Origin of the sequence: Bacillus cereus group sp. BfR-BA-01310, assembly GCF_022664325.1 — a bacterium.
Classification (GTDB): domain Bacteria; phylum Bacillota; class Bacilli; order Bacillales; family Bacillaceae_G; genus Bacillus_A; species Bacillus_A paramycoides.
The window spans coordinates 1-57,671 of record NZ_JAKUHD010000013.1 but is presented as its reverse complement, the minus strand read 5'-3'; the positions used below and the strand labels follow the sequence as shown (position 1 = coordinate 57,671).

The following is a 57,671-nucleotide window of genomic DNA, read 5'->3' as shown; positions in this document are numbered from 1 at the left end:
CTAAAAAGGACGGGAACTATACAATGAAAATTACAGCTATTCATATTTATGCAATTCGTTTACCGCTTCGCAATCCATTTGTTATTAGTTATGGCTCTTACCCTGATATGCCTTCTATTATCGTCAAAATGGAAACAAATGAAGGTATTGTCGGTTACGGTGAAGGTGTTGCCGATGATCACGTTACAGGTGAATCATGGGAAAGTGCTTTCCATGTTTTAAAACATACGCTAGCTCCTGCTCTTATCGGGCAAAATCCAATGAATATCGAAAAAATACACGATATGATGGACAATACGATTTACGGTGTTCCTACAGCGAAAGCTGCAATTGATATCGCTTGTTTTGATGTAATGGGCAAAAAATTAAACCAACCTGTATATCAATTAATTGGCGGACGATACCATGAAGAATTTCCTGTCACTCACGTCTTAAGTATCGCCGATCCTGAAGATATGGCCGAAGAAGCTGCTTCCATGATTAAAAAAGGTTACCAATCTTTCAAAATGAAAGTCGGTACGAATGTACAAGAAGATGTAAAAAGAATTGAAGCTGTCCGTGAGCGTGTAGGAAATGATATCGCTATTCGCGTTGATGTAAACCAAGGATGGAAAAATAGCGCGAACACATTAACAGCACTTCGTTCATTAGGACATTTAAACATCGACTGGATTGAACAACCTGTTATAGCGGATGATATTGACGCAATGGCTCATATTCGTTCTAAAACAGACCTTCCACTTATGATTGATGAAGGATTAAAAAGCTCTCGTGAAATGCGCCAAATTATTAAATTAGAAGCTGCTGATAAAGTGAATATAAAACTAATGAAATGCGGCGGCATATACCCAGCTGTAAAACTTGCTCATCAAGCGGAAATGGCAGGCATTGAATGCCAAGTTGGATCTATGGTCGAATCATCCGTTGCCTCTTCCGCAGGATTCCATGTCGCTTTCTCAAAAAAAATCATTACTAGCGTCGAACTAACAGGACCATTAAAATTTACGAAAGACATTGGGGACTTACATTACGACGTACCATTTATTCGCTTAAACGAAAAGCCAGGATTAGGCATTGAAATAAACGAAACTACATTACAAGAACTAACCGTCTTTCAAGACGTTGTACGCTAAAGGAGGACTAACGCATGACGGTTCTATACGAAGGAACATTAAAACAAAACAGCGAGCCATTTCACGTTACATTATTAGCTCTAGAACATATCGAACAAATCTTATCACTACAAAACGTTGTAATTGAAGCATTAGAAGATAAAGGTCGTTTACAACCACTCTCGCTAGAAGAGTTTCAGTACATTCTAGAAGGAAACGGCATGATGATCGGAGCCTTTATAGAAAACGAGCTCATCGCATTTCGTGCCCTACTCGTCCCTCCTATTGACGATGAACATTTAGGACTTGATATCGGCCTATCCGAAAGCGAACTACACCGCGTTATCTATCAAGAAATCTCAAATGTTCACCCGAACTGTCGCGGAAATGGCATGCAAAAAATATTAGCGACAGTCATCATGGACAAATTACAAAAAGAAGACAGCAAATACGATTACGTTTGCTGCACCGTTGCACCTTTTAACATTCCTAGTTTAAAGGATAAGTTTGCGCAAGGAATGGAAATTGCTGCGCTGAAGGAGAAATATGGCGGTAGTATGCGGTATGTTTTTGTGAAAGCGTTGCGTATAGATAAAGAAAGCGATTGGACGGATGTTAAGAGTGTTCCGATGAGCGATGCCAGTGAACAGCAGACGTTAATTTCAAAAGATTATCGTGGATACGCAATGGAGAAAATAGACGAAGATTTTGTTGTGAAGTTTGGGCGTTAATTTATATGCAAAAAGAAGAGGATGTCACCTCGTCGAATTCTCTGACTAGGTGACATCCCTTTTTATTCTCTTCTTGGTGAACGATACCATAGTAAATGAAATTATATCAGCGATTTTTTAAATATATCGATTTACCGACAAAGATTGACAATAATAGCAACCTATATGATAAGAGGAAGCCGTTCCAAAAGGTCTTTTCAGACGGCTTCTTCTTCTTTAAGCAATAATATGCACTACTAAACCGTCATCTTCCAACTCGATAACGCTAACCAGTTTTCCATTTCCTTATAATCAGGCATTATCTTCCCGACAAGTCGCCAAAAAGAACGATCATGATTTAAATGAACCATATGACACATTTCATGAACAACTACATAATCAATTACCCGCTGTGGTGCCATTGCTAGCTTCCAATTGAATGTTAGCTGTAGATTTGAATCACAAGTTCCCCACGTACGGCTACTATCTGTAATACGAATGGAACGAGGTTTCGTTTTAAAGTTACTTTGATGCGCTTTAATACTCTTCTCCACTAACGCCTTACACTGCTTATAGTAAAATCGCTTTAAAGCTTGTTGGATTTTCTCATCCTTAAGCTCTTGCACATAAATATGTAGCTTATCCCCTTCAAAAACTGCATTGTCTTGCGTAATACTTGCATCTTGAGAGATCTGTATTGGATACGTATTTCCTAAATACAGAAAGCCCTCTCCTTGATCATAATCCTTTTCCTGTGGTCCAAGCGCTCGTTCCTGCATTTCCTTACGTGTTTTCTGAATCCAATCCCATTTCTCTTCTAACAATTGGACTAAGTATTCAACAGGCGTTCCTTTTGGAGCCTGCACTTCCACATTCCCGTACGAATCTACATAAAGACGCACGGACTTTTTCTTCTTATAAGTTATATGAAAATTAATTGTCTCACCTAAATATGTATGTACCATTTCATCACCTAACGTATTCGTTCATAATTATTTTTACAAATAAAAAAGAGTAGGATACAAACAACCTACTCTACCTATTATATCATTTACTGTTTTAACATAAATGTTACAATGCTTATCCTCTATATTTTACAGCTAGTCCCTTGATGAAATTCCTTGCATATCTATCGCCGCACTCTTTGTAATTTTTATGGCCTTTTTTTCTTAATAGAGCGCCTAACTCTCCTTTTGTCACCTTAACTCCTACGCTGTCTAATATATCAAGCACATCTTCAGTCGTTAATGATAGTGCTATTTTCATTTTCTTTAGAAGAAGATTATTGGCACTTTCATTGCTTTGTACAGGTGCCGGTTGTCCTGGTTTCGGATCTTGCTTTCCTCTTTTTAAAGTAATAAAGCCATTTAAAAATGACTCTAACATCATCATATCGCATGTTAATACGTACTCATCTTCGACCACATCAGCATTTTCAGCCTCATGTTGAGGACTTCTCTTTATTTTTGTAAGCATATCAACTACTTCTTCTTTCGTTACTTCCTTGCCACCAAGTTTAAAGATTTCAACCATATCTATATCTTTTATATCCATAGCATATCTTACTCTTTTTAATATATCGTTATTACTCATTGCCATTGTTTTTCCTCCTGAAATGTTGATTATAGTAATGCTTTTAGCATGTGTAAATTAATGTCGTTAAGTTACTACTTTAACATTTTAGAGGTAGGTTTTGTAGTCTTAGGTGGATTAATGCTTTTGGAGGTATACAAAATCCCAAGAAGCCCTTGAATTGTGGAAAAATTCGTTTTTTAAATTCATCATTTTCACTTTCATTACGCCTATAAATCTGTTCTATATTTGTTAAACCTGAATGTGTGCTTATAAGCACCTTTTTTACCTAAACTGTTTCGGAATTAACATGCTATTTATTATTAATTACTCACTATATAAAAGGTAGGCACTCTATAACATATGTCTACCTTTTATATGAGAATTTATTAATACAATAAATCTCTCTTCCCACCTATAGTTAACCCTTCCAAACTTTAAGATTTTCTTTTCAACATTAAAAACAATAAATCTCTCGCACAAATCATTTTCAAAGTAAATAACCCTTGATTATACATATCATTTTCATTTATAAATTTCTCTAATTCTCTTTTGCGCTTTGGTATAGCCACTAATTTACCTATTTCTAATTCTTTATCCTGACCAGGTAAATCTTTAATAGATTCTTCAAATAAAGTATTTAATCTAACAGAAGCTGTTATTCCAATTTCAAAGTAATTTTTCTCCAAGAAAACATCAAAAAATCTATAATCAGCTTCAAACTTATCCCAATGACTAGAGGATATCCCCAATTCCTCGTAGACTCCTCGCTCTAGTGCTTTCTTCAAAGATACCTCATACGAATTATAATCTGTTCGGGATATCCCTTCCATAACCGTAGAGTTATATTTATAAGCATTTTCAGAATACGCAGTTCCTTGGGCACGTTTGCTAAAAATAATACTTTCCCCATCTTTAGAATCGCTTATAACAAAGGCATTAATACCCAATGAAGTTGTAAAGAAATTATATTTTTTCAAGCCTTCTTTAATATTTTCTTGGTCTAAATCTAAAATCATATCTCCACGCTCTTTTAATTCACGATAAATTGATCTAACAACCCGATGAGTAAAATAATCAGTATGAAACAACTCCATTTTCACTTCTGGTACTTCCTCATAGCCCTTTCGTTGATCTGTGTTCATATTATAAACTCCAAATTTAGGTCTATTAAACAAGCATCCTTCTCCTTGATTAACAAACTGTCGTGCAACAATATCCTTATGTTTCTCAATAAGAGCATTCAAATCAGAAATTCCAGTCTGTTTTATAACATCTTCAAACATCTTTGATCCGTCAAATGAGCAATCTTCATGTATATCGAACTTTTCATCGTGTTTTAAAACCTGATTTAACAATTTTTTTGGAAATCCAATATATAAACACCTTTTACCAACATTAATCTTTATATCATTATTCCCATAGTAAGGATTCGCACTACTTATCTTTAAAATATTTAAATCCTCTATTCCAGCCAAATTTTTTAATTTTAATTTTACTCTTAATCTTTTATAGTAATGACATATCTTTTTATACATAGCTGGAATCATTATTCCTAAGACTGCCCCTAAAAATAACGTTATTAAATCCCAATACACACCTAATTGTTCTTTAAGTTCTGACAAATGATACATTATCCACCTCTATTTATAAAATATTATTTCTTAATATCTTATCATAACAATAAACTTAAAAGTAACAGAATGGTTTCAATAAATACAACTCGGATTAATTCTAAATTCCCTCTTCAATGTACCTAAAAACGAAAAGGTAAGGCACCAATAACGATGCCTTACCTTTTGATTATATTCTTTAGCTATTTATCTCAAGCCAAGCCACACCTGCAGAGTGTATTTATCAAAACAAGGGGTTGGTCCCTTTATTACACCGTCTCACTATCCCCAACCACATCAACACTCGCTTCAAATTTATCAAGCAATGCACGCACTTCATCTGTTGATTTCGTGCTCATCAATTGATTTCTTAATTCAGCAGCTCCAGGGAATCCTTTTACATAAATTTTGAAAAAGCGATGAAGCCCTGTGATTGAACGTGGTAGTACTTCTGCATATTGATCTTGAAGATCAAGCTGTAGTCTTAAAAGATCAAGGTGTTCTTTACTACTATGCTCTCTTGGCCCTTTTTCAAAAGCAAACGGATTTTTAAAGATACCTCGTCCGATCATAACGCCATCAATACCATATTTTTCAGCAAGTTCCATCCCAGTTTGACGGTCAGGGATGTCTCCATTGATTGTTAGTAGCGTATTTGGTGCGATACGGTCACGTAATTTTTTGATCTCCGGAATTAGCTCCCAATGCGCATCTACTTGGCTCATTTCTTCTCTTGTACGTAAATGAATAGAAAGGTTTGCAATATCTTGTTTGAAAATATGCGTTAACCAATCCTCCCACTCATTTAACTCTTTAAAGCCAAGTCTTGTTTTTACGCTGACAGGCAGTCCACCCGCTTTTGCTGCTTGAATAAGTTCTGCCGCAACATCTGGACGTAGAATAAGGCCACTACCTTTTCCTCTCGATGCCACATTCGGTACTGGGCAGCCCATATTAATATCGATGCCTTTAAATCCTAGCTCCGCCATACCAATACTCATTTGACGGAAATATTCGGGATTGTCTCCCCAAATATGTGCCACCATCGGCTGTTCATCTTCTGTAAAAATTAAACGGCCACGCACACTTTTCATACCCTCTGGATGACAATAGCTGTCCGAGTTTGTAAACTCTGTGAAAAATACATCCGGTCGACCGGCTTCACTTACTACGTGACGAAAAACAACATCTGTCACATCTTCCATTGGTGCAAGTACAAAAAATGGTCGTGGTAAATCACGCCAAAAATTATCTATCATTTCAAACTCAAATCCTCTCACTATGAATACAACTTCAAACTCTCAATTTTAAAATATAAATCCAAATAACACCGGTACATTTGGACATTTATAATTTGTGAAAATCAGCAATATTTATTTTAACTAAAATCGTTGCTGAATGGTATTTTTATAAAGTGAAACTTTAATCAGTGGGGGTTTTCTTCATCCCCCACTGATTATTAGTTGAACCAATCGGGCTTTTACGGGCAGTTGATCCCCACCTAACTTCTTTGCTTTCGCTGAATTTTGAGATAGGGGTCTTACTGCCCGCAAATAGCGGGATAAACCAAAAAGCAGATGGTATAGATTTTTTCTATATCAACTGCTTTTCTATTATACCAACTTAAGCCAAGCCACACACTCTACATGAGTAGTATGCGGGAACATATCAACGGGTTGTACTTCCTGCGTTTTATATCCGCCTTCTTCTAATACTTTTAAGTCACGTGCTAATGTTGCTGGGTTACATGATACGTATACGACGCGTTTTGGCTTCATGTCGATGATTGTGTTTAGTAATGCTTCGTCACAGCCTTTACGCGGTGGATCAACGACCATTGTGTCGGCGATTACGCCTTCTTTGTACCATTTTGGAATGACTACTTCTGCTTCTCCTACACCGAATTCAGCGTTTGTCATGTTGTTTAGTGCTGCATTTCTGTTTGCATCTTCAATTGCTTCTGGAACAATTTCAACACCGTATACTTTTTTCGCTTTTTGCGCTAGGAATAAGGAGATTGATCCGATTCCGCAATATGCATCGATTACTGTTTCGTTACCATTTAATTTTGCGTATTCTAACGTTTTATCGTATAGTACTTTCGTTTGTTCTGGGTTTACTTGATAGAATGAACGTGCTGAAATCGCAAATTTAATGTCACCGATAAAGTCATAAATATATTCTGATCCATACAATACTGTTGTTGTATCTCCGAAGATAACGTTTGTACGTTTCGTGTTGACGTTTTGAACGATTGACTTTACTTCTGGGAATTTCGCTGCAATTTCTTCAATGATTGCTTTTTTATTTGGTAATTCCGCTGTACGTGTAATGAAGACAAGCATAATTTCCCCTGTTACTTGTCCGTAACGAGCCATTACGTGGCGAAGCGTTCCTTTGTTACGCTCTTCGTTGTACGCCGAGATACCGTGCTTTTCACAAATACGTTTTACTTCTTGAATAAGTGTATCGTTTTCTTCTGCCTGAATTAAGCATGATTCCATATTAATGATGTCATGCGTTCCTTGACGATAGAAACCAGCTACAAGTCCACCTTCACGTTCTCCAATCGGTACTTGTGCTTTATTGCGGTATACCCACGGATTCTTCATGCCAAGTACAGGATGAACAGGAACATCGCTTAATCCACCGATGCGCTGCATAACGTCACGTACTTGTTTTTCTTTCGCTTTTAACTGTCCTTCATATGTTAAGTGCTGAAGCTGACAACCGCCGCACTGGCTGTATACTGGGCATTCTGCATCTTTACGATATGGGCTCTCCGTATGAAGCTTCATTAAACGACCGAATGCAAAGTTTTTCTTCACTTTAATAATTTTAATTTGTGCCTCTTCACCTGGTAATCCGTTTTTAACGAAAATAGGATATCCTTTCACTTTCGCAACACCGGCACCATCATGTGTTAAATCTTCAAACACTACATCTATAAACTCGTTTTTTTCAACTGGTGGCGTCATTTTTGTACTCATTTTCCGACCTCTCTTTTTCATAACACTGCGTTACATTTTATCATACTTATATGGTCTATTTCTATTGGAAGAAAAAAAGCTATTGACGATAGTTCTCTAGTAATGTTACGCTACTACTAATTTAATACGGACGATGTTACCTCATATATACTTGATAATATGGATCGAGAGTTTCTACCCGGCAACCTTAAATTGCTGGACTATGGGGAAAACTAATGAATATTAGCCTATGTATAAAAAGACTCATATTGATTAGCTTTCTCTCATAGATGAAAGTGAATCCATATGGGTCTTTTTTTATTTTTATTTTTCAAAAAGGTCAGACATCTTACGTATGACATAAAACCTCTTCATTTTATTTTTAGTAATATAACGAGCGTTTTATGTACAAACTTTATACGAACTTCTGAAAGGAGCAACTACATGCAATATGTAATGAGCATTATCGGCATTCTTGTCGTTTTAGGTTTATGTTTTGCTTTGTCAAACAACAAAAGTAAAATCAACTTCCGTGCAATTGCTATTATGATTGGTTTTCAAATTTTAATCGGTTGGTTTATGTTTGGCACAAAGATTGGTCAACAAATCATTATTTTCATTGGTAAAGTTTTCAACAAACTAATAAAACTTGGTACGACAGGTGTCGATTTTCTCTTTAATGGAATTCAAAGGGATTTTGTCTTTTTCTTAAACGTATTATTAATTATCGTATTTTTCTCAGCACTACTTTCTATCTTTAGTTATTTAGGTGTTTTACCATTCATCGTTCGCGTTGTCGGCGGTGCAATTTCAAAAATTACTGGTTTACCACGCGTTGAATCATTCCACGCAGTAAACTCTGTATTCTTCGGTTCAAGTGAAGCGTTAATCGTTATTAAAAACGATTTACAGCATTTTAATAAAAACCGTATGTTTATCATTTGTTGTTCTGCAATGAGCTCGGTTTCTGCTTCTGTTACAGCATCATACGTAATGATGTTAGATGCGAAATATGTACTAGCAGCTCTTCCGCTAAACTTGTTCTCAAGCTTAATCGTTTGTTCGTTATTAACACCAGTTGATACGAAAAAAGAAGATGAAGTAATTCAAAAATTTGATAGAACTCTATTCGGAGACAGCTTTATCGGTGCAATGATTAACGGTGCGCTCGACGGTTTAAAAGTAGCTGGTATCGTTGCCGCATTAATGATCGCCTTTATCGGTGTTATGGAAGTTGTAAACTACGTAATCAGCGCAGCTTCAGGTGCAATGGGACATGCTGTTACGTTACAACAAATCTTCGGTTATATACTTGCTCCATTCGCATTCTTAATGGGTATCCCAACTCACGATATTATCCCAGCTGGTGGTATTATGGGTACGAAGATTGTCTTAAATGAATTCGTAGCAATCCTTGATTTAAAAGGTGCTGCTGCAACATTATCTCCACGTACAGTTGGAATCGTTACCGTATTCTTAATTAGCTTCGCAAGTATTAGCCAAATTGGTGCAATCGTTGGTACAATCCGTGCCCTTTCTGAAAAACAAGGAAGCGTCGTATCTCAGTTTGGTTGGAAAATGCTATTTGCATCAACACTTGCTTCTATTTTATCTGCGACAATCGCTGGATTGTTTATTTAATAAAAAATCACCTTCGCTTAAACAGCAAGGTGATTTTTTCAATTTCTTTAAGAAACTGAGTGGAATTCTACTATTTCTTCTGTGTTTATAATTTTCTCTTTATATATACCTTTTATCGTTATGTATATAATAGATTTATTCGTATTAACTAATCTACCCAATGAAAATCGATAAATTAGACCATCCTTTTTTAAGACCCATTGCTTTCCATTCCAAGGGTTAATTAACTTTTGTCCATCTGATGCCTGTATCTCACCGTCATATTCACATTCCCCAAAAGCCGTCTTAATTACATTCTTCTCCGTATCAATACTTATGTCTTTAACTAATTTCAATTTTTCATCAGAACGAATCTGAATTTCATGACCTTTTTTCTTAAAAAAGATCTTCCCATCACTTGTGTTTACATACTTCGCCTTATTCATCTCATCTATCATAAAATCATATTCTTCTTTTGTAATCCCAAAGTTTTCATGATAAGGTAAATTTCCGTTTGGCATCATTTCTTCTACATATTTAAAATACCAATCTAAATTATTCGCAAGACTATTACGTGTTTTATTAGTAATCCTCTCTAATTTTTCTTTTACCTCATGAGGCAACTCTAATGTCATAATATCCGCCGTAACTTCAGCATTCATAAGATGCGACGGAATATACTCCTCCACACTATTCGCTTTACTCACTTCACTTTGGCACCCTACTATGAATAGCATTATAAAAAGAATATATACTAATTTTCTATACTTCATTTCTGTTCCCCACTCCGTGCATCATTCTTACTTAAATTTATAGCGGCTTTTATTATAGTCTAAAATCCAGATATTTTAATAAAAACTACCACCATATGCAATATTGCATATTAATAAACCTTTCTCTTACTTTAAAATTAGCTTAAAACATTTACCAAAATATACAAATTGCAAACATCAAATGTTATAATTTGTAAAAACATATTGGAGGACTTTATGAAAATTCACGCCCTTTTCGATTTTTTACATTTACTAGTCTTGAGCATGAAAAGTTATTATGTATGGGGAATGCCTATCTATGTCTTCATTATTCCTCTTATTTTTGTAGTCGGTTATATTATTATCAATTCTAATAAGAAGCGAAAGAATACATCTATTCAAAGTCACTAATCTATCGCTCTAATAGCTCCTCCTAAAAATCATATTCCCCTCATTTTCTTCAAATGATATGATGAACAAGGGTATATCCCCACCACTCTTATAGCGGTGGGGATTTTAATGTAAGCATGCAACATAATACACAATAGAAGGTGATTTTATGAGAAAATACGCAGCAATTGCTTTATGTACGTCTGCCATTCTAACAGGCTGTAACACGAATAATGCTAGCCAAGAACCTGCAAAAGAGAAAAAAGTACAAGAAGTAAAAAAACAGGAAGAGACTGTACAATCACAAGGTAAAATTTCTTATAATCCAATTACGCACGAATCTACAAACACAAATATTCATATTACAGATATAAAAGATGCTTTAACCGAAGTACAATATAAAATTTGGCGTACTGCTGATGGAAAAGAAAATACTAAATCTTTTTCTTCTAAAGAAAAGGATCAGCAATTTACACTTCCCTTTGATATAAAAGAATTTGAAGGAAAACGCGGTGAATATCAAATTGAAGCAATAGGGATAAAAGAAGATGGGAAAACTATTCCACTTACAAAATCTACTATAACTCTCGAGCAAAAGGTTCCTGTTCTTATGTATCATGCAATTGATGATTACCACGGGCAAGGCATTAAAGACTTATTCGTATCGCCAGCTAACTTTGAAGCACAAATGAAGTATTTAAAAGAAAACGGTTATACATTGTTAACATTTGAACGCTGGGGCGATATAAATAAAGTAAACAAGCCGATTTTCGTTACATTTGATGACGGTATGAAAAATAATATGAATGCATTTCGCATTTTACAAAAGCTAAAAGACGATACATTTAAACCAGCAGCAACAGAATATATGATTGTTGATAACGTTGATGTAGAAGGCGCTCTTTCTACATCTGAAATAAAAGAAATGGTTGATTCCGGCATTTTCTCTGTACAATCTCACACAGCAACACATGCAGACTTACCGAAAATTACAAACTATGAAGAAGAGTTAAAAGGCTCAAAAGAAAAGCTAGAGAAAATAACAGGTAAACCTGTTATCGCACTCGCTTATCCATTCGGTCATGTAGATGATAAAGTTGTCGCAGAAACAAAAAAATACTATCAATTTGCAACGACAACGAAGCCTGGACAATTCATTACAAAAGGTGAACCGGATGAGTTGTTAAAAATGAAGCGCGTTCGTATACACCATACAACTACAGTTGAACAATTCGCTTCTTCAATTAAGTAAACGTGGAGCTCAATACATTTTGAGCTCTCTTTTTACGTTATATTTATATATATTTTTTGAATTTTCTTGTATTATATATAGTAAGAAATCTTTCAAACTAAAGGAGATTATACATATGTCATTTGAACAAACGTTAGAGAAATATGCTGCCCTTGCAGTCAATGTTGGTGTTAATATTCAGCCAGGACAAACTTTATCAATTAGCGCACCTCTAGAAGCTGTACAATTTGTGCGCCTCGTTACAGAAAAAGCATATAAATCTGGTGCAAAACACGTATATGTTGATTGGAATGATGAGACGTTAACACGCTTAAAGTTCGATCTAGCTCCTGAAGAAGCTTTCTCTGAATTCCCTTCTTGGAAAGCACATGCTCGTGAAGAATTAGCAAAAGAAGGTGCTGCATTTATGTCTATTTATGCAGAAAACCCTGATTTATTAAAAGGCGTAGAACCAACGCGCATCGCAACTGCTCATAAAGTAGCTGGAGAAGCAATGAAAGTATACCGTGATTACGTACAAGCGGATAAAGTAAGCTGGTGTGTAATTTCTGTTCCTACGAAAGAATGGGCTGCGAAAGTATTCCCTGATGTAGCACCAGAGGAACAAGAGGCAAAACTATGGGATGCTATCTTTAAAGCTACTCGTGCTGATTTAGAGAATCCTGTGGAAGCATGGAAAGAGCATGACGAAACGCTACATACAAAAGTAGATTACTTAAACGAAAAACATTATAAAGCTCTTCACTATACAGGTCCTGGAACAGATTTAACGATCGAACTTCCAGAGAAACATGTATGGGCTGGTGCTGGTAGCTTAAATGAAAAGAACGTACCATTTATGGCTAACATTCCAACTGAAGAAGTATTTACAATGCCACTTAAAACAGGTGTAAACGGTCAAGTGTCTAGCACAAAACCATTAGCGTTTGCAGGTAATATTATCGATAACTTTACGTTAACATTTGAAAATGGACGTATCGTAGACTATAAAGCTGAAGCTGGCCAGGAAGCTTTAAAACATTTAGTAGAAACAGATGAAGGTTCTCACTTCTTAGGCGAGGTAGCTTTAGTACCTCATGATTCACCAATTTCAAACACAAATATTTTATTCTACAATACGCTATTTGACGAAAACGCATCTTGCCACCTTGCAATCGGAAATGCTTATGCATTTAACTTAGTTGGCGGAAAAACAATGTCTAAAGAAGAACTTGCTGAAAATGGTGCAAACGCTAGTATTACACACGAAGACTTCATGATTGGCTCAGCTGAGCTTGATATTGACGGTATTACAGCTGATGGAAGACATGAGCCTATCTTCCGTAAAGGTAACTGGGCATTTTAAATTAACCAAACTAAAAAACACATTGGATGATCCAATGTGTTTTTTAGTTGTTCGGCTTCAATTCAAATTTTATCGTTCTATTCTCATGTGTAAACTCAGGCCTATACGTAGCAATATACGTAGTTTCTTTATTTACATCAAATAGCATGATGTCTTGGATTTTTTCATCTGGTGCTACCTTTTTACTAATGAAGCTATCATATTTATATTCTTTAAATTTTGTACCTTTCTTATCTGTAATCTCAAATTCGTAAAATGCAAAAGGTATTTCCTTTTTACTATTATTTTTCACTGTGAAAACAATCCCTAAAATATCATCTTTCTTTTTATCTATAGTGTAATCTGGATATCCTAATTGAACTGAATCGAGAGTTACTTGCAAACCATCTACATCTACTGTCTCACCTATTTTATAAATTTTTTCTTGAACGTTCTCTTGTTTACTTTCATTACTATTTTTAGTGTCCGCACAAGCACTTAAACTAAAAGCTATACCACAAATTAAAACAATTTGACTCACCTTTTTTAACATACTCTTTCCTCCACATAAGACAACATTTCATATGTATCATAACAAAACCCTCGGCTTCCCCTTGTCATATTTTGTCATATAAAATATTAAACAAAAGAAAAAGGCCATCTTTTACAAAAGATAGCCTTTCATGATGCCGATGACACTTTAAGTCCAATTACTCCTAAAACAATAAAGAGAATACAAAACGCTTGGAATAAGCTAATATGCTCTTTAAAGAAGTACACACTAATAATTGTAATAAGGAGCGTTCCTACACCAGACCAAATTGCATAAGCAATACTTAAATGAATCTTTTTAACAACGATGGCAAACACGCTGAAACAAATACCATAGAATACGAAAATAAGTACACTTGGAACGAGCTTTGTTAAGCCGTTCGATAATTTCATCGCAATTGTTCCAGCTACTTCAAAAATAATTGTTACAAGTAATAATAGCCAATATACCATACTAGAATCTCCTTCTCTGTTACCTTATCGAGATTCTAGTATACTACTTATAGTCCTAATGAAATATATTTAATTTCTAAATATTCTTCGATACCGAAATGGCCTCCTTCACGGCCGATACCACTTTCTTTAAAGCCACCAAATGGCGCTTGTGCAACTGATGGAAGGCCATCATTTAAACCGATAATACCATACTCTAACGCCTCGCTAATTTGGAATGCTTGGCTAATGTCTTTTGTGAAAATATACGCAGCTAAACCGTATGGTGTATTATTCGCTCGCTCGATTACTTCTTCAACTGTTTTAAATTTCGCAACCGGTGCAACTGGTCCGAATGTTTCTTCATTCATGCAAAGCATTGTATCATTCGCCAATCCAATTACAGTTGGTTGAATGAAATATCCATCTAATTCTGCAATTTTGTGGCCACCATATAAAACTTCGCCACCTTTTTGAATTGCATCTTCAATATGTTCTTGCACTTTTGAAATTGCATTTGCATCAATAAGTGGTCCTACAGTTGTTCCTTCGCCGAATCCGTCTCCAACTTTAAGCTGACCTACAGCTTTTTGGAACTTTCCTGCAAATTCTTCGTACACTCCTTCTTGGACAAATACTCGGTTCGTACATATACACGTCTGTCCTGCGTTACGGAATTTCGAACCAATTACCGCTTCTACAGCCTTATCTAAATCAGCATCATTCATAACAATAAACGGCGCGTGACCACCTAACTCAAGCGAAACCTTTTTCATTGTTTGCGCAGCACTAGCCATTAATTCTTTCCCAATTTCAGTTGATCCTGTAAAGGAAACTTTTCGAACGCGATCATCTTCCATCCACGTATCTGCAATTGCTTTTGCACTACCTGTTACAATATTTATTACACCTTTTGGAATATCTGCTTCATGTGCTAATTCAGCTAACTTCAATGCAGTTAATGGTGTTTGACTCGCTGGTTTCACAACCGCTGTACAGCCCGCTGCAAGCGCTGGAGCTACCTTTCTCGTGATCATAGCAGCTGGGAAGTTCCACGGTGTAATAGCCGCCATTACTCCAACTGGTTGTTTCATTACTAGAATGCGTTTATCCGGATGAGAAGCTGGAATCATTTCACCGTATATTCGCTTTCCTTCTTCTGCATACCACTCAACAAAACTATTTGCATAATTCACTTCACCGAGCGCTTCCGCAAATGGTTTCCCTTGTTCTCTCGTCATAATCGCCGCAATCTCTTCTTTATTTTCATCAATAAGTGTAAACCACTTTTTTAACTTTGCTGCACGATCTGCTGCTGTTAATTTTGACCATGATTTAAAGGCTTCCTGTGCAGCGTCAACAGCTTGCTTTGCCTCTGTTACTCCGCCTTTAGGTACAGTTGCAAATACTTCTTGTGTTGCTGGATTGTTAATTTCAATTTGTTCTTGTAACGTAATCCACTCGCCATTTATATACATTGCCTTTTTATCTAAGTTTACGAACATCGCTTTTTTATCCAATGTTTTCTTCCTCCTCTATGAACTTCTTAATCTTCCTAGTGGCAGCAGATTGACTTATTTGCAAAAACTCAGCCACTTTATAACTTGATCCATACGTTTTATACGCTTTAAGAATAATATTTCTCTCTACCTCTTCCAGCATTCTATAAAGACTTTGCCCAGATTGTTCAACTGTCGCCTCTTGCATAGATAGTGGCAAATCTTCTACCGTTACAAAATCATCTGCAGTGATAACAATTCTTTCAATTACATTCTCTATTTCCCTATTGTTTCCTTCCCATGGATATCCGACAAACATTTGTAACGTACTAGGAGCTAGCTTCACGTCACGTCCGTACTTTTTATTAAAATGATGTAAATAATGATAGACTAGCGGCAATATATCTTCTGTCCGCTCACGAAGTGGAGGAATTGAAATTGGTATTACATTTAGGCGGTAATACAAGTCCTTCCTAAATGTCCCCTCCTTTACCATTTCGCTTAAGTCCCTATTCGTGGCCGCGACTATACGAACATCTACTTTTTTTAAATCTCTTCCTCCTACCGGCCGAAATGTTTTCTCCTGTAATACTTGTAGAAGTTTTGACTGAATTTCAAGCGGCATTTCACCAATTTCATCTAAGAAAAGAGTTCCTTTATGTGCTGATTCTAAAAGCCCCTTTTTCCCTTCACGATTTGCACCTGTAAAAGATCCACCTGAATATCCAAAAAGCTCAGATTCAATTAAATTCGTCGGCAATGCCGCACAATTAATTTCATAAAAGCTTTCATTTTTTCGGTGACTCACCTCATGCAAATGGCGTACTAACCGGCTTTTCCCTACTCCAGTCTCACCTAGTATGAGAACCGTACTATCTACCACGGAAACCTTTTTGATCGTTTCGACTATTTTTTGCATAGCGATACTTTTAAAAATAAGCCCTTCATGTTCATACGTTTCTCTTAATTCTTTTTTATATGTCTTTAACTGATTATCCATTTCCTCTACCTTTTTGCGTAATTGGTAGAGTTCGGTAAGATCTCGGGAATAACTAATAACTCGTCTTAAATTACCTTGTTCATCAAATACTGGCCTTGTACGAACATGTAAATATTCTCCTAATTTCGTTGTTTGAACGAGTTCTACAGGCCTTTCCTTTTCAATTACTTCTAACGTTGCAGATGGATAAAAAATCCCTTCTTTTTGTAGTTCTTGTACATGCTTTCCTACTAATTCCTTAGCAGAGAGCTGGTAATGTCTTTCACACATGCTATTTACACGTACAACGATTCCCTTGTCATCCGTAACAAAAATTTCATCAAATGCATATTCAAATACATCTTGTAAATCCATCAACACTCGTTCCTTTTCTGCAACCATCCTAGCCACTCCCTGCCTCATATCCATCGATTCACTTTACTACCTTTATTATAAAGTGAATTTTCTGCATTTTATATAGAGTAAGCTAGAATGTTTTCAATTTGTTATTTATACAAATCTATTTATATTTTTCAGCACATAATTCGCTGCCTTGAAAAATACAGAACGCGATTGCAAACATACCTTCACTTTGTTTTAGCTTGGTATGGGGCAGGAAAAGGGGCTGATCGATTCTATACATGGTCAGACGCCCCCTTCTGCCTAAAAAGAAAAGCTTTATACCCTTTTTCAAGTTATCTCTAGTCTTTATACACGAGCGATATTTGCTTGCTCATAACAAGCTTGCAATGATTCTTCAATTATTGTTAAACCTTCTTCAAGTTGCTCATCTGTAATAACTAATGGCATTAACACACGGATAACATTTCCATATGTTCCTGCTGATAATAGAAGAAGCCCGCGTTTATTTGCTTCTGCACATAAATTAGACGTCAATGCTTTATCTGGTGCCTTCGTCTTGCGATCTTGAACAAGCTCAAATGCACACATCGCTCCTAAACCTCGTACATTACCGATGCAATTATATTTATTTTTCATCTCTTCAAATCGATTCATTACTACTTTTCCGAGTTCTAGAGCTCTATCATTTAATTTTTCCTTTTCTATTACATCAAGAACAGCTAACGCCGCGGCACAACCTAATGGGCTTCCAGCATATGTTCCTCCTAATTCTCCCGGCGCAGACTCATTCATAATTTCTTTACGCCCAATTACACCACTAATCGGTACGCCGGCGCCTAATGATTTAGATACCGTAATTAAATCTGGAACGACATCATAATGATCAATGGCAAAATATTTTCCTGTACGACTAAAACCAGTTTGAATTTCATCCGCTACAAATAAGATGCCGTGTTCTGAACAAATGCGGCGAACTTCTTGAACAAATTTCTTACTTGGAACGATAAATCCACCTTCTCCTTGAACTGGCTCCATTACGACAGCTGCGATTGATTCTGGTGCTACTTCTGATATAAAGAAATTCTTAAACTCTTCAATGATAAAATCATCATACTGCTCTTCTGTTAATCCTTCTGGACGGCGGTATTCATATGGGAATGGCGCTTTATATACTTCTGGAGCAAATGGGCCAAATCCAAATTTATATGGTTTTACTTTACTTGTCATCGTCATTGTCATTAATGTACGGCCGTGAAACCCTTTAGAAAATGCGATAATACCAGGTCGTTTCGTATATTTACGAGCGATTTTTACCGCATTTTCGACCGCTTCGGCACCACTGTTTAAAAACAATACTTGTTTATCAAAACTCCCTGATGCTAATGCTGCAAGCTTCTCTGCCAATTCAATATACGGCTCATACATCATTACATTGAAGCCAGTATGAATATATTGATCTACTTGTTTATGAAGCGCTTCTTTAACAGCAGGATGACAATGCCCTACATTAATTGTCCCAATTGCTCCCGCGAAATCAATAAACTGATTTCCATCCACATCTGTTACAAGTGCGCCATTTGCAGACTGTACAAATGTTGGAATTCCATTACTTACTCCTTTTGGCACTATATTTTGGCGGCGTTCTAATAAAGATGCTGCTTTCGGTCCTGGAATTTGTTCATTTACTTTAGCAAATTTTTTTGTGTTCATTGTGTACCCCATCCTTTTCTATACAATGTTTTCTCTTTTTATTGCAAGATGTGTGCCAACTCACCCTATCTAGCGTTCATCCCATTCGCTTAATATCTTGGCATAAAAAATAAGTCTATAAAGACTCATTAAGAGTCCTTATAGACTTATTTTTTTATACGTTAGACTTTCCTTGTTCCCAAATAAACTCACCTGAATGAGAAATTAAATCCTCAACAGATTGTAATATTAAATCTGCAAGTGGTTCTAACGTTTGACGATCACCCGTGCCAGATAGTACTCCAATTGCGTAGCAATCGCCACCATTTTTCGCTAAATGTAGATCCGTCGGCGTATCCCCAACGACCGCTACTTCACATGTTTCTAGATTAAACCTCTCGCAAAACGATTCTATAATTCTTTTATCTGGCTTCTGTGCTGGAAACGTATCTGAAGCTATAACACAATCAAAAAAAGCTTCCAATTGATACTGCTTTAAAAATAATTCTGTCGGCGCGAAGTCATCAGCGGTAACAACACCTAGAATAAATCCTCTATCCCTTAACGCTTGTAAAACTTTCGGTAAATCTGCCGTCATTCTCATATGTGAACGATGCTCGTACATAAGAGCAAACAATTTTTCACTTACCCATTGATGCATCTCTTCTTCTTTAGATGATGTAATATACTTACAAATCCCCTTTGCCACATCAAGACTCGTTCCAGCAGCAAGCGCACTACGTGGGTTAACAAACGCTCCCTCTACACCAATCTCTTTTAATAAAATTGGTTGCATTGATTCTGGTAATTGATATATATTTATACATTCAGAAACAAGCTCTTCAGCTACCTTTATCCAGATCGAATGAAAATCCATTAATGTCCCATCTTTATCAAATAGTATTGCTTTTACCTTATCCATAGCACCCTACCTCTCATTTCTTCTCTCCTCCAGTGTATCAATAAAGTATGGATATAAAATAAATGAATTGTAAAAATACCATAAAAATCAAACTAACTTCCAATTTACAATTCATCTATATAAAGTGAAACTTTAATCGGCGGGAGTTTTATCCCCCCCACTATTAGCTCGCAAATAGCGGGATAAAAATGAAAAAGGATGCCTTTACAGGGCATCCTCTTGATGTTCTGGAACGAATAATTCAAGACAATGATACATATTTTCAAATTCCATCGGTGCGTCTCCGCCATATTCACCATCTAAGTTAATCATTAATTTATCAGGTGAATGGACTTTAATTCGATTCGCTTGTGTATATAACACTTTCGGATTATTAATATGTTCACCGCGTTGTGCTTGTGTTGCTGCTTTAATTAAATCAGCGATAGAACCTTTTTTTAGTACTAATAAATCAAATAATCCATCGTTAATAGATGCATATGGTGCTACTTTTTCGAATCCACCAACTGAACGAGTATTTGTAATTAAAAACATCGTAATTTCTTCTTGTAGTAACTTTCCATCATACTCGATTTCAACATATGTTGGATGTAATGATGGTAACATTTCGATTCCTTTTAAATAATAAGCAAGTTGACCTAATACTGTCTTTAGCTTGCTTGGTACTTCATATGTTAATTCTGTAATACGTCCGCCACCAGCAATATTAATGAAATATGTATCATTCGCTCTCCCAAGATCTAAAGGAACTGTTTTCCCTTCACAAATAATATCCGCTGCCTCTTCAATAGCACGCGGAACACCAATTGCACGTGCAAAGTCATTTGTCGTTCCAACTGGAATAATTCCAAATTTCGGACGATGTTCATGTCCCACTAAACCATTTACTACTTCATTTAACGTACCGTCACCACCGGCCGCAATAACAACATCAAACTTGCGATCCGCAGCTTGCCTCGCCGCCACAGTTGCGTCTCCAGGACCAGTTGTCGCATGACAAGATGCTTCATATCCAGCTTGTTCTAATTTTTGCAATACTTCCGGTAAGCTCTTCTTAAATAGCTCACGTCCAGAAGTAGGATTATAAATAATTCTTGCTCGTTTCATCATTTATTAGCACAGGAAATTCCTTATTCATTAAAAAAGAATACACCGAACCCTTATTCAGTATCCCTATGCCTACCTCCTCTCATCTTCCTATCCTTCTTTTATCCCGCTCAAACAGGCAGTAAGAACCCGATTCGTGTAGCCCATCAAAAGTAACTATTCACTCATGATGGTTTTGCTTTATTTGACCAAGAAATTTATGTCTATCCATTCTCTCACATCAATTTACATATAACGAATAATAATTATCTATTATTTCATGAGATGAAAAAACTCTCTATGTCTAGATTTATCATTATTCCCACCTTTTTGCAACTATCATACCATAGTTGCTATACAAACATTTTTTCACTTTTGACAGTTAATCAAACGTTTATTTAAATTATTTTTTACCATTTAAACAAACGTTTGATTAACTCAGAAAAAACACCCAAATACGGGTGTTTTTTTCTGTTTAATCTTTAAACATCTATACTATTTTAGCGCTTATTAATTTCTTCAAGTAAGATTTTGTTAACAAGCGGTGGATTTGCTTGTCCTTTTGTAGCTTTCATAATTTGACCAACTAAGAAGCCAATTGCACGGTCTTTACCGTTTTTAAAGTCTTCGATAGATTGCTCATTATTATCAAGAATTTCTGTTACAACCTTACGAAGTGTTCCTTCGTCAGAAATTTGAACAAGACCTTTTGCTTTAACGATTTCTTCTGGGTCTCCACCTTTTTCAATTAATTCATTAAATACTTTCTTCGCGATTTTAGAAGAAATTGTACCTTTTTCAATTAATTGAACCATTTTAGATAAACCAGCAGGTGTTAATGCAACGTCTTTTAATTCTTTTTGTTGTTTGTTTAAGTATGCAAGCACTTCACCCATTAGCCAGTTTGATGTTAATTTCGCATCAGCACCGTCTGCAACTGTTGCTTCAAAGAAATCAGACATCTCTTTCGTTAACGTTAATACGTGTGCATCATAAGCTGGTAAGCCAAGTTCTGCAACATAGCGAGCTTTACGTGCATCTGGAAGTTCTGGAATAGAAGCACGAACTTCTTCTTTCCACTCATCGTCGATGTAAAGTTCAACTAAGTCTGGCTCTGGGAAGTAACGGTAATCGTCAGATCCTTCTTTCACACGCATTAAGATTGTTTTCTTCGTTGCTTCATCATAACGACGTGTTTCTTGTTGGATGATACCACCAGATAATAATTCTTTTTCTTGGCGCACTTGCTCATGCTCAAGACCTTTTTGCACGTAAGTGAAAGAGTTTAAGTTTTTCAGTTCTGCTTTTGTACCGAACTTCTCTTGTCCAACTGGACGAAGTGAAATATTCGCATCACAACGAAGAGAACCTTCTTCCATCTTACAATCAGATACACCTGTATATTGAATGATTGATTTTAACTTCTCTAAGTATGCGTATGCTTCTTCTGGAGTACGCATATCTGGCTCTGATACGATCTCGATTAAAGGCATACCTTGACGGTTGTAGTCTACTAATGAACCTTCACTTGTATGCGTTGATTTACCTGCATCTTCTTCTAAATGAAGACGTGTAATACCGATACGTTTCTTTTTACCGTCTACTTCGATTTCAATCCAACCATTTTCTCCAATTGGCTTATCAAATTGAGAGATTTGGTATGCTTTCGGATTATCTGGGTAGAAATAGTTTTTACGGTCGAACTTCGTTTCCGTTGCGATTTCACAGTTTAATGCCATTGCAGCTTTCATTGCAAAGTTAACTGCTTCTTTGTTTAAAGTAGGAAGTACCCCTGGGTATCCTAAGTCAATTACACTTGTTTGTGTATTTGGCTCCGCTCCGAATTCTGTTGGACTCGCAGAGAAAATTTTCGAATTTGTTTTTAACTCAACGTGAACCTCTAAACCAATAATTGTTTCTAAATTCATCTATGCTCGCCTCCTTACAGACTTGCTTTTTTTGTATGATAGTCTGTTGCTTGCTCAAACGCATGTGCAACGCGGTAAATTGTCGCTTCATCGAAGTGTTTACCAATGATTTGTAGACCAAGTGGCATGTTGTTAGCACCGAATCCACATGGAACAGAAATCGCTGGAACACCCGCTAAGTTTACTGGGATTGTTAAAATGTCATTTGCATACATTGTCATTGGATCGTCCACTTTTTCGCCCACTTTAAATGCTGGAGTTGGCGTTGTTGGTCCAATAATAACATCGTAGTTAGCAAATACATTTTCAAAGTCGTTTTTAATTAATGTACGTACTTGTTGTGCTTTTTTGTAATATGCATCATAGTAACCAGAGCTAAGAGCAAATGTACCAAGCATAATACGACGTTTTACTTCATCACCGAAACCTTCGCTACGCGTGTTTTTGTAAAGATCTAATAAATTACTTACATTATCAGAACGAACACCGTAACGTACGCCATCGAAGCGTGAAAGGTTAGCAGATGCTTCAGAAGAAGATAATAAGTAATATGTTGCTAGAGCGTATTTAGAGTGCGGAAGAGATACTTCTTCCCAAGTTGCGCCCATACCTTCTAATACTTTTAAAGCAGCTAGTACTGACTCACGAGCTTCTTCGCCAACACCTTCGCCTAAGTATTCTTTCGGTACAGCAATGCGTAAGCCTTTAACGTCGCCTGTTAAACCAGCTAAGTAGTTTCCAACTTCAACATTTGCAGAAGTTGCATCCATGCGGTCAATACCTGAAATAGCTTGTAATAAGTATGCATTGTCTTCTACTGTACGTGTAATCGGTCCGATTTGGTCAAGTGAAGATGCGAATGCTACTAATCCGTAACGAGATACGCGTCCGTAAGTTGGTTTTAAACCTACAACGCCGCAATATGCAGCTGGCTGACGGATAGAACCACCCGTATCAGAACCTAGAGAGAATAATACTTCTCCTGCCGCTACTGCCGCTGCAGAACCACCACTAGATCCGCCCGGAACATAGTCTAAGTTCCATGGGTTTTTTGTAGCATAGAAACCTGAGTTTTCATTTGAAGAACCCATTGCGAACTCGTCCATATTTAATTTACCGATTGTAATTGTGTCAGCAGTTTTTAACTTTTGCACAACTGTCGCATCATAAATTGGATCGAAGTTTGCTAATATTTTACTCGCACAAGTTGTACGAAGTCCGTTAGTTACAATGTTATCCTTTACACCGATAGGCATACCGAATAGTAAACCATTATCTTCAGCGCCAATCTTTGCATCTAATTCTTTCGCTTTCGCGCGTGCATTTTCTTCATCTAATGTAAGAAAAGCTTTTACGTTATCTTCAACATCCGCAATACGTTTGTAAGATTCTTCTACTAAATCCGTAACGGAAATTTCTTTGTTGTTTAACTTCTTATGTAACTCTGATACAGAATGATCAAATAATGACATCGAAATTCCCCTCCTCTATTCTAATACTGCTGGAACACGGATTTGATTATCTTTGTGATCCGGTGCATTTTTTAATACTTCTTCTACTGGTAAACCTTTTTCTGGCACATCTTCACGCATAACATTTTTCATTGTTAATACATGAGTTGTTGGTTTTACATCTGTTGTATCTAATTCATTTAACTGTTCTGCAAATGTAACAATTGCATCTAGTTGTTTTTGAAATTTTTCTGCTTCTTGATCAGTAATTGCAAGACGTGCTAAATGTGCTACGTGCTTTACATTCTCAACGGAAATTCTTGACACGGCTAGGCCACCTCCATAATATATCGTTCAATCTACAATACTATTGATGATACCAAATTTTCAGTACTTCAAGCAAGTCAACACATGGCACTTACAGCATTTTTACACAAAAAAAGAAAGGCAAATGCCTTTCTTTACAATTTACTCTTTATCTAACGGTTTATTTTTTGGAAATCTTTCATTATCCTCTTCATTATCACGAATTGTTTTTTGCAATACAAAACAAGACATCGTTAAAAATAATGTCCCAAGTAAATAGTACCCTTTTACACTAAGCGTTTCATCTAATGTATATATACCTATTAACATTCCAGAAAGCGCGCAAACAAATGAAGTCCATGCTAAAAACGTGAACGCTTGCGTATTTCTTCTCTTCATCGTTCTCCCCCTCGTTAGCTGTACACCCATTATAGATAAATATATTCATCATTATGGATTTTTATGTAAATTATCTTTTTTCTATTTATTAATCTATTACAAAAAGTCTCTATTTCGAAGAATATTTTCTGACTAGACTGAAAAAACAATTAAAATGATTGACATTTATTTCAAATCAACATAATATAAAAACAAATATTACGAATCTCGAAATATACGGGAGTGGAAATAATTGTTGCAATATGAACATTTTTTAGACTTACTGCTAGATAACGCCAAGAAACTTTTCTATCCTGAAGAATGGGTAACCCTTGATCTAACGCTTTCTAAGACAGAAGTGTTTTGTTTACTTTGGATGGAGCGAAATGCAGATATTACAATGACAAAAATTGCTGATCTTCTTGATATACCGATGAGTACAACGACAGGCGTCGTAAATCGCCTTGTAAAAAAGGGATATATTGAACGTTATCGAGATGAAAAGGATCGACGCATTGTATTAATTCGTTTAACAGAAAACGGTATAATGCTCGTTCAAGAAGTAAAACAAAATGCCGCCCATTACTTTAGCCTAGTGACAGAAGCATTGTCAGAAGAAGAAAAAGCATTCTTACTACAAATATTCCAAAAGATCATGAATCACATTGCTACGTCACAGCAAAAAACAGAAGAAAAGGTTTCTACACCTAAAATGAAAAACATTCCGATTGAATAAAACCCTAGCTGGGTTTTTATTCAATCATTTACTTCGAAACTCGTAATATTCGACATTCGAAACAAAGGGGATATAATGATGAGAATTATTTTGTATACAGGTAAAGGCGGCGTAGGAAAAACTAGCATTTCAGCAGCAACAGCACTTCAAAGTGCAAAACAAGGATTAAGAACATTAGTAATGAGCACAGATCCTGCTCATAGTTTAGGAGATTCACTTGGTATAAAACTATCTTCTGAACCATTAGAAATTCGAGAAAATTTATGGGCACAAGAAATTAATACTATTTATGAAATGGAAAAAGGTTGGGGCAAATTACAGAAATACATTACACTACTCTTCACTTCCAAAGCAGCTGACGATATTACAACAGAAGAATTAACAATGTTTCCTGGTATGGAAGATTTAATTAGCTTACTTCGAGTACTCGATTACTATAAACAAAACACATATGACGTCATCATTATTGATTGCGCACCAACAGGAGAAACTTTAGCAATGCTTAGTTTTCCAGATATGCTCGGCTGGTGGATGGAAAAACTATTTCCTATTAAAAGAAAGGTTTTAAAAGTTGTTCGTCCTGTAGCACAACCACTCCTTGGCGTCCCTCTCCCAACAGATGATATTATGGACGAATTAACGAATACGCTTGAACAACTTGGAGAAATGAGAGATATTTTATCAAACCGAGAAGTAACAAGTATTCGCGTTGTTGTAAATCCTGAAAAAATGGTTATTAAAGAAGCTCAGCGCAGTTTTACGTATTTAAATTTATACGATTATAACGTAGATGCCATTATGATTAACCGCGTCATCCCCAACACTGTCACCGATCCTTATTTTCAGGCATGGAAAGATACACAAAAGAAATATAAAACATTAATTCAAAATAGCTTTCAACCACTTCCTATTTATGAAGCTCCGATGTTTGAGCAAGAAGTTGTTGGGCTGTCTATGTTAGAACGTGTCGGAGATGCTTTATTTAAAACTGATCCTTGTCCTACTGAAGTGAAATTCAACGGTCGCACGCAATATGTAAAAAAAGATGGTGATGAATATATTTTCGTTCTGTCCATTCCCTTCTCAAACAAAAGTGAACTTTCATTAAATCAAAAAGGTGATGAACTTATTATTCGAGCCGGTTCTGTGAAACGAAATATCACATTACCAAAAACATTAACGCACCTTTCTATTCAAGGAGCTAAGTTTGAAGATGATGTACTAAACATTCGGTTTGGAGGTGTAGTACATGCATGATGAACTTTTACGGAGAATAATTCGTACAAAACTAAAAGTTGGTATGCGTATATTAGAAGAGCTACCAAATCCGATTCAGCAATCAGCTAAGCAAGCACTAAACGTTTTACAGGAGGAGCTCTCTTCTTATACGGAAGAACAACCACATCCTGAAGGTAATTTAAAAATTATCATCATTGAATAACCCTATCCGTATAGAAGGCCTGCTTTTTATAGGCTTTCTATACCTTTATTGGAGCTGATGTAAGTTGATAAAAACATCTTCAACAAGATATTTCGCCACTAATACAATCTGGCTAATCCCCTTTTTATTTTTCATTCATAACCTTGAAGAGGCTTTTCAAATGCCACAATACCTTGCTAATCAATTTTCGATCCACTTTATAACTAACAAACAATTTTTCATTGCAATTTCCATATTAACAACATTGGTCTTACTCATAGTCATTCTATATCAATTAAGCATCATATCTTCTATGTACTGGATTATTTTTATACAGGGCTGTATCTTCTTTAACGCCGTTCAACATGTTATTTTATTTGTTATTTATCGTTCTTATAACCCAGGAGTAATATCAGCATCCATCATTATCCTATTTTCTCTTTTCTTATTTTCATCAAAGAAACTATTAATCCATAAAAGGAATTTAGCAATTACACTCATTTTCAGTTTACTTTCTTACCCAATTATAATTTGGATTACCTTACTATTCGCTAGCTGCTTTCAACAATAAAAAAAGACCAAGAAAATTCCTGGTCTATCACTCTACTTAACAAACATTGGATTCTACGTTATACAAAATTGGAAGGTACAGAATTAGGGTTTTGTTTGTTAAGTAGATTATATGTTAAGCGAACTAACAGCGGAGGGGTTCCTTCTGTTAGCCCGTTAAACTCAATAATTATTTTACGATTTTTGCAAGCTCATCAAGTGAAAGATCTACTGAAATTGAACCATCATTTGTTTCTTTCTTAATTGCATCTGTTACTTCTTTTGAATGGTACAATTCGATTACTTTTTTCAGTGTTGGATCATCTTTGTCTTTCGTACGAGCTGCGAAAATATTAATATATGGTTTCGCATTTTCATTCTTTGGATCTTCTAGGAAAATAGGATCCTTCGCTGGATCTAATCCAGCTTGACCAGCAACACCGTTATTAATAACTGAAGCTGCTACGTCTTTTAATACACGAGGTGTTTGCTGTGCGATAACCGGTGTAATTTTTAACTTCTTCGGATTTTCAGCGATACCACTTGGATCTCCAAATAGACCGAAATCTTTCTTAAGCTTTAATAATCCAGCTGCATCAAGGAGTTTTAATGCGCGTGCTTGGTTCGTTGGATCATTTGGAATAGCAATTTCTGAACCATCTGGGATTTCATTTGCTTTCTTATATTTTTCAGAGTATAAACCCATCGGTGCAATTTGTGTTGTACCAACAGCTGTAATGTCTAACTTATGCTCCTTTTTAAATTGTTCTAAGAAAGCAATATGCTGAAATGAGTTTAGTTCAATATCCCCATCAGCTAACGCCTTATTTGGCGTTGTGTAATCAGAGAACTCAACCAGTTTAATTTTAATCCCTTCTTTTTCAGCTTTTTTCTTTAAGATTTCCCAAGCGTCTCCATCTGTTCCAGTTACACCGACGCGAACTACTTTCTCTTTCGCTCCTGCACCTGTGTCTCCACCTGAGCAGCCGCTTAATGCTGAAATTCCTACGATTGCTGATAATGCAAATGCTAAAATTTTCTTCATTTTATTTTCCCCTCTTCCTTTTATGATCTGCGTAAAAAGACTTTCGCAAAGTAGTTTCCTAAATTTTGAGCTAACTGTACAAGAATAATAAGTAAAACGACCGTTACGAACATAACTGATGTATCAAAGCGTTGATAGCCATATGTCATTGCTAAGTCGCCAAGGCCTCCACCACCGACAAGTCCTGCGACTGCAGAAAATTCAATTAAACCAACTGTCATAAACGTAACTCCCAAGATCAATGGCGCTAACGCTTCTGGCACGAGAATTTCAAAAACAATTCTAAGTGGTGAAGCACCCATTGCTTGCGCAGCCTCAATTACTCCTTTCGGAACAGAGACAAGGTTTGTTTCAACCATTCTAGCAATACCAATTGAAGCAACTAACGTCATTGGAAAGATTGCTGCTGCCGTTCCGATTGTAGTTCCAATAACACTTCTTGTTATTGGACTTAAGGCTACTAAAAAGATAATGAACGGAATCGGACGAATTGTATTAATAATGATATTAAGAATAGAAAAGACCCACTTATTTTCTAAAAAATTCCCTTTCCGCGTCACATATAACAGTAAACCTAGAGGTATACCTAGAATTGTAGCAAATATAAGGGTAACAATTACCATTAGGAGGGTATCCCCCGTCGCATCTAAAATGCGAGGCCAAAATATACTCCAATCAACTCGCATGAGCTTCTACCTCCTTCAGCTGCACTTGCAGTCTCAGATGTTGTAATGCTTTTTGAATCTCTCTTTGTTCACCTTGTAGTTCTACAAGAAGATTTCCAAATAAAACATTTTGGAGTTCAATAATATTTCCGTAAAGAACATTTACATCGACATTATAGTTTTTCGCAATATACGATAGTACAGGCTGCCCTGTCTCTTCCCCAGTAAAAGTCAGGCGATAAATCTGACCTCCATTTTGAATTTTCGCTAGAACACTTTCTGGTAAGTGATCATTAATAACAGAGCGTACAAAATTTTGAGTCGTTTTTGTTTTTGGTTGTGTGAAAACGTCAAACAGTTTTCCTTCTTCAATTACTTTTCCTTTTTCCATAACGGCTACGCGGTGACAAATTTCTTTCACAACGTGCATTTCATGTGTAATAAGTAGAATCGTTAAATTGTATTCTCGATTTACTTTCTTTAATAAATTTAAAATTTCTGTCGTTGTTTCCGGATCTAAAGCTGATGTTGCCTCATCACATATGAGAATATCCGGTGATGTGGCAAGCGCCCTTGCAATCCCAACGCGTTGCTTTTGGCCGCCTGATAGCTGTTCTGGATAATAGTTTGCTTTATCTTCTAAACCAACAAATTTTAGTAGCTCATTCACTCTTTCTTTCATCTCATTTTTTGGCAATTTTGCTAACTTTAATGGATAAGCAATGTTCCCAAATACTGTTCTTGAATTAAATAGATTAAAGCTTTGAAAAATCATTCCAATCCTTTGTCTTAGTTTCCGTAACTCTTTCGTCGATAATGATGTAATATCTTTATCATCTATTGAAATCGTTCCTGCAGTTGGTCTTTCTAACATATTTACTAGACGTAATAACGTACTCTTTCCAGCACCACTAAATCCGATAATGCCAAAAATTTCACCCTTTTCAACTGACAACGTTACATCCTCCACGGCATGAACTGATTGTCCGCCTGATTCATATACTTTACTTACATTGTTAAAAGAAATCATTTTCTTCCCTCCTATATGCTTTAAAAACTTGAAGTAGAGCTTTCGAGGTAAAATAAAAAGTGCTCTCCTTCTTATCAGTAATAAAAGATAAGAAGGAGAGCACTAATATAATATGTACTCGTTCACATCTTCTCATCTTCCAAGCCTGTTTTAGGCTTGCTGGAATTAGCACGGTATTAAAAAAACCCGTTGCTGAGGTATCGTAGGGCCAGTCCCTCCACCTCTCTGGATAAGAGTGCATCGATTTAGTTGTCATTTAATTAATTCTCATTATAGAACTCAGAATAATGAGAGTCAATACATTTTTTAGAAAAATATTAATTATTCCTCTATTTAAATTTTCAAATCAGAAATCATAATACAATAACGATTTTTATAGTTATGTAAAATTCTTATCACTCATACTTTTAGAAAGGGAAATCCTCTCTATTCATTGAATAACATAATTTGAATATGAAATCGGAGGAAGATAAATATATGAAAACAGCTCTTTTGCTCGTCGATATTCAAAATGATTATTTTCCAAGTGGAAAGATGGAATTACGTAATCCAGTAGAAGCAAGTGAATATGCTATTCAACTACTACAACATTTTAGAATAAGAAATGAACCTATTTTTCATATACAACATGTAGCTATAAAAGATGATGCTACTTTTTTCCTGCCAAATACAGAAGGTGTCCAAATTCACGAAAATGTCCGTCCACTTAGAGAAGAAACCGTTATACTCAAACATTATCCAAATAGCTTCCGAGAAACTGATCTTCTAGAACGATTACAACGTTCAGAAATCGAACATGTCGTAATTTGCGGAATGATGACCCATATGTGTATTGATGCTACAGTAAGGGCTGCTTTTGATTTTGGCTTTCATTGTACCGTTATACATGATGCTTGCGCTACAAAGGATCTTTCATTTAAGAACGCTACTATACCGGCTGTTTATATTCACAATACAATTTTGGCGAGTTTAAATGGAGTGTATGCAAATGTAATGAGTACAGAAGAGTTTTTAGCTAACTAAAATTCAAAAAATCATGTCTTCCTCATCAATTAAAGAGAAAGACATGATTTTTATTTTTATTCTCAAACTATTGTAACTTAAAATCTCCCGAACTTGTTTTTACTTGCACTTTATGTTCTCCTGAACCTTTTACTCCAATTAATTTATGCTTTGTTTTCTCTTCATACAATAGACCAGGTACATTCAAATGAGGTTTACCAGAACCTCCCTCAAAATTAATCTTCAAAGATTCAGGAAGTGTATCAAATTTCATATGAACATCACCACTTGAGGTGTTACATTCTATCTCACCTTGCAAACTTTTATCATTATATTCAATATTACCTGATGACGTCGTAAATGCCACTTCATCAGAGTGTAGGCCATCTGCTTTAATTTCACCGCTACTCGTAGTTAAATTTGCTGCCACAATTTCACTTTTATTAGTCTCAATTGCTCCACTAGATGTTTTAGCTGTTAATTTCTCATTTATTTTAGACTGTAATAACGATATATCTCCCGATGATGTTTTTATTTCTGCTGTCTTTATTTCCATATCCTTTGCTAGAACGTCCCCTGATGACGTTTTTATTTTCATATTTTCATACAATTTACTTGGCACTTTAATTTGTAATTTTACCTCTGCAGTAGTGCCAACGTTCCAACCAACTGAATTCCCATCTTTAGTAAACTCTACATTTAAACGATTATTTTCTTCCTTTACCATAAATTTATATTTATCTACTAATCCTTTGCTCATATTCCCATCTAGTAACACTTCAATTTCTTTTGAATCGACTGTCACAACTTCAACATCAGCAGCAGACGTTTTCACTTCAATTTCATCGATTTTCCCACCGGCCACCATTTCTTTTTTATGAATTTCAACTTTATGAAAACCTCCTCCAAAAACAGTCATCACCCCAACTCCAATTACCCCAATAACAAGCAATGATAATGCGACTAAGATTACCATCTTCATACGATAACACTTCCCTTTTATCATTTTCATATCGTCTTACAGTTGTTAAAAATTGAATTTCTACAAGTACTATCCATATAACTATTATTATTTAGTACTGTATATTAATCAGTACTAAATCATTTTTTCTGAATACTCCAAATAAAATACTAACATTTTCCATAATTTGTTACAAGGTGTATGTGCTAAAAAATAAAAAACACCCCTTTCAGTGAGCAAAACCGAAAGGAGTGTTCTCTTGTCTAACCATAGATTTTCTTTCAAATTGTATTATACAGGAAATCCTAAAAATAAATACTAAAAAATATGACTAATAAGTCAATTTTTCTCTTTGTTTTGTTTCTATTTACATGTTTATCCTGCTATTAATAGGGTTTAGCTAGTTCAAAAGAATAAATGGTAATATATAGTAATTATTTCCTACTTCAAATTAACTAGTTACCTCTATTATAGAGAGTTTCTCAAAAAAGAGATCTTCACGGGATGTGAAGATCTCTTTTACTATTTCTTATAAAGTTTCAGAAGTAGTTTTTGCTTGCATGTGAAGTGCTAAGTAATCAGGGCCACCAGCTTTAGAGTCTGTACCAGACATGTTAAAGCCACCGAATGGTTGGTAACCTACGATTGCACCAGTACATCCACGGTTGAAGTATAAGTTACCAACGTGGAAGTCTTCACGTGCTTTTTCAATATGGTCACGGTTGTTAGAAACAACTGCTCCTGTTAAACCGTATTCTGTATTGTTTGCAATTGCAAGTGCATGATCAAAGTCTTTTGCTTTACAGAATGCTACTACTGGTCCGAAGATTTCTTCTTTCATTAAGCGAGCATCTTCTGCAACGTCAGCAACGATTGTTGGTTGGATGAACCAGCCTTTAGAATCGTCTCCTTCGCCACCTGCTAGGATTCTACCTTCTTCTTTACCAATTGCAACATAGCTCATTACTTTATCGAATGCAGCTTGGTCATTAACAGGACCCATGTTTGTACCTAATACAGCTGGGTTAGCAACTGTTAATTCTTTTGTTAATTCAACAGCACGATTTAATACGTGATCGTATACATCTTCATGGATTACTGCACGAGAACATGCAGAACATTTTTGTCCTGAGAATCCGAATGCTGATGCAACGATAGATTTAGCTGCTAATTCAAGATCTGCTTCTTTATCAACAACGATTGTATCTTTACCGCCCATTTCAGCGATAACTCGTTTTAACCAAATTTGTCCTGGGTTTACTTTCGCTGCACGCTCATAAATACGGATACCTACATCACGAGATCCAGTGAAGCTAACGAAACGTGTACGAGGGTGATCTACTAAGTAGTCACCAACTTCAGAACCATTACCTGGAACGAAGTTTACTACGCCAGCTGGTAAACCAGCTTCTTCTAATACTTCCATAAATTTAGCTGCTACTACAGGAGTTGTACTAGCTGGTTTTAGTAATACTGTGTTACCAGAAACTAAAGCAGCTGTTGTCATACCTGCCATAATTGCGAATGGGAAATTCCAAGGAGAAATGATAACACCTACTCCTAATGGAATGTAAGAGAAACGATTATATTCAATTGGACGGCTTTCTACTGGCATACCGTCTTTTAATTTTAACATTTGACGACCATAATATTCCATAAAGTCGATTGCTTCTGCTGTATCAGCATCTGCCTCATTCCATGGTTTACCTGCTTCTTTTACAAGAATAGCAGAGAACTCATGTTTTCTACGACGAACAATTGCTGCAGCACGGAATAAAATGTCTGCACGCATTTCTGGTTTTGACTTTCTCCAAGTTTGGAATGTTTCATCCGCTACTTGCATTGCTTTTTCAGCTAATTCACGGCTTGCTTTTGAAACGCGACCAACAAGTTCCTCTTTATTTGCAGGGTTTACAGAAACAATTTTGTCTTCTGTAGTGATTTTTTCTCCCCCGATAATTAATGGATAGTCTTGTCCAAGATAAGATTCTACTTTCTTTAAACCTTCTTCAAACGCTAATTTGTTAGCCTCTACTGAAAAATCTGTAAATGGCTCATGTTTGTATGCTACTACCATTTTTTTAGCCTCCCCTTAGAAAAACGTTTACATTTTACAACATTATTCTACACGATAATTTAGATTTATTCAAATATTCCTAGACTTATATTTTAAAAATTAATTAATTTTTAAAATATAATAAAAAAAAGAGATTCATACATACGTATGAATCTACAAAATATGAGTATATTCCAAAACATTTTTCCCGATTAATAAAATAGTAACTAATAAAAATAAAGTCCTTACATATCCAACGCCTTTTCGAACTGCAAACTTCGATCCAAAATAAGCACCTAAAATCATTGATAATCCCATAATTATACCGTATTCAAAATGAATTATATCTAAAAATAAAAAAGTAATTAAAGATACGATATTACTAACGAAGTTCAAAAGTTTCCCAGATGCTGCCGCTTGAATAAAATCCAAACCAATTAATAAAAATGCAAAAATTAAAAAGGATCCTGTTCCTGGACCAAAAAAACCATCATAGAATCCTATAATTAAAATCACAAAGAAAAACATTAATGTTTTTCCTCTTGTCATCTTTTTATAGGTAGATACACTTCCCCAATCTTTTTTTGCAATAATATAAATGGCAATAAAAACCAACATTACAAGCACTAATGGACGCAAAATATCAGGCGGAATAAACTTTACTACTAAAGCACCTGCGACCGCTCCAATAATAGTTAACGGGATTAACTTTCCTACAATCCGAAAATCGACCTTTCCTGATCGAATAAAATAAACTGCACTCGTAAACGTCCCCATCGTTGCAGCTAATTTATTCGTTGCGATTGCCGAAGCTGGTGGTAACCCAACGAACATAAGTGCAGGAAGCGAAATTAACCCTCCACCTCCAACAACCGAATCAATGAAAGCCGCTAAAAAACCGAATGCAATTAATAAAATAATGACTTGAAAACTTAGTTCTTCCATGACTTTGCCCCTTACCCCTTTATTTATAACATTTTAAATTATAACAAAATTCCTCCAAAAAAAAAGCTGTTCCAGAAAGGAACAGCTCCATCTTTAATCTAAAATTTTCACAAACGGTTCATCTTGCTTCGCTTCACGTATAATAATAGCTTCTGGGCGTTCTACAGATTTAATCGTTACTTGTACTTTCATATAATTCGGGAAGTATTCCGTAACAAGTCCTGCTACATATTGTGTAAAACCAATTACTTCAGCTTTCCCATTAAATTGGATAGGAATTTCAAGTTTCATTTCCTTTAATTCATCATCCTTATACATCCCAGTACCGATAACAGCTGTATAATCACCTTGGAAATACTCGCTTAATTTCGCTTTAAAGTTTGCTACTCTTGCAAGGTCTTCACGTTTATTATCTGTTTTTGCTTGTTCAGACGGGAACAAGTAATATTTCTCATTGATTGGTTTCCAATCCTCAACCGTTTCACTACCTTTTTCTACCTTAGCATAAGAAACAAAATTCCCCGGCACAAGCGAAGACTTTGGACCTTGACGGTAAATTGCAAAGGTAACCGGAATATTTTTTACTTTAGGATCTTTTTGCTGCATTACTTTCAGTATCTCTTGTGCCATTCTTTTCCCTTCAGCCAACATTTTTTTATCTGAGATTTCAGCCTCACGAGGATAACCATGCTCTTCATTATAATACTGGACAGAATTCATCGCTAATCCAACTACAATGCCACTAGGTTCAGCAGCGTTCTCACCTTTTTGTTCATAATAATCATGCTCTAAAATATTTGATATATATATTGGATTTTTTTTATTTTTCACTTCTAGTGACTCTGGGCCTTCACTTAAGGCTGGATTCAGTCCGATATTCGGAAATTTAACTGCATCTTTTTTTAACTTGTCCTCTAGATCTTTTTGTTCAGCATCTGTACGCTTTCTTTTTACAAGCATTTGTATAGTTTGAGCATCTAGAACATTTCCGCCTTTAAAGAAATAATCTTTCGTACTAAACGATTCTTTCGCAATACGCATGAGCCCCGTTTCAAACTCATCTATATCTAGACGACTATTTAAACCTTGTACAACTAAACCACGTGCCTTACCTGGATCAAATGGAACCGTCGTCTTATAATATTCATCCGAAATGGAGTATTTCGGGATAACCGCTTGCTCTTTCGCTTTCCCCGATTTCTCAACTACTTTTTCATCTTTGTTGGCACCCGTGCTACACCCACTTACAAGTAGGCCTAGACTTAATATCACTAACGCTATTTTTTTCATCGTAAGTTTGCACCTCTTACTTATTCAGCTCTTGTAAGAACCTCTCTTCATTCCAAACTTCAACATTGTGCTTCTCTGCTTGCGCTAATTTCGAGCCAGCAGCTTCACCAGCAACAACTAAATCCGTACTTTTACTAACACTTCCTGTTACTTTTCCACCTAATGCCTCAATCTTCTTCTTCGCTTCACTGCGTCCCATAACTTCTAGTTTCCCTGTTAAGACGACAGTTTTTCCTGCGAAGTACGACTCAACATTTTGTAAATCAGCACTTTTTATACCTTTGTATGCCATGTTCACACCATACTCTTTAAATTGTTGTAATAGCTCTAATACGTCTTCATTATCGAAATACGTTACTACGGATTGAGCCATTTTTTCACCAATCTCATTAATTGCTTTTAGTTCTTCTTCTGTTGCTTTCACAAGCTCATCCATCGTTTCGAAATGTTCAGCAAATGTGCGTGCTGCTTTCGCTCCGACGTGGCGAATACCAAGACCAAATAATAATCGCTCTAATGAATTTCCCTTAGAATTCTCAATTGCTTGTACTAAATTTGTTGCTGACTTTTCACCGAAACGCTCCAACTGTAGTAATTGCTCTTTCGTCAATGAATATAAATCGGCAAACGTGCGAATATAATCTGCATCAAAGAGTTGTGTAATTACACGTTCTCCAAGTCCGTCAATATTCATTGCGTTTCTTGAAACGAAATGGATTAATCCTTCACGAATTTGAGCTGGACAAGTCGGATTTATACAACGAAGTGCTACTTCTTCTTCTAAACGGACCAGTTCACTCTCACACGCTGGACAATGCGTTGGCATGCGGTATTCTTCTTCCTCACCAGTACGCTTATCAAAAATAACGTTCACAACTTCAGGAATAATATCTCCGGCCTTTTTCACAACAACGTAGTCACCAATTCGAATGTCTTTTTCACGAATTAAATCTTCGTTATGTAAAGAAGCACGACGGACAATAGTTCCAGCCACTCGCACTGGCTCTAACTCTGCAGTTGGTGTTACAACCCCTGTGCGGCCAACGCTTAATTCAATCCCTGTTAATCTCGTAACAACTTCTTCAGCTGGGAATTTATAAGCAATTGCCCATCTTGGACTTTTTGCTGTAGTTCCTAAGCTTTCTTGAATAGCAACATCGTCTACTTTTATAACGATTCCGTCAATCTCATAATCAAGATGCGGGCGTTTTTCTTGCCACTCTTCTACATAGGCTATTACTTCTTCAATTGTTTCACATGTACGACGATTTGGATTCGTCTTAAACCCAAGCTCACCTAAGAAATTAAGTGATTCACTATGAGAAGGAATTATTTTTTCTTCTACATTAGCAAGACCATATACAAACATAGATAAGTTACGCTTCGCTGCAATTTTCGGATCAAGTTGACGTATCGATCCTGCTGCCGCATTACGCGGATTTGCAAATACATCTTCACCATTTTGCTCTTTTTCTTCATTTAATTTAACGAATGAACGCTTTGGCATATAAGCCTCGCCTCGCGCTTCTAGCGTTACTTCTTCATTTAATCGAAGTGGAATTGCTTTAATCGTTTTTAAGTTTTGGGTAATATCTTCACCAGTTATACCATCACCGCGTGTTGCACCTTGAATAAAGCGTCCTTTTTCATAATGAAGTGAAACAGCAAGTCCGTCAATTTTTAATTCGCATATATATCTTACATTCGCATCATCAATTCCTTGACGTACTCTTCGGTCAAAATCACGCAAATCTCCTGCATTAAACGCGTTTCCTAAGCTTAACATCGGTGATTTATGCGTTACCTTTTCAAATATATCAAGTACAGCTCCCCCAACTCGAATAGAGGGGGAGTCTTCCGTTACAAATTCAGGGTTCTCTGCTTCTAATTTTATAAGCTCCTGCATATTGCGGTCATATTCCGCATCAGAAACCGAAGGATTGTCTAATACGTGATATTGATAGTTAAATGTATTTAACAAATCACGCAGTTCTTCTATACGCTTTTTTGTTATCTCTTTTGACATATCCTCATTCCTTTCCTATTGTTTCGTCACAGGTGCAAATTTCGCTAATAAACGTTTAATACCAATTGGACTTGGGAACGCAATATCTAATTCTTTTGCATCTCCCTCACCTTTTACACTTACAACTGTACCGACTCCCCATTTCTGGTGGGAAGCTTTGTCACCTACTGCCCAACCAATTTGCTCGCCACCTGTTGTCTTAACAGCCGGACGTACGAAAGCTGAGCGAGAACGTGTTGTCGTTGCACTTGCCGTTGCGCCTGTCGTTCTTCCTTTTGCACCAAACGAAGTTTCACGCTTCGGCGCTGTTTCATTTAATGATTCCACTAACTCTGTCGGAATTTCTGTAATAAATCGAGATGCTGCATTCATACTTGTTCTACCAAATAAAGTACGCATTTGAGCATTGGATAAGTATAACTCTTCTTCTGCACGGGTAATACCTACATAGGCAAGACGACGTTCTTCTTGCATTTCATCTTCTTCCATAAGAGAACGAGTATGTGGGAATATCCCTTCCTCTAAACCAACAATAAAGACAACTGGGAATTCTAATCCTTTCGCTGAGTGCATCGTCATTAAAATAACTTCTTCACCAGCAGTTGGATCTTCATCTACACGATCAATATCTGCAACAAGAGCTAAGTCTGTTAAGAATGCAACAAGGCTCTTATCTTCGCTTTGAGATTCAAATGTTTGCGTAACAGATAAAAACTCGTCTAAGTTTTCTAAACGGCCTTCTGCTTCTAAAGAACGCTCATTTTTCAACATATCGCGATAACCTGTTTTTTCAATAACTTCTTCTACTAATTCTGTAACAGACAAATACTCTTGCATATTTACCCAGTTGTGTAATAAACTTGCGAATTCTTTTACTGCCTTTGTTATTTTTGCACTTACTCCAACATGCTCAATCTCATCGAATACAGCAGTTAATGAAATTCCATTTTGTACGCCATAATTAATAATTTTATCGATAGAAGTAGCACCAATCCCGCGCTTTGGCATGTTAATAATACGTGCAAAACTAATCTCATCATCTGGATTCCCAATTAGACGCAAATACGCCAAAATGTCTTTAATCTCTTTACGGTCGTAGAACTTAGTACCGCCGACAATTTTGTAAGGGATATTAGATTTCAGGAAAATCTCCTCGACCATACGAGACTGTGCATTCGTACGATATAATACCGCAAAATCAGTATATTTTCGGTTCCCCATTTGAATATCATCACGAATTTTTTTCGCAACAAAATACGCTTCGTCCTTTTCGGTTGCAGCACGATAATACGAGATTTTGCTTCCAACTTGATTGTCTGTCCATAATTTCTTCGGTTTACGGTTTGAATTTTTTTCAATAACAGCATTAGCTGCATTTAAAATATTTTGTGACGAACGATAGTTTTGTTCTAACAGGATAACTTGCGCATTCTCATAGTCTTTTTCGAATGACAAAATGTTAGAAATGTCTGCACCACGCCAGCGGTAAATAGACTGGTCAGAATCACCTACAACGCATAGATTTTTAAAACGTGCTGCTAAATGTTTAACAAGAAGGTACTGCGCTTTGTTCGTATCTTGATACTCATCAACGTGAATATATTGGAACTTACGCTGATAAAACTCTAGTACTTCTGGAACACGCTCAAATAACTGAATTGTTGTCATAATTAAATCATCAAAGTCTAATGAGTTATTTTTCAGAAGACGTTTTTGATATTCTGTATATACATCGCTCGTTAATTTTTCATATGGATCAGCGATTGTAATTTTTTTTGCATATTTATCTGCAGATAACAGTTCATTTTTCGCATTACTAATACCGGCTAATATAGAGCGTGGCTCAAACTTCTTCGGATCAATATTGCGCTCTTTCATAATTTTCTTCACAACAGTTAGCTGATCACCTGCATCTAAAATTGTAAAGTTACGATTAATCCCAATGCGGTCAATATCCCGTCGCAAAATACGCACACACATTGAGTGGAATGTAGAAATCCAGATGTCTTCTGCTTCTGGTCCAACAAGTGTATCAATACGCTCGCGCATTTCACGGGCAGCCTTATTTGTAAAGGTAATCGCTAATACATTCCATGGCGCCACACCTTTTTCACCAAGCAAATACGCAATACGATGTGTTAACACACGTGTTTTACCACTACCGGCGCCTGCCATTAATAGTAGTGGTCCATTCGTTGTTTGTACTGCTTTCTGTTGCTGTGGGTTTAAACCATTTAATAACCTATCTGTCATACTCATATGTGCCTGCACCTACTCTCCTTTTACTGCTTTCACTGTTTTTAACGCAGCTTTTATATCATCATAAATAACATTTCCAACAACTACTGTATCAGCATACTGTGCCATTTCTTTTGCTTGTTCTGCATTAGAAATACCACCGCCATAATATAACTTAGCTTGTTTCAATTCTGCTTTTACATTTTTAACAAGTTCAATATCTCCATACGTACCGCTATATTCTAAATAGAATATCGGTAAACGTAATAGCTTGTCTGCTAAACGCGCGTATGCAATAACATCATCTTCTGTTAAATCACATTTTGTATCTGTAAGTTGGGCTACTTTCGCTTCGGGATTTAAAACACAATACCCTTCCATGAAAATTTCGTCCCAATCCATAATATCCCCAAATTCTTTCAATGCCTCATGATGAACACCCGTTACCCATTCTACTTTTCGGCTATTTAAAACACTTGGGATGTAATAAAAATCAAAACCTGGTGTGATTGCTTCCACATCAGAAACCTCTAACACACAAGGAACTGCATATCTACGAATGCTAACTAGCATGTGTAATACATTATCAATTGTAACTCCATCACTTCCGCCGACAATTACCGCGTCTGTCCCTGATTCACAAATCATTTCTAAATGTTCATCGCTTAACTCCTTATTTGGATCAAGCTTAAATACATGTTTCCATTTGGAAATATCGTACATGAAAACACCCTTCCTTTTTCTAATCATATCTATATTCCTACTCAAAAGAGCAGTTAATTTTTATCAGGATTTTTGATCTTCCTCTACTACATCTGTTCAAAAAGGAGAGTCAAGTTTCGATCTCCCTTTTATGCATTCTTTCATTATAACAAAAAAAGCTACCTACACACACGCCCAATCCAACATCTTTTTCAACGTCAAATGTTGGATTACATATCAAAAAACTTATACGGAATACTAACAAATGAAATAGTATTCTCTATTTCGAAGTTAAGCTAAAAGGAGTGTTTTTCTAATGAAGCAAAACATCGGTACAATTAGTGCTCTAATTCGAATTACACTCGGATTCATTTTACTTGGTTGTAGTACTGCCAAGCTCATACGCAAACCACATTGCACTTGGTCTAAAGTTTTGCTATGGATAGGTGCAATGAAAATTGCAGAGGGAATTGTTCGTTTCTGCCCGATTGCTGAAGTGTGTAAATTTGGGAAATATATGAATATGGGCGCATTTAAAATGCCTAGCATGAATTTTACTGAAAAAGGACATACTAAAAAAGAAGTTAATCAAGCTTCCAGTCATGACAAACCAAAGTCAAATGGAAGTTATGATGCTTCTGACAAAGAGATTGAGTCAGCGATTGAAGAATTAATCCTGGCAAAACCGCTTTGAATCATTTGTCACGATGCAAGATGCTCTCAAAGAGACTTAGCTGCTGCAGTGGGCGGCTAAGTCTTCTTTATTTTACCATAAAACAGAACGTACATTCTTATTTTTCGGAGTTTTATCCCTAAAACGTACATAAAAGATATCAGTCAATAAAATTCAGAAAATTAGGTGTAAACCTCTTGCATGTAATGATATAAAAGTGATATCATTTTTATATCAGGAGGCGATCATATGAAAGAAAAACAAGTTTTTTATGTAAATGGTTTTCTCGGTATTATTGGGATTTTGATTTTAGCCGCTATCGGTGTATTTTGCCTTGTGCAAGAAATTTTTATAGTAGCAGCATTAACTATTATTTTAGCTGCGGTTCTCGCGACAGGTATTGGCATCGTTCAACCGAACCAAGCAAAAGTAATTACGTTTTTCGGTAATTATTTAGGGACAATTCGTCAAAATGGTTTATTTTTAACAATTCCATTCGCATTTCGTCAAACCGTATCTTTACGTGTTGAAAACTTTAACAGTAAGAAATTAAAAGTAAACGATGTTGAAGGAAATCCAATTGAAATTGCAGCTGTTATTGTATACAAAGTTGTTGATTCTGCAAAAGCAATTTTCGGTGTTGAGCATTACGATCGATTCGTAGAAATTCAAAGTGAAACAGCAATCCGCCACGTTGCAACTAAATATCCTTATGATAATTTCCAAGATGAAACTTGCATCACGTTACGCGGAAATACTGTGGAAATTTCAGAAGAGCTAAAACGCGAATTAGAAGCACGTCTTGAAATTGCTGGTGTAGAAGTGTTAGAAACTCGTTTAACGCATTTAGCTTACGCAACAGAAATTGCTCATGCAATGCTACAACGTCAACAAGCGAAAGCGGTATTAGCTGCTCGAAAAGAGATTGTTGAAGGCGCTGTAAAAATGGCTAAAGATTCAATCCTCATGCTAGATGAAGAAGGCGTACTTGATTTAGATGACGAGCGTAAAGCAAATATGGTGAACAACTTATTAGTTGCCATCGTTTCAGATAAAGGTGCGCAGCCAGTTATTAATACAGGAAGCTTATATTAAAGGTTGTAAGTAATTATGGCTAAAAAGAAAAGCTTTCCATTACGTATTGATCCTGAATTACACGCAGTCATCGAAAAATGGGCGAATGATGAATTTCGTAGCGTCAACGCACACATCGAGTATTTACTTCGAGAAATGGCAAAGCAAAAAGGAAAATTGAAAAAAGATAAAGATGCATAAAAATCCCGCTGAGAAATCAGCGGGATTTTTTATACATTAGCTTCTCGTCATCTCATGCCCAATTGCACGATATCCTATATCACTTCGATAAAATAGACCATCACTCTCTATTTTACCGATTTCTTTATAGACTTTATCTTTTGCTTCTTGTAAATTCTTTGCCTTGCAAGCAACAAACAATACACGACCGCCGTTTGTTACAAAATCACCATGTTTCATCACCGTACCCGCATGAAAAACAATCACATCTTGCAATGTATCTAATCCGTTAATAATTTCACCTTTTTTATACGCTTCTGGATAGCCTTTTGAAGCAAGTACGACACCGATAACTGCTTCCTCTGACCATTCCAATGTTAATTCACTTTCATCTAATACAGCATTACATACATCAACTAAATCGTTTTCTAAGCGCGGTAATACAACTTCTGTTTCAGGATCACCAAAGCGTGCATTAAATTCAATTACCTTTGGACCATCATTCGTTAAAATAAGCCCCGCATATAAAATTCCTGTAAACGAACGATTTTCTTGAATCATCGCTTTAGCAGTTGGATGTAATACTGTTTTAATCGCCTCTTGAACTGCTGATTCCGGAATTTGTGGTACTGGAGAATATGCGCCCATTCCGCCTGTATTTGGACCTTTATCGCCATCAAAAGCTCGTTTATGATCTTGAGCAATTACCATTGGATGCACAGTTGTTCCATTCACAAATGCCATTAATGAAAATTCTTGTCCATCTAAAAACTCTTCAATAACAACCTTCTTGCTTGCTTCTCCGAATTTCACATCTTGTAGCATTTCTTTCACAGCTTGTAATGCCTCTTCAAGCGTCATTGCTACTGTTACACCTTTACCAGCAGCTAATCCATCCGCCTTAATGACAATCGGTGCACCAACTTTTTGAATGTACTTTACTGCCTCTTCGTAGTCTGTAAAAGTTTCATATGCCGCAGTTGGAATATCATACTTTTTCATAAGTTCTTTTGTAAAAGCTTTACTACCTTCAATAACAGCAGCCGCTTTATTAGGACCAAATACACGAAGTCCCTCTTCTTTAAAACGATCAACAATTCCGTTCATAAGTGGAATTTCTGGTCCAACGAAAGTTAAGCCTACATTGTTTTCTTTTGCAAATAAGACTAGTGCATCAAAATCGTTTTCATCAATATCAATTGGTGTTGCAACATCGCGCATACCTTCATTACCTGGTGCTACATATACTTTTTCTACTTTTTCAGATTGTGCAAACTTCCAAGCTAAAGCATGCTCACGTCCACCGCGGCCGATTACTAAAACATTCATATTTCATCCCCCAATAATTAAATAAGTACAAACTAGAAGCTATGCTCCTAGTTTGTTTTCATATCGATAAAAGTTTAAAAAGGAGGATCAAGAGAACCGAGCAGGTCGAGGCGCATTCGCCGGGAGGACACGGAGTGTAGCTGTCCTACATGAGTACCGGACTGGCGATGCAACGACGATATGCGACAGTTATCTTGACCGGAATTTTTAAACAACCGCTATTAATGTTTGAAATGACGTACGCCAGTGAACACCATAGCAATCCCATACTCATCTGCCATCTTAATAGAATCCTCATCACGGATTGATCCACCTGGTTGGATAATTGCTGTAATACCTGCTTTTGCTGCTTCTTCTACTGTATCTGGCATTGGGAAGAAGGCATCAGATGCAAGTGCGCTGCCTTGTGCTTTTTCGCCAGCTTGTGTAATTGCAATTTTTGCAGAACCTACACGGTTCATTTGTCCAGCACCGACGCCAATTGTCATATCATCTTTCGCTAAAACAATTGCATTTGATTTCACATGTTTTACAACTTTCCAAGCTAGTTTTAAATCTTTCCATTCTTGCTCTGATGGTTCACGTTTCGTTGGAATCGAAATCGTACTTTCATCTAATGATAACGTATCTTCCTCTTGAACAAGAAGACCACCTTGTACAGAAGTTAGCTTTTTGCTTGCAGTCGTTGCCTTTTCAATATTTACAGTTAGTAGGCGTAAGTTTTTCTTACTTTGCAACACTTCTAAAGCTTCCTGTGAGAAAGAAGGTGCAATAACAATTTCTAAGAAAATCTCATGTAGCTTTTCAGCTGTAGCTTTATCAATTTCACGATTTGCTGCAATAATGCCTCCGAAGATTGATACTGGATCCGCTTCATAAGCACGTGTGTATGCTTCATGAATATCAGCACCCACTCCAACGCCACATGGATTCATATGTTTTACCGCTACTACTGCTGGTTCTGTAAATTCTTTTACAATGCTAAGTGCTGCGTCTGCATCGTTGATATTGTTATAAGACAATTCTTTACCGTGCAACTGTTCTGCGTATGCAACAGAAGAAGTTACAGCGAATGGTGCTTTATAGAATGTTGCTTTTTGATGTGGATTTTCTCCATAACGTAAATCTTGCTTTTTCTCAAATGTCACAGTTAATGTTTCTGGGCTTTCTTCACCCATTTGCTCTGTTAAATAATTAGAAATTAATGCATCATATGCTGCTGTATGACGGAATACTTTCGCTGCTAATTTACGTTTCGTTTCATCTGCTACTTCACCGTTCTCTTTCAGTTCTGCTAATACAACATCATAATCTACTGGATCTACAATTACCGATACAAATTTATGATTTTTCGCAGCAGAGCGAATCATTGTTGGGCCACCGATATCAATATTTTCAATTGCATCAGCAAATGTTACATCAGGCTTGGCGATTGTTTCTTTGAATGGATATAAGTTTACAACAACAAAATCAATTGCTTGAATACCTAATTCATTCATTTGCGCCACATGCTTTTCATTATCACGTACTGCTAATAGACCACCATGGATATTTGGATGTAATGTTTTTACACGTCCATCCATAATTTCAGGGAAACCAGTTACTTCAGAAATACCGATTACTTGTAAACCGTTTTCTTCTAGTAATTTTTTCGTACCACCTGTTGAAATAACTTCAATCCCTTGTTCAAGTAAACCTTTAACAAATTCTACTACACCTGTTTTATCTGAAACACTTACTAATGCACGCTTTTTCATTTATCCTTCACCCCTGGTTGTATGTTAGTTAACAGTTGGTTCTTTCACAGACTGAACAATTTGATTCACTGTATTGACGTACAATTTATGCTCAACTTGTTGAATTTTCTTTTGTAAGCTTTCTCTCGTATCCCCTTCAGATACAACTACTGCTTCTTGTGCAATAATTGGACCTGTATCCATACCTGCATCCACATAATGAATTGTTACTCCAGTTACTTTCACACCTGCTTCTAATGCTTGACCGACAGCATCTTTACCTGGAAAACTCGGTAGTAATGATGGATGAATATTAATAATCTTCCCGCCGTACGCTTCTAGTAAAGTCGGCCCAATTAAACGCATATATCCAGCTAAAATAACATAATCAATTTCATATTCTTCTAGTTTCTTTAATATTTCTTTTTCAAATGCTTCCTTTGACTCATATGCTTTCGCTGAAAAGGCGAAACACGGAATATGATGATAATGTGCCCGCCCAATAACGCGTGCCTCTGGTTTATCACATACTAGTAGACTAATATCTGCATCCAATCTTTTTTCTTCTACTGCATTAACGAGAGATTGAAAGTTAGATCCGCTTCCAGAAGCAAAAACTGCTAATCTACTCATAGTGCTGTGCCCCCATTAAAGGTAACGCCAGCCCCTTGTACAGTACGTCCAATAATACGAGCTGTTTCTCCTTGCTCTTCAAGAAGACGAACAACATCTTTTGCATCTTCTTCTTTCACCGCTACTACCATACCAATACCCATGTTAAAAATATTGAACATTTCTTTCTCTTCTAGTTTCCCAACTTCTTGAAGTAAATTGAAGATCGGCTGAATTTCCCAAGACCCTAGTTCAATTTCTGCACCGATTCCTTCTGGCAACATACGTGGAATATTTTCAATGAACCCGCCACCTGTAATATGCGCCATACCGTATACTTCATGTTTCTTCAATAGTTCTAAAATAGGTTTGACATAAATTTTCGTTGGTTTTAATAATTCTTCACCAAGAGGTAGTTCTAAACGCCCATAAATACGGTCTAAAGATAACTGTCCATCTTCTAGTAACACCTTTCGTACTAATGAATAACCGTTACTATGAATACCACTAGATGCTAAGCCAATTAATACGTGACCAGCTTCAATCTTTCCACCTGTTACAATTTTCTTTTTATCAACAATTCCAACTGTAAAACCAGCTAAATCGTATTCTTCTGTAGAATACATACCTGGCATTTCAGCTGTTTCCCCACCAATTAATGCACAACCAGCTTGGCGACAGCCCTCTGATATACCTTTGACGATGTTTTCAATTTTACTAGGTTCAGCTTTACCACAAGCAATATAATCAAGGAAGAAAAGCGGCTCTGCTCCTTGGACAACAATATCATTTACACACATTGCTACTGCATCAATACCAATTGTGTCATGTTTATCTGCCATAAAAGCGAGCATCAATTTTGTTCCCACGCCATCTGTTCCAGATACTAAAACAGGTTCTTCTAATGCAAATTTTGATAGATCAAACATACCTCCAAAACCGCCTAAACCGCCTAGTACTTCTTTTCTCATTGTTGTTTGTACGTGTTTTTTCATGCGAGATACCGCTTCATATCCAGCTTCAATATCTACTCCTGCTTGCTTATATGCATTCGCCATCGTTTTTTACACCTCGTCTTTTAATTTCTCCCCATCCAGGGCGGCCGTTTTAAGAAAGAAGCTAGCTTCTACATCAAAAGAAGTAGAAGCTTTTTTCACTTTCTTATTTCATACTTTCTAAAAGCTCTTGCTCATAATCATAAAGAGCTGTTGGGTAGTCTCCATTGAAGTAAGCCATACATAAGCCACCGTATTTCCCTTCATATGGGCGTCCAATTGCATCTACTAATCCATCTTCACTTAAAAATGTTAGTGAATCCGCACCGATCATTTCACGGATTTCTTCTACTGTATTATTTGCTGCAATTAATTCTTTTCTCGTTTGAATATCAATGCCATAGAAGCATGGATACTTCAGAGGTGGTGAAGCAATTCTTACATGAACTTCTGTTGCTCCAGCCTCACGAAGCATACGAACAATTCGTTTACTTGTCGTCCCTCTTACAATAGAGTCATCAATCATAACAACTCGTTTCCCTTCAACTACACCTCTTACTGCGGAAAGCTTCATCTTTACCCCTTGCTCACGCAGTTCTTGAGAAGGTTGAATAAATGTACGTCCAACGTAACGATTTTTAATTAACCCTAACTCATACGGAATACCTGTCGCCTCAGCATAACCGATTGCTGCTGAAATACTAGAGTCTGGCACACCAGTAACAACATCAGCTTCAATAGGAGCTTCTGCTGCTAAACGTTTCCCCATGTTTTTACGTGCTGCGTGGACATTAATACCAGCGATATTAGAATCTGGGCGTGCAAAGTAAATGTATTCCATACTACAAATTGCATGTTCTACATCGTTTGTGAAACGATCTACGTGAATTCCTTCATCATTAATGATAAGTAATTCACCAGGTTCTACATCACGAATGTACGTTGCACCTACTACATCGAAAGCGCATGTTTCTGATGCTACAACGTAAGCATCACCCATCTTTCCAATTGAAAGCGGACGGAATCCATTTGGATCTAACGCAACGATCATTTCATTTCCAGTTAGTAAAAGGTATGCAAACGCACCTTTCACTTTATTTAGGGCCTCTTTTACACTTTCAATTAAAGAATCTTTTGTACTACGTTTAATGAGATGTAAAAGTACCTCTGTATCTGAACTTGTTTGAAAAATGCTTCCCTCTGCCTCTAATTCACGGCGAAGCATTTTTGCGTTAATTAAATTTCCGTTATGAGCTAGCGCCATACTATGATCAGAAAAACGGAATAATAATGGTTGAACGTTAGCAACTTCACTTCCACCTGCTGTCGCATATCGTACGTGTCCAATTGCTGATTTTCCGTTTAATCCTTCTAGCTCACCTCTTGAAAACACTTCTGATATTAAACCTAACCCCTTGTGACCGATGATTTTTTCCCCATTATTTACAACAATGCCTGCGCCTTCTTGGCCACGGTGCTGCAAACTGTGCAATCCGTAGTACGAAACTTGTGCTGCATTTTCATGCCCCCAAATTCCGAAAACGCCACATTCTTCATTTAACCCCTTTATTTCAGCAAGCATGGGATTGCCCCTTTCCAAGCCTTTCTCATTTCATCTACATTTGCTGTAAGTAATACTTCATTTTCTTCATTATGAATTGTTACTTCATTTGTATTTGTCACTTCTCCAACTTGAATTGCTTCGACCACTTTCTCGAACGCTTCTTTATTTTCACGTTTTACAGTTATAACGAAGCGAGATTGTGATTCCGCAAATAATGCCGCCGTTTCTTCTCCGTCTAATTTCACAGTAGCACCTAAACCGTTAGCACCAATTGCACTTTCAGTAATTGCAACTGCTAATCCACCTTCTGCAACATCATGTGCAGATTGAACAAGGCCAGCTTGAATTGCTGCTAATAATTGTTTTTGACGTTTTAATTCTACATTTAGATCGATGCTTGGTGATTGACCGAAAATTTTGCCGTAAATCATTTTCTGTAATTCACTTCCACCAAACTCAGCTTTCGTTTCTCCGATTACATAAACTAAGTCGCCAGCTTGCTTAAATTCTTGTGTTGTTACGTGTTTTAAGTCGTGTACAAGTCCAACCATCCCAACAGTTGGTGTTGGATATACAGCTTCACCACTACGCTCGTTATACATTGATACATTCCCGCCGATAACTGGCGTTTGTAATGTGCGACAAGCTTCACTCATACCGTCTACTGATTTCTCAATTTGCCAGAAGATCTCTGGCTTTTCTGGATTACCAAAGTTTAAGCAATCTGTAATTGCAAGTGGCTCTCCACCAGAACATACGATATTACGTGCTGCCTCTGCTACTGCAATTTTCCCACCCATTTCTGGATCTAAATAAATGTAGCGAGAGTTACAATCCGTCGTCATTGCTAAAGCCTTTTCTGTATCACGTACACGTACAACCGCTGCATCTGAACCTGGTGTAACAACTGTGCTTGTGCGTACTTGATAATCATATTGATCATAAACCCACTCTTTACTTGCAATCGTCGGTTGTTGTAATAGAGCGAATAACGTTTCTTTATAATCTTCTACTTTTGGTGTTTCCATTTTCATTTGCTGGAACTCAGCAAAGTATGCTGCTTCTTTTGATGGTTTATGATAAATTGGCGCTTCTTCTGCTAAAGCATCTGCTGGAACCTCAGCTACCATTTCACCTTTATGGAATAAGCGAAGCATTTTATCTTCAGTTACTTTCCCCATCGTAACTGCTGCAAGACCGTACTTCTCGAATAAATCTACTATTTCTTGCTCTCTACCTTTTTTTACAACAATTAACATACGCTCTTGTGATTCAGATAGCATCATTTCATACGGTGTCATTCCTGTTTCACGCTGCGGTACATCATCTAAGTACATTTCAATACCCATACCTGCTTTACTTGCCATTTCCGCAGAAGATGATGTCAAACCAGCAGCTCCCATATCTTGAATTCCAACAAGTGCATCCGATTGAATTAATTCTAAGCAAGCTTCAATAAGAAGTTTCTCCATAAATGGATCCCCTACTTGAACCGCCGGACGTTTCGCTTCTGAGCTTTCAGATAGCTCTTCAGATGCGAATGTTGCACCGTGAATACCATCACGACCAGTTGCTGCTCCTACGTACATTACTGTATTACCAGCACCATGTGCTTGCCCTTTTTTAATATCTTCATGATTAATTAGGCCTACACACATTGCATTTACGAGTGGATTTCCTTCATAACATGGATCAAACTGTACTTCTCCACCAACAGTAGGAATACCGATGCAGTTACCGTATCCTGCGATTCCCGCTACTACTTCTTCGAATAAATATTTCACACGTGGTGATTGTAATTCACCGAAGCGAAGTGAGTTTAATAGAGCTACCGGACGTGCTCCCATAGAGAATACATCACGAATAATACCGCCGACACCTGTTGCTGCTCCTTGATATGGTTCAATAGCAGAAGGATGGTTATGACTTTCCATTTTAAATACAACAGCTTGATTATCACCGATATCTACAATTCCAGCGCCTTCTCCAGGCCCTTGCAGGACACGCTCACCTGTCGTTGGGAATTTGCGAAGAACTGGTTTTGAATTTTTATAACTACAATGTTCAGACCACATTACAGAGAATAATCCTGTTTCTGTATAATTCGGCAAACGGCCTAAAATCTTTTCAACCATGGCAAACTCTTCGTCTGTTAGCCCCATTTCCGCATATATACGCTCTTCTTTAATTTGTGTTGGATTTGGTTCAAGCATTAACGACATATGTTTCCCTCCACTGTTTTAAAATAGATTGAAAGACTTTTAACCCTTCAGCACCACCAAGTAATTCATCTACAGCACGCTCTGGGTGTGGCATCATACCAAGTACATTTCCTTTTTCATTTACAATACCAGCAATATCTGAAACGCTACCGTTCGGATTTTCTACGTAACGGAATGCGATTTGATTGTTCTCTTCTAATCTTTTAAGAGTTTCTTCATCACAATAGTAATTCCCCTCACCATGAGCGATTGGAATATTGATTACTTCATCTTTTTCATATTGTGATGTAAACATCGTTTCGTTATTTTCAACGCGTAACTGAACAGTACGGCACATAAATTTTAAGTTTTCGTTTCTCATTAATGCTCCTGGTAGTAATCCTGATTCAACAAGAATCTGGAATCCATTACATACACCTAAAATTGGCTTTCCTTGCTCAGCAGCTTTTTGCACTGCTTTCATTGCATTAGCAAAGCGAGAAATAGCACCACAACGTAAATAGTCACCGTAAGAGAATCCACCTGGTAGTAAAATTGCATCATATTCGTCTAAATTCTCTGTATCGTGCCAAACGTAATCTACTTCTTCGCCAAGCTCATCTTTAATTGCATGGAACATATCGACATCACAGTTCGAACCCGGAAATACTATTACGGCAAATTTCACTGTGCGACAACCTCCTCAACTTCATAACGGAAGTCTTCCATTACAACGTTCGCTAATAGTTTTTCACACATTTCCTTTACCTTTGCGTCAAGGTCAGATACAGATTTATCAATTGTTAGTTCCATGTACTTTCCGATTCGAACATCTTGTACTTCTGTAAATGAAAGACTATGAAGTGCCCCTTTTACCGCTGTTCCTTGTGGATCTAATACGCTTTCTCTTAACGTTACATATACCTTAACTTTATACATGTGAAATTCCCCCTAAACGTTTTAAAATCTCTTCATAAGCTTCTGTTAAATTTCCAAGATCGCGACGGAATACGTCTTTATCAAACTTTTCATTGCTCGTTTCATCCCATAAACGGCAAGTATCTGGCGAAATTTCATCTGCTAATATGATTTCCCCTTCTTCTGTTACGCCAAACTCTAATTTGAAATCTACTAATCTTACACGACAGCTTGCGAAATGCTCAATCAATACTTGATTGATTTGTAGAGCCATATCTCGTAATACGCTTACTTGCTCTGGCGATGCAACGTTTAATACACGAATATGATCTTCCGTTACAAGCGGATCTCCTAAATCATCATCTTTGAAGTAAAATTCTACGATTGGTTCTGCAAGTACAGTTCCCTCTTCCATTCCTAATCGTTTTGAAAGACTTCCTGCAATTACATTTCTTGTGACAACTTCTAAAGGAATAATACTCACTTTTTTTACAAGTTGCTCTGTTTCAGATAACTTCTCAACAAAATGTGTTTTTATTCCCACTTCTTGTAACTTTCTGAACAATAAAGTTGTAATCTCATTGTTCAAACGACCTTTTCCTGTAATCGTCTCTTTTTTCTCCCCATTGAAAGCAGTCGCACTATCTTTGTACTCTACCCAAACCATATCTGCTGATTCTGTACGATAAATTCTTTTTGCCTTACCTTCATACAGCAATTCTAGCTTTTGCATTTCGCAAGCCCCCTGTAGTTTGAAAAATGTGAATAATATTTTTATAAAGAATGGCACAGAATGACTCTATTCTGTGCCATATAAAATTTTACGCTTCGTTTAATCCAAGGCGTTCAAAGATTGTATCCACGTGTTGCATATGATGCTCATAATTGAAGCATTCATTAATTTCTTCTTGTGTTAATTTGCTCGTAATACGCTCATCAGCTTCTACAAGTTCTTTAAATTGTACTTGTGTTTCCCAAGCTTCCATCGCTTTAGGCTGTACGATATCATAAGCTTCTTCACGCACCATACCTTTGTCGATTAGTGTAAGCATTACGCGCTGAGAATAAATTAAGCCGTATGTTCTTGTCATATTACGTTTCATATTCTCTGGGTATACAGTTAAGTTTTTAACGATATTACCAAAGCGATTTAACATGTAATTTAACGCGATTGTAGCATCTGGTAAAATTACGCGTTCTGCAGAAGAGTGAGAGATATCGCGTTCATGCCATAATGGAACATTCTCGTAAGCTGTCATCATATAACCGCGGATAACACGAGCTAAACCAGTCATATTTTCAGATCCAATTGGATTACGTTTATGTGGCATTGCAGAAGAACCTTTTTGGCCTTTTGCGAAAGCCTCTTCAACTTCACGTGTTTCACTCTTTTGTAAACCACGAATCTCAACTGCCATCTTTTCAATAGATGTTGCGATTAGTGCAAGTGTTGACATGTAATGAGCATGGCGATCACGTTGCAATGTTTGTGTTGAAATAGGTGCTGCTTCTAATCCTAAGTTTTCACAAACATACTTTTCTACGAATGGATCGATATTTGCAAATGTACCAACCGCACCAGATAATTTACCAACGCGAACTGTATTAGCAGCTTGTTTGAAACGCTCTACGTTACGTTTCATTTCTTCATACCAAAGACCAAGTTTTAAACCAAATGTTGTTGGTTCTGCATGAACACCATGTGTTCTTCCCATCATGATCGTGTATTTATGCTCTTTTGCTTTGTTAGCTAAAATGCTAACAAAGTTTTCTAAGTCTTTTAATAAGATTTCATTCGCTTGTTTTAAGATGTAAGATAACGCTGTATCTACTACGTCTGTAGATGTTAAACCGTAATGAACCCATTTACGTTCCTCACCTAATGCTGGTGTTTCTGATACAGCACGAGTGAATGCAACTACGTCATGACGTGTCTCTTTTTCAATTTCATAAATACGATCGATATCAAATGATGCATGCTCACGAATTTTTTTAACATCTTCTTTCGGAATATCGCCAAGCTCAGCCCATGCTTCACAAGCTAAAATCTCAACTTCTAACCACGCTTTAAATTTGTTTTCTTCCGTCCAAATCGCACCCATTTCAGGGCGTGTATAACGACTAATCATCTTTTTCCCTCCAACAGTTGTTCTTGATGGTCCCAAATATGCAAACTCTTCGCTTTTTCTAGGGCGACTTCAATATTATCATTTAAAATATTAACATGCCCCATTTTTCGCTGCGCTTTTGCTTCTTCTTTTCCATACAAGTGTAAATAGCACCCGGTTAATCTATTCACTTGTCCTAGGACCCCTTCTATATGTTCGCCTAAAATGTTCACCATGACAACTGGTTTTAACAAATTTGTTTCTCCAAGAGGTAAATTACAGATTGCTCGAATATGTTGGCCAAATTGACTCGTTTCACATGCATCAAGTGTATAATGTCCTGAATTGTGAGGTCTTGGTGCTAATTCATTAATATAAATCTCACCGTCAGCTGTAGCAAACATCTCTACCGCTAGTGTTCCCACAAGTTCTAATTCATCCGCTAGCACTTTTGCGTAAGCAATTGCTTTTTGAGAAAGTTCTTCTGTAATGCGAGCTGGAACGATAGATTCATGCAAGATGTTATTCACATGAATATTTTCCGCTACCGGAAATACTTTCGTTTCACCACTTACACTACGAATTACAATAACTGATACTTCTTTTTCAAAAGGCACCCATTTTTCTAGAATGCACTCTGCTTCATTCGCAAGCTCTCGTGCCTTCTCAACATCAGCTTCACTTCTTAAAACAACTTGCCCTTTCCCATCATATCCACCTGTCGTCGTTTTTAAGACGGAAGGAAATGATAACTCAGCAATCGCTTCAGTAAGCTGATTTTGATTTTGAACTAATCTATACGTTGCTACTGGTAACCCAGCTTTCTCAATTGCATTCTTTTCTGTAAAACGATTTTGCGTTTTATTTAACAACTGACTACCTTGTGGTAAGTAAGCATGTTTTTCAAGCCATTGTAAACATCTATAATCAATATTCTCAAATTCATATGTGACAACGTCGCTTATCTCTGCTAAATGCTGAATTGCTTTTAAATCGTCATACGGTGCAACAACTTCGACATCAGCAACTTGTGCACATGGTGAATGTTTTGTAGGATCTAAAACAGCAATTTTATATCCCATCTCCTTAGCTGCCAGCGCCATCATTCTTCCAAGCTGGCCGCCTCCAATAATGCCGATTGTTTTTCCAGGTAAAATGATTCTCGTCATACTAGCTCACTACCTTCACGCACAGTTTTCTCAATAGCTTCTCGTCTCAGTTCTAATGCATCATGTATGTCATCATGAAATGATCCAAGTATTTGTGCAGCAAGTAATCCAGCATTTGTTGAACCAGCCTTACCAATTGCAACAGTTGCAACTGGAACACCTCCTGGCATTTGGACGATGGATAATAATGAATCTAAGCCGTTTAATGCTTTTGATTGAACTGGAACACCGATTACAGGAAGATTTGTCTTCGCTGCAACCATTCCTGGTAAATGCGCTGCTCCACCAGCTCCAGCAATAATAACTTTTAATCCACGTTCACGAGCTGTTTCTGCATATTCAAACATATAATCCGGAGTCCGATGAGCGGATACAACTTTTTTCTCATACGGTATATTTAATTCATCTAAAATGTCACAAGCATATTTCATTGTTTCCCAGTCTGACGTGCTTCCCATTATGACTCCAACTAGTGATTTCATATTAGAATCCCCCCGATTCAAATAAAAAAAGCCTGAAATAGAACAGTTTCTCTTTTACTATGAGAGAAAGCGCTCTACTCAGGCATACGTATCCCTTGTGAATAGAAAAATACCGAGTGACTTTCCCTCATAGTCTAACGAATAACGGTCGTTAGGTAGAGACTTGCAGGCCATATCCCCGCGATTATATGAGGTCTTATATATTATTGTTTCTATGGCTATATTAACAATATTTCATAAACAATGTCAATAAATAATCGAATGTTTTTTTATTACTTATCGTTAACGTTCGTGTTTTAGTTATATTCAAAAGAAGAATTGCAACTATATGCAAGATGGAAAGGGAATTAGAATATATATTTCTAGAGATCTATTTTACGTATAATTGTTTATATAGTACTTCAGTATGTTTTAAATCAAAATATATACACTCTTGTGTTCTATACATCAATAGAACTTATATTGTAGCAATTTAATTTCTAAGGGGGATAACTGTGAAAAAAAGGACTATGCTATTATCCTATTTATTTTTCTCTATCGCAATAATTGCCGTAATTATTGAATACTTATTTATATCATCCCATTTTTTCTACTCTCATTATTTTAAATATATACTTGTGATAGAAATAATGTGTCCTATCTTAGGCATTATTTTAGGAGCATTCGGAAAACCGGGAGTACAAAAAATCATTGTCATTATTTTAAATAGCCTCTATTTCATTCTTTTTTCGTCTTTAGCGTTATTAAACTTATGGATTTCAACATTTGGTAAATAAAAATAAACACAAAAAAACCTAAGTCGAATCGACTTAGGTTTTTGCTTGGCGACGTCCTACTCTCACAGGGACAAGGTCCCAACTACCATCGGCGCTAGAGAGCTTAACTTCCGTGTTCGGTATGGGAACGGGTGTGACCTCTCTGCCATCATCACCAAACTATGAAGGCATATTCCTTCAAAACTAGATAACATTGCTACATATTATATGGTTAAGTCCTCGATCTATTAGTATTCGTCAGCTCCACATGTCACCATGCTTCCACCTCGAACCTATCAACCTGATCATCT

General features: G+C 36.6%; 53 protein-coding genes, 2 rRNA genes and 3 riboswitches. Of the genes, 14 read left to right on the top strand and 41 right to left on the bottom strand.

Translation table 11 applies throughout. The annotated features are described in order from the left end of the window. Nucleotides 1-23: 23 nt before the first annotated feature. Nucleotides 24-1,133: a mandelate racemase/muconate lactonizing enzyme family protein gene (locus MR109_RS21250; RefSeq protein ID WP_242273781.1), complete on the top strand. Its 1,110-nt coding sequence runs from the start codon at nucleotides 24-26 to the stop codon at nucleotides 1,131-1,133. A 14-nt stretch (nucleotides 1,134-1,147) separates the two neighbouring features. Continuing rightward, entirely contained in the window at nucleotides 1,148-1,843 is a 696-nt protein-coding gene (locus tag MR109_RS21245) for an N-acetyltransferase (protein WP_098475672.1), read from the top strand. 236 nt (nucleotides 1,844-2,079) lie between these two features. On the opposite strand, the gene MR109_RS21240 is transcribed toward MR109_RS21245, so the two are convergent. The 5 genes from MR109_RS21240 to rlmD all read right to left on the bottom strand — a co-directional run bounded on the left by MR109_RS21240 (nucleotide 2,080) and on the right by rlmD (nucleotide 7,997). Then, nucleotides 2,080-2,787 carry a M48 family metallopeptidase gene (locus MR109_RS21240; RefSeq protein ID WP_242273780.1) on the bottom strand — a complete coding sequence of 236 codons (708 nt, stop codon included), beginning with the start codon at nucleotides 2,785-2,787 and terminating at the stop codon, nucleotides 2,080-2,082. Nucleotides 2,788-2,902: 115 nt separating this feature from the next. Then, nucleotides 2,903-3,421, bottom strand: coding sequence for a YehS family protein (locus tag MR109_RS21235; protein WP_242273779.1), 519 nt, complete (start codon nucleotides 3,419-3,421; stop codon nucleotides 2,903-2,905). Nucleotides 3,422-3,831: 410 nt separating this feature from the next. After that, on the bottom strand, nucleotides 3,832-5,019 hold the full coding sequence (locus MR109_RS21230; protein WP_242273778.1) for a hypothetical protein: 1,188 nt from the start codon (nucleotides 5,017-5,019) through the stop codon (nucleotides 3,832-3,834). 257 nt (nucleotides 5,020-5,276) lie between these two features. Beyond that, nucleotides 5,277-6,266 (bottom strand): tRNA dihydrouridine synthase, encoded by a 990-nt coding sequence (locus MR109_RS21225; protein ID WP_242273777.1) that lies wholly within the window; start codon nucleotides 6,264-6,266, stop codon nucleotides 5,277-5,279. 354 nt (nucleotides 6,267-6,620) lie between these two features. Continuing rightward, nucleotides 6,621-7,997 (bottom strand): 23S rRNA (uracil(1939)-C(5))-methyltransferase RlmD, encoded by a 1,377-nt coding sequence (gene rlmD / locus MR109_RS21220; RefSeq protein WP_178941168.1) that lies wholly within the window; start codon nucleotides 7,995-7,997, stop codon nucleotides 6,621-6,623. A gap of 121 nt (nucleotides 7,998-8,118) precedes the next feature. Beyond that, nucleotides 8,119-8,220, top strand: a riboswitch (purine riboswitch). Nucleotides 8,221-8,420: 200 nt separating this feature from the next. Between rlmD and MR109_RS21215 the strand changes: the two genes are divergently transcribed. Beyond that, on the top strand, nucleotides 8,421-9,617 hold the full coding sequence (locus tag MR109_RS21215; protein ID WP_025151280.1) for a NupC/NupG family nucleoside CNT transporter: 1,197 nt from the start codon (nucleotides 8,421-8,423) through the stop codon (nucleotides 9,615-9,617). 47 nt (nucleotides 9,618-9,664) lie between these two features. Here MR109_RS21215 and MR109_RS21210 read toward each other — a convergent pair whose 3' ends face one another. Then, nucleotides 9,665-10,369, bottom strand: a complete 705-nt coding sequence (locus MR109_RS21210; protein WP_098475667.1) for a hypothetical protein — start codon at nucleotides 10,367-10,369, stop codon at nucleotides 9,665-9,667. A gap of 538 nt (nucleotides 10,370-10,907) precedes the next feature. Between MR109_RS21210 and MR109_RS21205 the strand changes: the two genes are divergently transcribed. After that, nucleotides 10,908-11,990 (top strand): polysaccharide deacetylase family protein, encoded by a 1,083-nt coding sequence (locus tag MR109_RS21205; RefSeq protein WP_242273776.1) that lies wholly within the window; start codon nucleotides 10,908-10,910, stop codon nucleotides 11,988-11,990. Between the two features lie 115 nt (nucleotides 11,991-12,105). Continuing rightward, a complete protein-coding gene (locus MR109_RS21200) occupies nucleotides 12,106-13,335 on the top strand; it encodes an aminopeptidase (protein WP_098475665.1) in 1,230 nt (409 codons plus the stop codon). A gap of 43 nt (nucleotides 13,336-13,378) precedes the next feature. Here MR109_RS21200 and MR109_RS21195 read toward each other — a convergent pair whose 3' ends face one another. From MR109_RS21195 to MR109_RS21145, 11 genes are all read right to left on the bottom strand, one after another. After that, the gene (locus MR109_RS21195) at nucleotides 13,379-13,867 is read right to left on the bottom strand and encodes a DUF4352 domain-containing protein (RefSeq protein ID WP_025151284.1); all 489 of its coding nucleotides are present in this window, start codon (nucleotides 13,865-13,867) and stop codon (nucleotides 13,379-13,381) included. Nucleotides 13,868-13,995: 128 nt separating this feature from the next. Then, on the bottom strand, nucleotides 13,996-14,319 hold the full coding sequence (locus tag MR109_RS21190) for a DMT family transporter (protein WP_000263262.1): 324 nt from the start codon (nucleotides 14,317-14,319) through the stop codon (nucleotides 13,996-13,998). 47 nt (nucleotides 14,320-14,366) lie between these two features. Continuing rightward, nucleotides 14,367-15,818 (bottom strand): NADP-dependent succinate-semialdehyde dehydrogenase, encoded by a 1,452-nt coding sequence (gene gabD / locus MR109_RS21185; protein WP_071718276.1) that lies wholly within the window; start codon nucleotides 15,816-15,818, stop codon nucleotides 14,367-14,369. After that, nucleotides 15,811-17,178, bottom strand: coding sequence for a sigma-54 interaction domain-containing protein (locus MR109_RS21180; protein ID WP_242273775.1), 1,368 nt, complete (start codon nucleotides 17,176-17,178; stop codon nucleotides 15,811-15,813). The genes gabD and MR109_RS21180 overlap by 8 nt, the downstream gene beginning before the upstream one ends. A gap of 306 nt (nucleotides 17,179-17,484) precedes the next feature. Next, complete coding sequence (gene gabT, locus MR109_RS21175; RefSeq protein ID WP_242273774.1) at nucleotides 17,485-18,849, bottom strand: 4-aminobutyrate--2-oxoglutarate transaminase; 1,365 nt, start codon at nucleotides 18,847-18,849, stop codon at nucleotides 17,485-17,487. A 154-nt stretch (nucleotides 18,850-19,003) separates the two neighbouring features. Further along, nucleotides 19,004-19,750: an HAD family hydrolase gene (locus tag MR109_RS21170; RefSeq protein WP_242273773.1), complete on the bottom strand. Its 747-nt coding sequence runs from the start codon at nucleotides 19,748-19,750 to the stop codon at nucleotides 19,004-19,006. A gap of 204 nt (nucleotides 19,751-19,954) precedes the next feature. Then, nucleotides 19,955-20,860: a diacylglycerol kinase gene (locus tag MR109_RS21165; protein WP_002174630.1), complete on the bottom strand. Its 906-nt coding sequence runs from the start codon at nucleotides 20,858-20,860 to the stop codon at nucleotides 19,955-19,957. Nucleotides 20,861-21,336: 476 nt separating this feature from the next. After that, the gene (gene gatB, locus MR109_RS21160) at nucleotides 21,337-22,764 is read right to left on the bottom strand and encodes an Asp-tRNA(Asn)/Glu-tRNA(Gln) amidotransferase subunit GatB (RefSeq protein ID WP_025150187.1); all 1,428 of its coding nucleotides are present in this window, start codon (nucleotides 22,762-22,764) and stop codon (nucleotides 21,337-21,339) included. Between the two features lie 14 nt (nucleotides 22,765-22,778). Beyond that, nucleotides 22,779-24,236 carry an Asp-tRNA(Asn)/Glu-tRNA(Gln) amidotransferase subunit GatA gene (gene gatA / locus MR109_RS21155; RefSeq protein ID WP_048375567.1) on the bottom strand — a complete coding sequence of 486 codons (1,458 nt, stop codon included), beginning with the start codon at nucleotides 24,234-24,236 and terminating at the stop codon, nucleotides 22,779-22,781. A gap of 15 nt (nucleotides 24,237-24,251) precedes the next feature. Next, on the bottom strand, nucleotides 24,252-24,542 hold the full coding sequence (gene gatC, locus MR109_RS21150) for an Asp-tRNA(Asn)/Glu-tRNA(Gln) amidotransferase subunit GatC (protein WP_000086999.1): 291 nt from the start codon (nucleotides 24,540-24,542) through the stop codon (nucleotides 24,252-24,254). Nucleotides 24,543-24,683: 141 nt separating this feature from the next. Continuing rightward, the gene (locus tag MR109_RS21145; protein ID WP_098306718.1) at nucleotides 24,684-24,920 is read right to left on the bottom strand and encodes a YiaA/YiaB family inner membrane protein; all 237 of its coding nucleotides are present in this window, start codon (nucleotides 24,918-24,920) and stop codon (nucleotides 24,684-24,686) included. Nucleotides 24,921-25,152: 232 nt separating this feature from the next. Here MR109_RS21145 and MR109_RS21140 point away from each other — a divergent pair, with 232 nt between their 5' ends. The 4 genes from MR109_RS21140 (at nucleotide 25,153) to MR109_RS21125 (ending at nucleotide 27,626) form a co-directional block, all read left to right on the top strand. Further along, nucleotides 25,153-25,635 carry a MarR family winged helix-turn-helix transcriptional regulator gene (locus MR109_RS21140; RefSeq protein ID WP_002174627.1) on the top strand — a complete coding sequence of 161 codons (483 nt, stop codon included), beginning with the start codon at nucleotides 25,153-25,155 and terminating at the stop codon, nucleotides 25,633-25,635. Between the two features lie 75 nt (nucleotides 25,636-25,710). Continuing rightward, a complete protein-coding gene (locus MR109_RS21135) occupies nucleotides 25,711-26,892 on the top strand; it encodes an ArsA family ATPase (protein ID WP_083594606.1) in 1,182 nt (393 codons plus the stop codon). After that, on the top strand, nucleotides 26,885-27,076 hold the full coding sequence (locus MR109_RS21130; RefSeq protein ID WP_242273771.1) for a DUF3926 domain-containing protein: 192 nt from the start codon (nucleotides 26,885-26,887) through the stop codon (nucleotides 27,074-27,076). Before MR109_RS21135 ends, MR109_RS21130 begins: the two co-directional genes overlap by 8 nt. A 64-nt stretch (nucleotides 27,077-27,140) precedes the next feature. Next, on the top strand, nucleotides 27,141-27,626 hold the full coding sequence (locus MR109_RS21125) for an HXXEE domain-containing protein (RefSeq protein WP_071718284.1): 486 nt from the start codon (nucleotides 27,141-27,143) through the stop codon (nucleotides 27,624-27,626). 168 nt (nucleotides 27,627-27,794) lie between these two features. Here MR109_RS21125 and MR109_RS21120 read toward each other — a convergent pair whose 3' ends face one another. From MR109_RS21120 to MR109_RS21110, 3 genes are read right to left on the bottom strand one after another with little or no spacing between them, the layout of a single operon-like run. Then, nucleotides 27,795-28,649 carry a MetQ/NlpA family ABC transporter substrate-binding protein gene (locus MR109_RS21120; protein WP_025150183.1) on the bottom strand — a complete coding sequence of 285 codons (855 nt, stop codon included), beginning with the start codon at nucleotides 28,647-28,649 and terminating at the stop codon, nucleotides 27,795-27,797. 20 nt (nucleotides 28,650-28,669) lie between these two features. Beyond that, nucleotides 28,670-29,335, bottom strand: coding sequence for a methionine ABC transporter permease (locus MR109_RS21115; protein ID WP_002174622.1), 666 nt, complete (start codon nucleotides 29,333-29,335; stop codon nucleotides 28,670-28,672). After that, the gene (locus MR109_RS21110) at nucleotides 29,325-30,344 is read right to left on the bottom strand and encodes a methionine ABC transporter ATP-binding protein (RefSeq protein ID WP_242273769.1); all 1,020 of its coding nucleotides are present in this window, start codon (nucleotides 30,342-30,344) and stop codon (nucleotides 29,325-29,327) included. The genes MR109_RS21115 and MR109_RS21110 overlap by 11 nt, the downstream gene beginning before the upstream one ends. 129 nt (nucleotides 30,345-30,473) lie before the next feature. Then, nucleotides 30,474-30,580, bottom strand: a riboswitch (SAM riboswitch). A gap of 241 nt (nucleotides 30,581-30,821) precedes the next feature. Here MR109_RS21110 and MR109_RS21105 point away from each other — a divergent pair. Next, nucleotides 30,822-31,367, top strand: coding sequence for a cysteine hydrolase family protein (locus MR109_RS21105; protein ID WP_002174619.1), 546 nt, complete (start codon nucleotides 30,822-30,824; stop codon nucleotides 31,365-31,367). A gap of 67 nt (nucleotides 31,368-31,434) precedes the next feature. Here the strand turns inward: MR109_RS21105 and MR109_RS21100 are convergent, their stop codons facing one another. The 7 genes from MR109_RS21100 to pcrB form a co-directional block, all read right to left on the bottom strand. Then, complete coding sequence (locus MR109_RS21100) at nucleotides 31,435-32,328, bottom strand: DUF4097 family beta strand repeat-containing protein (protein WP_048375580.1); 894 nt, start codon at nucleotides 32,326-32,328, stop codon at nucleotides 31,435-31,437. Between the two features lie 508 nt (nucleotides 32,329-32,836). Beyond that, entirely contained in the window at nucleotides 32,837-34,384 is a 1,548-nt protein-coding gene (gene pruA, locus MR109_RS21095) for an L-glutamate gamma-semialdehyde dehydrogenase (protein ID WP_002174617.1), read from the bottom strand. Between the two features lie 153 nt (nucleotides 34,385-34,537). Continuing rightward, complete coding sequence (locus MR109_RS21090; RefSeq protein ID WP_002174616.1) at nucleotides 34,538-35,308, bottom strand: TSUP family transporter; 771 nt, start codon at nucleotides 35,306-35,308, stop codon at nucleotides 34,538-34,540. A gap of 93 nt (nucleotides 35,309-35,401) precedes the next feature. Continuing rightward, nucleotides 35,402-36,598, bottom strand: a complete 1,197-nt coding sequence (locus tag MR109_RS21085; RefSeq protein ID WP_048375583.1) for a CamS family sex pheromone protein — start codon at nucleotides 36,596-36,598, stop codon at nucleotides 35,402-35,404. A gap of 16 nt (nucleotides 36,599-36,614) precedes the next feature. Further along, nucleotides 36,615-38,624 (bottom strand): NAD-dependent DNA ligase LigA, encoded by a 2,010-nt coding sequence (gene ligA / locus MR109_RS21080; RefSeq protein ID WP_048375586.1) that lies wholly within the window; start codon nucleotides 38,622-38,624, stop codon nucleotides 36,615-36,617. Nucleotides 38,625-38,639: 15 nt separating this feature from the next. Continuing rightward, complete coding sequence (pcrA, locus tag MR109_RS21075; RefSeq protein WP_071718298.1) at nucleotides 38,640-40,883, bottom strand: DNA helicase PcrA; 2,244 nt, start codon at nucleotides 40,881-40,883, stop codon at nucleotides 38,640-38,642. Nucleotides 40,884-40,895: 12 nt separating this feature from the next. After that, nucleotides 40,896-41,585 (bottom strand): heptaprenylglyceryl phosphate synthase, encoded by a 690-nt coding sequence (gene pcrB / locus MR109_RS21070; RefSeq protein ID WP_242273767.1) that lies wholly within the window; start codon nucleotides 41,583-41,585, stop codon nucleotides 40,896-40,898. Nucleotides 41,586-41,880: 295 nt separating this feature from the next. Here pcrB and MR109_RS21065 point away from each other — a divergent pair, with 295 nt between their 5' ends. The 3 genes from MR109_RS21065 (at nucleotide 41,881) to MR109_RS21055 (ending at nucleotide 43,512) form a co-directional block, all read left to right on the top strand. Then, nucleotides 41,881-42,258: a YgaP family membrane protein gene (locus MR109_RS21065; protein WP_048375589.1), complete on the top strand. Its 378-nt coding sequence runs from the start codon at nucleotides 41,881-41,883 to the stop codon at nucleotides 42,256-42,258. 228 nt (nucleotides 42,259-42,486) lie between these two features. Next, nucleotides 42,487-43,332 (top strand): SPFH domain-containing protein, encoded by an 846-nt coding sequence (locus MR109_RS21060; RefSeq protein WP_048375592.1) that lies wholly within the window; start codon nucleotides 42,487-42,489, stop codon nucleotides 43,330-43,332. Nucleotides 43,333-43,347: 15 nt separating this feature from the next. Continuing rightward, nucleotides 43,348-43,512, top strand: a complete 165-nt coding sequence (locus MR109_RS21055; protein WP_001085171.1) for a type II toxin-antitoxin system antitoxin — start codon at nucleotides 43,348-43,350, stop codon at nucleotides 43,510-43,512. A gap of 36 nt (nucleotides 43,513-43,548) precedes the next feature. Here MR109_RS21055 and purD read toward each other — a convergent pair whose 3' ends face one another. From purD to purE, 12 genes are all read right to left on the bottom strand, one after another. Next, a complete protein-coding gene (gene purD / locus MR109_RS21050) occupies nucleotides 43,549-44,820 on the bottom strand; it encodes a phosphoribosylamine--glycine ligase (RefSeq protein ID WP_242273765.1) in 1,272 nt (423 codons plus the stop codon). A 221-nt stretch (nucleotides 44,821-45,041) separates the two neighbouring features. Beyond that, nucleotides 45,042-46,577: a bifunctional phosphoribosylaminoimidazolecarboxamide formyltransferase/IMP cyclohydrolase gene (gene purH / locus MR109_RS21045; protein ID WP_242273764.1), complete on the bottom strand. Its 1,536-nt coding sequence runs from the start codon at nucleotides 46,575-46,577 to the stop codon at nucleotides 45,042-45,044. 24 nt (nucleotides 46,578-46,601) lie between these two features. Then, nucleotides 46,602-47,189, bottom strand: a complete 588-nt coding sequence (gene purN, locus MR109_RS21040; protein WP_000088570.1) for a phosphoribosylglycinamide formyltransferase — start codon at nucleotides 47,187-47,189, stop codon at nucleotides 46,602-46,604. Beyond that, a complete protein-coding gene (gene purM / locus MR109_RS21035) occupies nucleotides 47,186-48,226 on the bottom strand; it encodes a phosphoribosylformylglycinamidine cyclo-ligase (protein ID WP_071718293.1) in 1,041 nt (346 codons plus the stop codon). Before purM ends, purN begins: the two co-directional genes overlap by 4 nt. Before the next feature lie 103 nt (nucleotides 48,227-48,329). Continuing rightward, a complete protein-coding gene (gene purF / locus MR109_RS21030) occupies nucleotides 48,330-49,745 on the bottom strand; it encodes an amidophosphoribosyltransferase (RefSeq protein ID WP_242273763.1) in 1,416 nt (471 codons plus the stop codon). Continuing rightward, nucleotides 49,730-51,949: a phosphoribosylformylglycinamidine synthase II gene (purL, locus tag MR109_RS21025; protein WP_242273762.1), complete on the bottom strand. Its 2,220-nt coding sequence runs from the start codon at nucleotides 51,947-51,949 to the stop codon at nucleotides 49,730-49,732. The genes purF and purL overlap by 16 nt, the downstream gene beginning before the upstream one ends. Further along, nucleotides 51,933-52,616 carry a phosphoribosylformylglycinamidine synthase subunit PurQ gene (gene purQ, locus MR109_RS21020; protein WP_048375606.1) on the bottom strand — a complete coding sequence of 228 codons (684 nt, stop codon included), beginning with the start codon at nucleotides 52,614-52,616 and terminating at the stop codon, nucleotides 51,933-51,935. The genes purL and purQ overlap by 17 nt, the downstream gene beginning before the upstream one ends. Continuing rightward, on the bottom strand, nucleotides 52,613-52,867 hold the full coding sequence (gene purS, locus MR109_RS21015; RefSeq protein WP_000278820.1) for a phosphoribosylformylglycinamidine synthase subunit PurS: 255 nt from the start codon (nucleotides 52,865-52,867) through the stop codon (nucleotides 52,613-52,615). Before purS ends, purQ begins: the two co-directional genes overlap by 4 nt. Continuing rightward, on the bottom strand, nucleotides 52,860-53,579 hold the full coding sequence (gene purC / locus MR109_RS21010) for a phosphoribosylaminoimidazolesuccinocarboxamide synthase (RefSeq protein ID WP_001170546.1): 720 nt from the start codon (nucleotides 53,577-53,579) through the stop codon (nucleotides 52,860-52,862). The genes purS and purC overlap by 8 nt, the downstream gene beginning before the upstream one ends. A gap of 88 nt (nucleotides 53,580-53,667) precedes the next feature. Continuing rightward, nucleotides 53,668-54,975, bottom strand: coding sequence for an adenylosuccinate lyase (gene purB, locus MR109_RS21005; RefSeq protein WP_025150164.1), 1,308 nt, complete (start codon nucleotides 54,973-54,975; stop codon nucleotides 53,668-53,670). Further along, nucleotides 54,972-56,123, bottom strand: coding sequence for a 5-(carboxyamino)imidazole ribonucleotide synthase (gene purK / locus MR109_RS21000; protein WP_242273761.1), 1,152 nt, complete (start codon nucleotides 56,121-56,123; stop codon nucleotides 54,972-54,974). Before purK ends, purB begins: the two co-directional genes overlap by 4 nt. Continuing rightward, complete coding sequence (gene purE / locus MR109_RS20995; protein WP_002010008.1) at nucleotides 56,120-56,605, bottom strand: 5-(carboxyamino)imidazole ribonucleotide mutase; 486 nt, start codon at nucleotides 56,603-56,605, stop codon at nucleotides 56,120-56,122. The genes purK and purE overlap by 4 nt, the downstream gene beginning before the upstream one ends. 110 nt (nucleotides 56,606-56,715) lie before the next feature. After that, nucleotides 56,716-56,817, bottom strand: a riboswitch (purine riboswitch). Nucleotides 56,818-57,099: 282 nt separating this feature from the next. Here purE and MR109_RS20990 point away from each other — a divergent pair. Beyond that, nucleotides 57,100-57,381, top strand: coding sequence for a hypothetical protein (locus MR109_RS20990; protein ID WP_242273760.1), 282 nt, complete (start codon nucleotides 57,100-57,102; stop codon nucleotides 57,379-57,381). Nucleotides 57,382-57,424: 43 nt separating this feature from the next. Here the strand turns inward: MR109_RS20990 and rrf are convergent. Continuing rightward, nucleotides 57,425-57,540, bottom strand: a 5S ribosomal RNA gene (gene rrf / locus MR109_RS20985). A gap of 48 nt (nucleotides 57,541-57,588) precedes the next feature. Then, nucleotides 57,589-57,671: ribosomal RNA gene (locus MR109_RS20980) — 23S ribosomal RNA — on the bottom strand; the annotation flags it as partial.

Bases quoted from the DNA above. Each gene is read 5' to 3' on its own strand.
- MR109_RS21250 (WP_242273781.1), top strand. From the start codon at position 24: ATGAAAATTACAGCTATTCATATTTATGCAATTCGTTTACCGCTTCGC.
- MR109_RS21245 (WP_098475672.1), top strand. From the start codon at position 1,148: ATGACGGTTCTATACGAAGGAACATTAAAACAAAACAGCGAGCCATTT.
- MR109_RS21240 (WP_242273780.1), bottom strand. From the start codon at position 2,787: ATGGTACATACATATTTAGGTGAGACAATTAATTTTCATATAACTTAT.
- MR109_RS21235 (WP_242273779.1), bottom strand. From the start codon at position 3,421: ATGGCAATGAGTAATAACGATATATTAAAAAGAGTAAGATATGCTATG.
- MR109_RS21225 (WP_242273777.1), bottom strand. From the start codon at position 6,266: ATGATAGATAATTTTTGGCGTGATTTACCACGACCATTTTTTGTACTT.
- rlmD (WP_178941168.1), bottom strand. From the start codon at position 7,997: ATGAGTACAAAAATGACGCCACCAGTTGAAAAAAACGAGTTTATAGAT.
- MR109_RS21215 (WP_025151280.1), top strand. From the start codon at position 8,421: ATGCAATATGTAATGAGCATTATCGGCATTCTTGTCGTTTTAGGTTTA.
- MR109_RS21210 (WP_098475667.1), bottom strand. From the start codon at position 10,369: ATGAAGTATAGAAAATTAGTATATATTCTTTTTATAATGCTATTCATA.
- MR109_RS21205 (WP_242273776.1), top strand. From the start codon at position 10,908: ATGAGAAAATACGCAGCAATTGCTTTATGTACGTCTGCCATTCTAACA.
- MR109_RS21200 (WP_098475665.1), top strand. From the start codon at position 12,106: ATGTCATTTGAACAAACGTTAGAGAAATATGCTGCCCTTGCAGTCAAT.
- MR109_RS21195 (WP_025151284.1), bottom strand. From the start codon at position 13,867: ATGTTAAAAAAGGTGAGTCAAATTGTTTTAATTTGTGGTATAGCTTTT.
- MR109_RS21190 (WP_000263262.1), bottom strand. From the start codon at position 14,319: ATGGTATATTGGCTATTATTACTTGTAACAATTATTTTTGAAGTAGCT.
- MR109_RS21180 (WP_242273775.1), bottom strand. From the start codon at position 17,178: ATGGTTGCAGAAAAGGAACGAGTGTTGATGGATTTACAAGATGTATTT.
- gabT (WP_242273774.1), bottom strand. From the start codon at position 18,849: ATGAACACAAAAAAATTTGCTAAAGTAAATGAACAAATTCCAGGACCG.
- MR109_RS21170 (WP_242273773.1), bottom strand. From the start codon at position 19,750: ATGGATAAGGTAAAAGCAATACTATTTGATAAAGATGGGACATTAATG.
- MR109_RS21165 (WP_002174630.1), bottom strand. From the start codon at position 20,860: ATGATGAAACGAGCAAGAATTATTTATAATCCTACTTCTGGACGTGAG.
- gatB (WP_025150187.1), bottom strand. From the start codon at position 22,764: ATGAATTTAGAAACAATTATTGGTTTAGAGGTTCACGTTGAGTTAAAA.
- gatA (WP_048375567.1), bottom strand. From the start codon at position 24,236: ATGTCATTATTTGATCATTCTGTATCAGAGTTACATAAGAAGTTAAAC.
- MR109_RS21145 (WP_098306718.1), bottom strand. From the start codon at position 24,920: ATGAAGAGAAGAAATACGCAAGCGTTCACGTTTTTAGCATGGACTTCA.
- MR109_RS21135 (WP_083594606.1), top strand. From the start codon at position 25,711: ATGATGAGAATTATTTTGTATACAGGTAAAGGCGGCGTAGGAAAAACT.
- MR109_RS21130 (WP_242273771.1), top strand. From the start codon at position 26,885: ATGCATGATGAACTTTTACGGAGAATAATTCGTACAAAACTAAAAGTT.
- MR109_RS21120 (WP_025150183.1), bottom strand. From the start codon at position 28,649: ATGAAGAAAATTTTAGCATTTGCATTATCAGCAATCGTAGGAATTTCA.
- MR109_RS21115 (WP_002174622.1), bottom strand. From the start codon at position 29,335: ATGCGAGTTGATTGGAGTATATTTTGGCCTCGCATTTTAGATGCGACG.
- MR109_RS21110 (WP_242273769.1), bottom strand. From the start codon at position 30,344: ATGATTTCTTTTAACAATGTAAGTAAAGTATATGAATCAGGCGGACAA.
- MR109_RS21105 (WP_002174619.1), top strand. From the start codon at position 30,822: ATGAAAACAGCTCTTTTGCTCGTCGATATTCAAAATGATTATTTTCCA.
- MR109_RS21100 (WP_048375580.1), bottom strand. From the start codon at position 32,328: ATGAAGATGGTAATCTTAGTCGCATTATCATTGCTTGTTATTGGGGTA.
- pruA (WP_002174617.1), bottom strand. From the start codon at position 34,384: ATGGTAGTAGCATACAAACATGAGCCATTTACAGATTTTTCAGTAGAG.
- MR109_RS21090 (WP_002174616.1), bottom strand. From the start codon at position 35,308: ATGGAAGAACTAAGTTTTCAAGTCATTATTTTATTAATTGCATTCGGT.
- MR109_RS21085 (WP_048375583.1), bottom strand. From the start codon at position 36,598: ATGAAAAAAATAGCGTTAGTGATATTAAGTCTAGGCCTACTTGTAAGT.
- ligA (WP_048375586.1), bottom strand. From the start codon at position 38,624: ATGTCAAAAGAGATAACAAAAAAGCGTATAGAAGAACTGCGTGATTTG.
- pcrA (WP_071718298.1), bottom strand. From the start codon at position 40,883: ATGAGTATGACAGATAGGTTATTAAATGGTTTAAACCCACAGCAACAG.
- pcrB (WP_242273767.1), bottom strand. From the start codon at position 41,585: ATGTACGATATTTCCAAATGGAAACATGTATTTAAGCTTGATCCAAAT.
- MR109_RS21065 (WP_048375589.1), top strand. From the start codon at position 41,881: ATGAAGCAAAACATCGGTACAATTAGTGCTCTAATTCGAATTACACTC.
- MR109_RS21060 (WP_048375592.1), top strand. From the start codon at position 42,487: ATGAAAGAAAAACAAGTTTTTTATGTAAATGGTTTTCTCGGTATTATT.
- MR109_RS21055 (WP_001085171.1), top strand. From the start codon at position 43,348: ATGGCTAAAAAGAAAAGCTTTCCATTACGTATTGATCCTGAATTACAC.
- purD (WP_242273765.1), bottom strand. From the start codon at position 44,820: ATGAATGTTTTAGTAATCGGCCGCGGTGGACGTGAGCATGCTTTAGCT.
- purH (WP_242273764.1), bottom strand. From the start codon at position 46,577: ATGAAAAAGCGTGCATTAGTAAGTGTTTCAGATAAAACAGGTGTAGTA.
- purN (WP_000088570.1), bottom strand. From the start codon at position 47,189: ATGAGTAGATTAGCAGTTTTTGCTTCTGGAAGCGGATCTAACTTTCAA.
- purM (WP_071718293.1), bottom strand. From the start codon at position 48,226: ATGGCGAATGCATATAAGCAAGCAGGAGTAGATATTGAAGCTGGATAT.
- purF (WP_242273763.1), bottom strand. From the start codon at position 49,745: ATGCTTGCTGAAATAAAGGGGTTAAATGAAGAATGTGGCGTTTTCGGA.
- purL (WP_242273762.1), bottom strand. From the start codon at position 51,949: ATGTCGTTAATGCTTGAACCAAATCCAACACAAATTAAAGAAGAGCGT.
- purS (WP_000278820.1), bottom strand. From the start codon at position 52,867: ATGTATAAAGTTAAGGTATATGTAACGTTAAGAGAAAGCGTATTAGAT.
- purC (WP_001170546.1), bottom strand. From the start codon at position 53,579: ATGCAAAAGCTAGAATTGCTGTATGAAGGTAAGGCAAAAAGAATTTAT.
- purB (WP_025150164.1), bottom strand. From the start codon at position 54,975: ATGATTAGTCGTTATACACGCCCTGAAATGGGTGCGATTTGGACGGAA.
- purK (WP_242273761.1), bottom strand. From the start codon at position 56,123: ATGACGAGAATCATTTTACCTGGAAAAACAATCGGCATTATTGGAGGC.
- purE (WP_002010008.1), bottom strand. From the start codon at position 56,605: ATGAAATCACTAGTTGGAGTCATAATGGGAAGCACGTCAGACTGGGAA.